Origin of the sequence: Streptomyces sp. P1-3 (assembly GCF_050613155.1) — a bacterium.
In the GTDB taxonomy this organism is placed as follows: domain Bacteria; phylum Actinomycetota; class Actinomycetes; order Streptomycetales; family Streptomycetaceae; genus Streptomyces.
Genome location: NZ_CP192512.1, coordinates 962,286 through 1,019,668, shown reverse-complemented (window position 1 = coordinate 1,019,668; position 57,383 = coordinate 962,286). Strand labels below are relative to the sequence as shown.

Genomic DNA, 57,383 nt, shown 5'->3' with positions numbered 1-57,383 from the left:
GAGCGAGGTCGCGCAACAGCTGCGCGCCGCCGGCGGGACGGTCGACATCGTGCTGGGTGACCTGGCCGACGCGGATGACGCCGGGAAGGTCGCCAAGCAAGCCCACGCGTGGGGTGTGGAGGTGTTGGTCAACAACGCAGGTCCGTTCGTCGAGCACGATTGGGAGACCGCGGAGCCGTCGACGTGGCTCGAGGCGATGAACGGCAACGTCGTTTCGGCGGTACGGATGATTCGTGCACTGGTGCCGCCGATGCGCGAGCGCGGCTGGGGCCGAGTCATCAACGTGGGCAGCCGGGCAGCGACAACTCCACTGCCGAACATGGTCGACTACTCGGCGGCGAAGGCGGCGGTGGTCAACATGACCACCAGCCTGGCCCAACACCTCGCCGGATCCGGGATCACCGCGAACACCGTAAGCCCCGGAGTGATCGTCACCGACGGAATGCGGCGCATGTTCCAGGACGGCGCGCCCGCGCGTGGCTGGCCCCAGCAGTGGTCGCAGCTGGAGCCCCGCGTGGTGGCCGAATACGCGCCGAATCCCACGGGACGGCTGGGTACCGGGGAAGACATCGCGGCTGCGGTGGCTTTCCTGGCCAGCCCGCTGGCCAGCTACATCAACGGGATCAACCTGCGCATCGACGGGGGCATCACCTCGGTCCCGTGACGAACAGAGCGGCTCTTCTTCGTGTTCACGGCCCGCGCCGGGAGCCGGCCGAGTGGTAGATCCACGGGACGCGCTGGGAGAATCGGCGGACATGCGATACATCATCATCGGTGCCGGCGCCATCGGCGGCGCCCTCGGCGCCCGCCTCCACCAGTCCGGGCACGAGGTCGTCCTGGTGGCCCGCGGCGAGCACCACGCGGCGCTGCGGGAACGCGGGCTCACACTCCAGGCGCCGGACGGGAGTCGCACCCTCCGCATCCCCGTGGTGCGGGGGCCCGAAGAGATCGCGCTGCGCGGCGACGACGTGCTCTTCCTGGCCGTCAAGACGCAGGACACGGCGTCCACGCTCGCCGCCTGGGCGGCCCGCCCGGTGTCGGGAGGCGGTTCCGCTGCCCGGCTGCCGCTGATATGCCTTCAAAACGGGGTGGAAAGTGAGCGGATGGCGCTGCGTCACTTCCGGCACGTGTACGCCGCCTGCGTCGTTCTGCCCGCCGCCTTCCTCACCCCGGGCGTCGTCCGGACGTGGTGCGGCCCCCGCACGGGTGCCCTGGTCCTGGGGTGCTTCCCCGAGGGCAGCGACGAGACCGTCCAGCGCATCGCCGACGACCTGCGCGGCTCCACCTTCCACGCCCTGGTCGCGGACGACGCGATGCGCTGGAAGTACGGCAAACTCCTCGGCAACCTGGCCAACGCCGTGGACGCGCTGTGCGGCCGGGCCGCGGACGCACAGCTCCAAGAACTGATCGCCAGGGCCAGGGCCGAGGCGGTCGAGGTCCTCAAGCGCTCGGGCATCGCCTACGCGGAGCCGGAGGAACTGGCCGAGCTGCGCCGCGGGGCCGTGGAGGAGGTGACGGGCACCGCAGCCGAACCGGGGCACAGCTCCACGTGGCAGAGCCTGCGGCGCGGCAGCGGCTCCGCTGAGGTCGACTACCTGAACGGTGAGATCGCCATGCTGGGCCGGGCGTGCGGGGTCCCGACCCCGGTGAACGAAGCGTTGCAACAGCTGGTGAACACCTGGGCGCGGGAGCGCCGCGCGCCCGGCCGCCTCGCCCCGTCCCGCCTCGCCGAACTCCTGGAACGCGCGGCGGTCCCCGTTCAACGGCGCGCCAGCCAGGACTGGTAGTGAAAGGCGCCTGACGGGCAAAAACCCTGGTCAACAGGTTCTTGGGCTGACGGGGCCGGTGAACAGAGTTCGGTTCGGCGGCTATTCGCCGATGGTGCCATCGGCGAGTTCACGCACGATGTCCAGGTGCCCGACGTGCCGGGCGTACTCCTGGAGGAGGTGAAAGAGGATCCAGATCAACGTCGGGCGATCTTCTTCGGCCGGCACGCGGCCACCGAGCGTGGCTGCTTTGTCCTCCAGCCGTGCCTCGGCGACGACGGCGCGGGAGCGTGCGCACTGCTCCTGGAAGAACGCCCTAATGTCGTCGAAGGTCTCGTTCGATGCGAGGTGCCATGGTTCGCCCTTGGCTTTCACGTCACCCCAGGGCTCTTCGATGTGCTCCCCGGAGAAACCCCATCTCATCCAGCGCAACTCGACGCACGCCAAGTGTTTGAGCAGGCCGAGCGGTGCCCAGCCGGAAGGCAGCCGGCTGTGTCGTAGCTCTGCGTCGGACATTCCCTCCAGCTTGCGCAGTACGGCGTCTCGGTAGAAGTCGAGGTAGCCGGTCAGCAGTTCGGTCGGGTCGGTGAGGGTCACCGGGGGCTCTGACGGAGGTTCGATTCTGTGGACCATGGCGGGGAAGCTAGGCGTTATCTGGGCGTTCTGTCCATATCTCTCGCAGGAGCATTATTCGACGTGGAGGCTTCGGGTGGCCTGGTGCGCCGCGTGCTGCGCATGGTCGACGAGGATGCGGGGGGCACGCTGAGACCCTTCCCTAAGGTCCCCTTGCCCCGGGGCTAAGGCACCTCCCGTGCGGCAAGATGCGCAAGCCTGTCGATGTGGCGCCCTCACCTTGGAGACGACGCTGGAAGCACAACAAGAGACCAGCTGGGTCCAAGGAGACCGTCATGTTGCACCACGAGTACCAGACCGCCCGCCAGGCCGAGCTCCTCTCCCGCGCCGCGCAGCGCCGCCTGGTCCGCGAGGCCAAGCAGGCCGCGAAGGCCGCCCGTGCCGTCGCCGACAGCACCTCCGGCGCCGACGGCCGCAAGCACCACGTCTGCGCCGTATGACGGAGCAGGGGTGTCGCGTGGCTGGGCACCCGGCTGCAGCGGCCCCAGCCGACGCCGTAACCGCTGTCCCTCACCTTGTACGACATGCGATGCTCGGCACCGTGCAGAGCAGTCACATAAGCCCCGTCTTCGTCGGCCGCAGCGCCGAGCTGACCGCCCTCGGCGAGACCCTGTCCCGGGCGCACGCCGGGGAGCCCCGCGCCCTCTTCGTGGGCGGCGAGGCCGGCGTCGGCAAGACCCGGCTGATTCAGGAGTTCCTCGGCCGAGCCGCCGCGGACGGCGCCGTCGTCGCTCTCGGCGGCTGCGTCGAAACCGGCGCCGATGCCCTGCCGTACCATCCAGTCTCCACCGCCCTGCGCTCCCTGCGCCGCCAGCTCGGCGCGGAGCTCGACGCTGCGGTCGCGGGCCAGGAGGGCGAGCTCGCCCGGCTGCTGCCCGAGCTCGGCGAGACGGACCGGGGCCGCCCCGAAACCGACGGCCGCGCCCGGCTCTTCGAGCTCACCGTCCGCCTCCTGGAGCGCCTCGCCGCGGACCGGACCCTCATCCTGGCCCTGGAAGACCTGCACTGGGCCGACCGCTCCACGCGCGAGCTGCTCAGCTATCTGCTGCGCGCACTCACCGACAGCCGCCTGCTCATCGTCGCTACCTATCGCACCGACGACCTGCACCGCCGCCACCCGCTGCGTCCCGCCCTCGCCGAGTACGAGCGGCTGCGCACCGGCACCCGCCTCGAACTGCCCCGCTTCGACCGCACCGAGGTCCGCCGCCAGCTCGCCGCCATCCGCGGCGAGGCCCCGCCTGAGCAGGTCCTTGACCGGGTCTTCGAACGTTCCGAGGGCAACGCCTTCTTCGTCGAGGAGCTGGCCTGCAGCATCCTCGAAGGCTCCCCGGGCGGCATCAGCGACTCCCTGCGCGACCTTTTGCTGGTCCGGGTCGAGGCACTGCCGGACGAGGTACAGAGGGTGGTGCGGATCGCCGCCGAGGGCGGCTCCGAGGTGGAGTTCCGGCTGCTGGCCACCGTCACGGGCCTCGCCGAGGACGAGCTGATCGAGACCCTGCGTACCGCTGTCGGCGCCGCCGTCCTGCAGCCCGCCGACGAGGGCGAGTCCTTCCGATTCCGGCACGCCCTGATGCGCGAGGCCGTGGTCGGCGACCTGCTGCCCGGCGAGCGCTCGCGGCTCAGCCGCCGCTATGCCGAGGCGCTGGAGGCCGACCCCACGCTCGTGCGGTCCGAGGAGCGGGCCGGACGCCTGGCCGGCTACTGGTTCGACGCCCGCGACCCCGCCAGGGCGCTGCCCGCCGTGATCGCCGCGGCGGCCGCCGCCCGCGGCCGGCACGCGTTCGCCGAGCAGCACCATCTGCTGGAGCGGGCGCTGGAGCTGTGGGACGACACCCCCGAGGAGCTGCGTCGGCAGTCGATGCGGCAAGGTGTCGAGGATGGCCTGGGTCCGGCCATCTCCCCGGACATGCCCGGGGACTTCGTGGACCTGCTCGCCGCGATCACCGTCGCCGCGCGCCTCGCGGGTGAGCGGGAGCGGGCGCTCGCCCTCTGCAAGCGGGCGCTGCGCAAGCTGGAGGGCGATCTGTCCCCGAGCTCTCGACTTGGCTCGAGCGGCGGAGACCCCCTTCGTGCGGCCTGGTTCTGGACCGAGCGCTACCGGCTGGTGCGCGACCTGTCCCGCTCCGACGGCTGGGACGAGATCGCCCAGGCCCAGAAGCTGTTGAAGGGCCTGCCGCCGTCCGTCGTGCACGCTGATGTACTGACGCATGCGGCGCACTGGTCCGTCGTGCACCAGCCTGCGCGGACCGCTCTCAAGACCGCGGAACAGGCAGTGGAGCTCTGCCGGATGACGGGCGCCGAGATCACCGGGCTCGCCGCACAGCACACCCTGGCCTGGCTCACCATCCACTCGGGCGACGTCGAGGCCGGGCTCGCGCGGGCCCGCGACGTGTGCGCCCGGGACCTGGAGCCGGGCAACGCCAGTGTCGTGCTGAATGGCTACGGCAACCTGTCCACGGCGCTGCACGGCCTTGGCCGCTACGCCGAGGCCGTCGAGACCGCCGAGGAAGGCAGTGGCCTCGCCGAGCGGTACGGGCTGCCGAACACCGCCTCGTTCATCGACGGCAACCTCGCCGAGTCCCTCATCCATCTCGGCCGCTGGGCCGAAGCCGACGAAGTGATCGAGCGGGCCCTCGGCCGCCGTACGGTGAGCGTCCGTATCCGGGCGCTGATCGCCGAGCGGAGGGCCGAACTGGCCCTGGCCCGGGGCGCGTACGACGAGGCCCGGCTCCGGATCGAGGAGTCCGAGAGCAGCAGCACCGGCTCTTACCCGGAGCCACAGCACACCCTGGCCATGGGGCGCATGGCCATCGCGCTGGCGATCGCCGACGGCCGGATTCTCGACGCCCGCTCGCTGCTGGAGTCAGCGGTCGGCGAGGCCATCCCCTTCGGCCACCACCGCTACGGCTGGCCCCTGCTGTACGAGGCCGCGGCGGCGGAGGCGCGGGCCCGGGGGCTCGCGGTGGCCGAGCCGGGGCGCAAGGCGGCGGTGGAGCGGATCCGCAAGGCGATGAAGGGCCAGCCCGAGTTCGTACCGCTGTGGGCCGCGCAGGCCCTGATGACCCGGGCCGAGCTGCTCACCGCCGAGGGCCGGGACGCCACCGCTCACTGGACGGAGGCCGTCGCCGCCACCGAGCAGCTGGAGGCCCCGGCGCTGCTGGCCACCGCCCGGTTGCGGCTCGCGGAGGCCCTGATCACCCAGGGCCGCGCCGGGTCCCGCTCAGCCGCCGGTGAGCTGCTGCGGCAGGCCGAGGCGGTGGCGCGCGAGCTGGGAGCGGCGCCGCTCGAGACGGAGATCACCACGCTGGCCGGCCGCGCTCGGATCCGGCTGCGGCAGGCCGACGGGGAGGCGGCCCCGCCCCTGGCGCCGGCGGCGTCGCTGGGGCTCACCGCCCGGGAGCGGGACGTGCTGCGGCTGGTCGCCGCCGGGCGGAGCAACCGGAGAATCGCGGAGGAGCTGTTCATCTCGCCGAAGACGGCGAGCGTGCATGTCTCCAACATCCTGGCCAAGCTGGGCGCTTCAGGCCGAGGAGAGGCCGCGGCCATCGCGCACCGGCTGGGGGTTTTCGACGAGTGACGCTCCGCCGAGGTGCACAGCTTCCTGGGGTCCGCGAGCTGCGCCCCCGGACCCCGTCAGTCGGCTGATCTCCAGCCGACTTCAGGCTTTAGAAGAACCCAAGCTTCTTTGGGCTGTAGGAACAAAGAACGTTCTTGGTCTGCTGGCGGTACAGCCGCTGCACCCACGTTGACCAGGCCAAATGGTAGTTGGTGCAGCCTGCGGGCGGGGGCTGGTCCGGGAATGGTCCGGATCTCGGTCTGGCGGCGCCGGTTCGGGTCATGCTGCGGCTGCAGTGCGAGCGATTGGGAGCGAGCGGGACGGGACGGGGCAGATGGCTGGCTGCCCGGACGCTGGCTATCTGGGATCGAGAGTGTGGTGGTGGACCTGCGGGATGGTCCAAGATCGTGCGGAGTCGGAAGTCGTGCCCCGGTGTCGGCCGAGCCGCAGCAGGCCCGATTGCCGGCACAGCGGGCCAGTGCAGCGACCGAGAAAAAGGCCCGCACAGCCGAACTCGTGGCGCGACAAACGCTTGTGAGCCACCTCAGCCGGGACTTCAACACGATGATCTCCCAGCTGCGCCTTGCGCCGTGGATTCAGTCCGCGACCATCGACCCGTCGTCGTACCTGCCCGTAGTGGACAACGTCTCGTTCGAAAGCCTCCAGGCCGACGGCGGGGGCATCGTGACCTGCATCAAAGTTGCGACCACCGGGTCTTGGCTGTTACTACGAGCTTGCGGGGCTCGGGGCTTGCTTGGGCAGCAGGCCACGGAGATGGCCGAAGACCCAGGTGTCGACGGCGTCGGGGTAGCCGTTGATCCAGTCCGTGGGCGGCGGGTCGTGTGGTTCAGCCAGGCTGTGGCACCACTGCGAGATGATGTTGTCGCCGAGAGCGAGATCCGTGACGGCGGTGCGCAGCTCAACGGCCTGCTGAAGGATGCGGTCGCGGTCCACTGACCAGATGTCGCCGATCGAGGCGCCTTCGTGGGCGATCCAGTTCCGGGCCTGCCTGGCCTTGTGCAGGGTGTCCATGTCCATGGTCCTGCCCATGGCGTGTGAGGCCAGACTGTGCAGCGTGCCGCCCAGCAGTTTGTCGGCAGGGACTGAGGCGACGGCCTCTTCGAAGGTCATGGCCGCGTCGCCTTGGTGGGCAGTGATCAGGTTGCCGATACGGAGCACGTATTGGCACTTGTCCTCATAGGCATTCGCGAGGTGCAACGCCCGGCCCACCGAGAGGAACAGCGCATCGAGCAGCTCCGGTTCCCGGGGCTTCAGGAGGGTAAGTGACCAGCTCAAGCCCGTCACGTTAGCGCGTGGCTCCCGGTCGCTGCGGTCCCTTGTCCGGCGGACGGCTACTTGCCGCGGGCGATGTCGATCTGGAGTTGCACTTCTCGGTCGACGGCCTTCACGGCCTTCTCGACGAGCTCCTCGAAGGGTTCGAATGCGTCCTCGATGGTGGCATACTTGCGTACCAGCTCGTGCTTGTCGGTGATGGACTCCAGCGCGGAGATCTGGCTTCTCCACTGCGCAATATCTGTCTTGGAGTACTGGTACTTTTTTCCGCGAACCTGTTCGAGGGTCGGGTTTGCGGCAAGGTTTGCTTGCACGAGACGCAGCGCATCACCGCGCACGAGCTGTGGGACCCCAAGGTTGTCCTCGATGAACGTAAGGCCGTCGGTGATTTCGTCGAGCCGGGCAGTGAGGTACTGGGCAAGAGCACTGCGGACTTGAGGCAGGTCAAGACCCACTTCGCGACGGAGCTGCGCGGCGATCCGCTGTGGGAGGCCCATCCCAAGGAATCCCGTGCTGCCTCCGGTGAACCGGGCTAGCTCCGGTCCCAGAGGATTACCTGTGAAGGCCATCATCGGCGGCTTGTACGCCTCCAGCGCGGTACAGGCGGAGTCGAAGTAGATCAGGGTGGCAGGCTGGAGGACCTCGCGTCGCAGCTTGTCGCGGTGGTACATCTCGTTGCGGTACTTGTGCAGCTTCTCTAGGACAGGGCCGAGCGCAGGATCGAGCACCTTTCGGTCGGCCAAGAATGCCACCTTGGCATCGAAGTTCCGGTCGATGTCCTTTAGTTTCGACTTAGAGATCACCCTGGCCTCGATCGAGGGGATCTCCGCCGCCGCTTCTTCGTGCCCGTTGGCCGCGAGGTCCCTGCACTTCGTCAGCAGGTCCGTCAGCAGCTCCTGGTCCCACAGCGCAGTCTGCACCGTCCGGTGAAGGATCAGCTCTGTCACACTGTCGAGGAGTATGTACGCCAGCCGCAGGTGGGGCACCCGCCCTTCCTCGATCAGCCCCTTCGCCTCTTCGAGTTGCACGACTATCAGTTCCAGGCGCTCCATACCGATCTCTCCCTCGCACTGCTCGACATCATCATCCTGCCTCGCAGCGCAGGCGCACGGGCTTGCCAGTTCCGTAGCACAGCAAGGACGGTCGGCCCTCGGGCAGGAGCGCCGTCAACCTTGCAGTCGTGCGGGAATCTCAGGTCCATGGGACGGGCTCGGTCTCGCCGACCCACCTGTTGGTCCTAGAGAGGTCCTGGTAGGAGCCTCGGTAGCCGATCGAACGGAGTACCAGCAGCGCGAGGTAATGGCGGGTTAGTAGCCAGGTCTCGGTGACCAGTCCTTTGACTCCGTATACGGGCTCTTGTGTCTCTTTGGGATGCACAAGACGGTTCCGGACTCGTGTGACGACGTCAGCGCCATCCGCCGACCGAGGTTCGTTCACTTGCTGCTCGGTCGCGAAGGCGGCGGTCACCGGCAGATGGGCTGCGCGAACCCTTAGATCTACCCCGGCGTCCGTCAAGAGTGTGCGCAGCTTCCTATGGGCCGGCCAGGCGCGGGATGTGAACTCGGCTTCGGTGAGCCGACCACTGAGCACCAGCTCCTGCCACATCACGTGTTCCAGTCCGGCAGCTCCACTCATGATTCGCTGTTCGACGAACCCCCGGTCGGCAATGGCAGTGATCGCGTACTGCATCTGCAGGCGGAGCGCCTGTCCCGTGCCTGAATCGCGGAAGGCGGGCAGGATGCAGGCCAGCAGATCTGCCAAGGATGCCTGGTCTTCGGGATACCACCAGCCAGAGCTGGTGCGGCGTGCCGGGTCGCAAAGCATCGGGCCCCACTGGCCCCACACCGTCTGTTCGTGGTCGTCCTGGCCAACAGGCAGGGCAGGGGCGACCCACCGGCCGAGCGCAAAGGACAGCCCGACGTGCATGGCACTGAGGACGGGGGTGACCTCGGACCCGGTGAACGTGGTTCCGTTCAGCCGACGGATCTCCATTGCGTGGGTCATGACGTAGATATCGGTCTGGCGCACGTCAGAAAGGACGGCCTCGTGGTCGGGTCGAACGTCAAGCGTGATCCTCCACCCGTCCGCCTCGTACACACTGCGGCCGGCGGGCACCAGTCGTGGAGTTTCATCAGCGACGTGAGCTGCGAGGTGGGCTGATCCGTGCCATCGGGGCAGGTTGAACCAGTGTGCGACGACACGGTCGAGGGGAGCGGTGGGGTCCCCGCAGGAAGTGCCGTTGGACCAGCCGCTCACAGTATCCCTGGCAGATACTGGCAGCTCGAAGCCGAGCTCAAGGAGACTCAGCCCGGTCCTGTCCGTAGAGGCGGGGTCGTGATCCTCGGTTTGTACACTCCACGAGATCCCGAGTTTCGGGGAGCAGCCGAGCTGGACAACTCCGGGCACCTCAGCCCCGGCTGAGCCGGTAACCGGCCCGTCGTAGAGGGCAATCGGCTCCCCTGGCGCGTTGAAGGGATACACCGGTGACAGGGGGGTCTCAGCGGTGAGCCCAGTTGAAGAGGTAGACATGCGCCGCACCCTAGACGCTGCCGGGGAGCGACTGGGGAGAATCAACTGCGCAAAAGGCGTCGTTGTAAAGCCCCCTGGGAGGTCGAACTCAAGGCCGAGCTCCGGGGATCCGCCGCTATATTGCCGCCGTCTTCCTTTGCGGGCCCTCGGCCTGCTGCTCTCGGTCCTCTGCGGGAGTTGGCTTCCGGTGTCGGCGCCGGCCTTCCCCAGGGCGGGCCTGAGCGCCAAGACCATGAAGGTGTCCGGATTCCCGCCGGACACCACGGCGCTGTGTGAGCCTGGCTGCCGTCATCGGCAGGGGACTTTCGACCACCTGCACCGCGTGGTTCGAGTCCGCCGGGAAGAGCGTGAGCAGCTCAATCGCCGCGGAGCCTCATGCTGACAGCGGAAGTGGAGACGACCTGGGAAAGTAGCCTCCAACCGAACTCGTCTTCCCGGTCGAGTGCCGCCGCGTCGAGACCATTGAGGCCCTCGTGGATTTCGCGAATCGCGTCGTGCTCCCGGTCGCACACGGCTTCCAGGAGGCGCAGCGTCTGCATCTTGAAGGGCATGCAGGTCACCCCTGCTTGGAGACTGAGATGCTCGACCGCCATGCGCGACGCGATGCTGACGAGAAGGGATAGAAGCTGCTGGCACTCGGGGGCGGGTGGTGCGTCGGCTTCGCCGATGAGGACCATGAGTGCGGTGCGGCATTCGGGCACGCCGCAGGCGGCGGCCAGCCCCACTCGCAGCCCCACGTTGTGCAGGGTCTTGGCGATCACCTGCGGGTACAGCGGCTGCTCAACCGCGTACGCGTGGATGGTTTGAAGGTGTTCCAGGGCATCGTTCCATCGATGCTGATAGGCCAGGGACTCGGTGAGGAGCCCTGTCAGTTCGAGGCGTTGTGGGCCGCAAAGACCGTCGTCATTAAGCAGCGTTCGGCAGCGCTGCTCGACTTCCTCGTCGGTCATGAGCCCGGTCGTGAGGGCGTCATTGATCTGGCCGATCTCGTGCTGAATGCGCAAGGACTGAGTGGCCGGCATTCGTTGGCGCAGGGAGGCGAAATCGGCTGTGAGGGCTTGTACCTCTGGCTCCAGGGCGCCCTGGCCGGTGTGACTGCTGAGCACCGTCAGGCAGTTGGCGACGGCCATGGACGCGTCCTCGGGCCGGGAGTCGGCCAGTTGGAAGGCGAGGTCTCGGGCGCGTTGCAGATGAGGCAGCCACACTGCCGATGCTTCACCGGTGTTTCTCAGTACGTCCGCGAGCTGGGAACGGGTCTTCAGCTCAAGCACGGGGGCCGGTTCTTTGCGGGTCAGCAGGTACTCCAGCTCGTTCTCGAATGCCTGCCGGGCGTCGTCCAGCTTCCCCCGCAGCACGTAGGTACCGGCCAGGTTGCCCCACATGATCGCCAGCGTGTCCGTGGCGATGCCCAGTCGGCCGGCATGGCTGGCGAGGCTCTGCACGTGCGGCAGGATCGCCAGGAGATGCTTGTCGTCATTCGCCTCGATAAACGCCGTCAGCCACCCCTGAGCATGGTACGCAGATCGGCTCAGGATCTCGGACACGTCGGTGCGGCCTTCCGCCAGCGTGCGGATGACATGCTGCACGATCTCGTTGACGTTGATCGTGTCGTCGACGCCTTCGCAGTGCGCGGTGGACCATTCCTGCTGAGGCAGCGTGCACAGGGGTTCATCGCGCCGGGCCAGTGACTCGGCACGCAGCGCACGATGCATCTCATGGGCGGTGAAAGGTACCTTGGCCTGCGGGCCAAAGACCGCTGGATGGCGAAGACCCGACCGGACGGCGTTGTCGCTGGACATCAGGGTGGAGAAGTAGAGAAGCCAGATCGGAATCTGCCGGGAGGCGAAATAGGCCGCGGGGAACAGCGCGTGGGCTGCGCCCTCGGACGCCGGCTGCAGCTCTTCCTTGTCCATCAGGCGTTCCAGAGTCAACCGGATGGCTCCGACCAGCGTCTCAGGGTACCCGTGCGGAATGGCGTCTCGGTCATTCAGTGCCAGATCACGGATCTGCCCCAGATAGCGGCCCGCTTCCCTGAGCCCGAACTCGCAACCGGCAAGGTGACCGCAGGCGAGCTCTATCGCCAGTGGCCAGTACTCAAGCTGTTCTGCGAGAGCCGCAGCGGTCCCCCCGCTGTCGGCATCCCAATCTCCCTCATGGTGCAGGCGCATCCTGATCAGCTCCGTGGCCTGATCGGGAGTCATGCTCAGGATCGCTACCTTGGCTCGCTGGGTTGCCCAACTGACCTGGTTGGTCGAGGTGATGAGGACGTGGCCGCGCCCGCTGGTCGGAACCCAAGGATCCACCAAACGGCGGTCGACGACATTGTCGATGATCATGAGCCAGGGGCGTGCCGAGGAGCTCAGTAGCGTGCGCACCCGGTCACGGAGCCGACTGCTGTCGGTATCTGGGCCGTTGTCCGTGCGACGGAGCAGCCAGTCGTGAATGCTCTGGAAGGAGGAGCGCAGGGACGTGCTGCTCTCGCCGTTCACCCAGAAGATGTGGTCGTAGGAGTCGGCCATGTCGTAGGCGTAGTCGGCGGCGGTACTCGTCTTGCCGATGCCGGAGGGGCCGAGCAGCGCGCAGGTGGGAACCGTGCGTTCCCGTCCGCCGCTTGTTAGTGCCGCGCGGATACGGTCGATGAGATCCGGGCGGGGGACATCTGGTGCGGCCGGCACTGCCCCCACCATGACCCCCCAGTCGAACTCGCCGAGTTCATAGGCCAGATGGCGCCCGGGGGTGAGGAGTTCCTCGCGGAACCCCGCCAGGGGGAACACGCCGTCGAACTCGCCCGAAGCGCGACGGTGGATCTCGAATGCCAGATAGTTCGTCAGTCGGCCGGCAGACTCATGGCCAAGACCGCGGCAATGCTCGTTTCGGAGTCGCCGCATGCGTTCCCGGAGCTGATCCCGCAGTTGATACCGTTGCCTGGAATCCACCGAGATTCGTGCGCGGCCCAGTCGGTGCAGCTCGTCATCGCTCATTCCCGCCGGCTCGTCTCGCCAGCGTCCGCGCTCCATCAACCGCTGAAGGTGCTCGCGGAGCTCGTGTGGATCGTCGACGCTCAAGGCCCGGTTCAGCTGCACCGCCTTGGGGTGGAGCCGCATGTTCGTGATCAGTCGATACGACCCTGCCCGCGGCCGTGCGCGGATCATCCGAAGCAGGACGCCGAACGCATCAGGAGCAGACATCTCCGTACCTGAACCGCCGGACTTCACCTGGGCTGCATGGATGCTGCCGCGGTGCTGGTCGACAAGTTCGAAGTCGATTGCGTCGGGGTCCGTCGAGTCTTCATCCGGGGTGGTTGCGGGTTCGATCAGCGCTGCAGCGACTCCGGGGTAGCGGTCTTCTGTGGCATCGAGAAGCGCTTCCAGCGTCACGAGGTACTGGTATTGGAACCCATCTGCTGCCGCCTGCCCCCCGCGCTCCGCCACCCGGTGCCCCTCCCGCCCGTATGAAGGTAACCAACCTATCGGGCACCTCGGACATCGGTCGCCTGAGACCGTACGGCGGTGGGCCGGCCGGGGGCATAGTGTGCTGCGGTCTGACCACTGAGGGCTCTTCATCCTGACGCGGCAGCGAGGTGAAGGGCGAGAACGGCCTCGACGATCGCGGTGATGCGGTTGGTACTGCAGCACAGCTTGCTCAAGAGGCGCCAGCCCTTAAACGTGGTCATGGCCTGCTCGCCAACGCAGCGGATCTTGGCGTTGGTGGTGTTGTGACGTCATTGCCACCGCTTGAGGCGGCGCCCCTTGAAGGGAACTCGGATGTTCCGGGCCGCGCCTTGGTATGCCTTGTCGGCGTCAGCCTTGAGGCCGACCTCGCCGAGGGCGTCGATGATGCCGTGCTCGCGGGCCGCCGCCTTCAGGTCGTGCCGTCGCACCGGGCAGCGCGGGCGAGGCCCACAGCAATCTCTCGAATGGACCGGCCAGCACCTGAACGTTCATGTCACCGTGCCGCTTCTTGCCGGAGTAGGGCCGGTCCGCGGCGATCCGGTCGAACCACACAAGGCCGGGGTGCCCCGGCAAACCTTCGCAGCCACCTGGTTGTCGAGGAGTAAACTCCTGCTTCCCGTGGGGACGTCCACGACGTTCGGCTTGGGATGTATGGGGCGTGCCACCTTCAAGTTAGGGCAATGGTGTTGAGGCGGGCGCGCGTGAGTGCCACGTACAGGGCACGATGGTCTGACCGTGCAGGGTCGAGGCCGTGTGCCAGGGCCGCAGCGTCTGCCGGGCTCAACCTGACGGCTACCGTGTTCCACTCGCGTCCCTTTGACTGGTGGGCGGTAAGGCCAGGTATCACCCGGTCGTTTGCGAGCCGGAGTTGTAGACGATTCAGGGCGCGAAGTGGCTTGCGTGTGAGCTGGGTTGTAGCGATTGCCGGAATGTGCACAGCGAGACTGCGTGTCAGTCTCTGCCACACTACGGCCGGTTGGTCGCCGTACTTGAGGTCAGTTATCGCGGACTGCAGGCAGGGGCGGAGCGTTGTCGCTAACACTTCCCTTTCCAGCCCGAGCGTGACCAGAGCGTCGTGCAGAAAAACTGCCTGCATGCCCAGCGCATTCTGTGCGATCTCATTGAGGAGCAGGGTGCAGATCGCCTCTTGAACCTGACCGACACCTGGCTTGATAGCGAGGGGCAGGACGTGTGGATCGCACTCCCATAGTGCCTTCCACTTGAGGGCGAGGACCATATCGGCATCGCGGGCAGAACCGGCCTGCAGCGTGACGGGCAGGCGTCGTCGTAGGCGCTGTGTAAGCCATGCCTGTCTGTCGGTTCCCCACCGAAAGGAGTCGTCCAAGTAGTGTGTGAAGAAGCCGTTCTCCCTTATGTACGCCGCCATGGCAGCGGGACGAGCGCCTCTGAACTGGTAGAGGGCCTGCCATGGATCGCCGACCAAGGTGAGAAAACTGGACGCTGACGCAGCGAGTGAGAAGATCTCCCGGTCCAGATCGTTGGCGTCGAACACCTCATCTACGATCAACGAGCGCACCGAGTTCTCGAAGTGCGAGATTAGTGCTCGGCGCGCGGGATCAGCTGTCAGAGCCCCCTGAAGAACCTCCCGTACGTTGTCATGGGTGCACGTGCCGGCCGAGACGGCTCCCTTGAAGTGCAGGGCTGAAGGGTGGCTGGCGTTCTGGGGCTCGTTGACGGTTCTTATGACGACGTGGCCGCAGTCGACCTGCAGAACGGGCCTTATGCGGCCGGGTTTTGTCGGGAGGGTCGACCGCCATGAGTCCAACACGTCAAGTTCCGTGTGTTCTCCTGGCCAGTGCAGAACGCCTTCATCGAGTAGGTGGAAGAGCAGGTCGCACAGAAGGGTGTCCAGGGTCACGACGCGATGCGGCCAGCGCAGTGAGGCCGAACCCCATTGCCGGGCGACCCGCGTACGCAATTCCTCGGTGGCTGACCTGGTGAAACTGAGCGCTACGACAGCGCGTGCGTCGGTGGGGGCGGCAAAGCGGTGCAGGCCGAAGCGCAGGGCCGACACAGTGGTCTTTCCGGAGCCGGGTGCCGCTTCGATGTAGACGCGGTCATGGGGGCTGCCACTCGCGGTGAGCTGTTGGGGTGTCAGTGTATGAAGCCCTGTGCTGGTTCTAGGCATTGTCCTGTTCCTGCGGCCAGGCTCCGGGTATCGCTTGCGTGGGCCAGCTTCCTGGCTGGCGGCCTGCCGTGTGGTTCTGCCGGATCGGATGTGAGCGCAGGGGATTGTCCCAGTTCGGGGTTTCCTCCACCTCGCCTGCCGCGGCATCGAACTCGTGCTCTGGGTCGATGGGCTCGTTCTCTGGCCAGTACGCCGGGTCGTCGAGGTCGTCATCCCAGTCGATGACGTCAGGCAATCGGTCCCAGATGTTGTCGGGAGCAAGCCATTCGGGCGGTTCCATGGCGGCGTCTTCGGACGTCAGATCGCTGGGGGAGTCTGGCGCGGCTGGATAGAGGAAGTCGAAGAGCTTTTCAAGGTGATCGGGTACGGATACGAGGGAGAAGCCGTCGTCTGCCTCGCGGTCGGCGTCGTTGGCTTCCCGGAGCGCCGCGGCGAGAGCGAGGGCGAATTCGGCCTTACGCCGCGCACCCCGGCCTTCTTTGACTGCTTCCTCGCCGTCCTTTCCGGCCCTCCGGCTGGCGAAGTAGGACCGAACGTTGTCGGCGGTGACTTCGGCCAATGGATGGTTTGGGTCGACCACCTGTTGGGCTTCCGCGACTAGGTCCTCGTTGCCCGGAGTGATCGCCGGCTCGAGGGTGGGATGACTGATGAAGACCCGGACCACGGACGTGTCGTGCTCTGCAGCCCACCTGGGCATGTCGCGTGTGCTGTCGAAGGGAAGGTCGCTGTCGCTGTCACGGAGGATCGCCAGCTTCGTGCACAGTTCCTTGCCCGGTGTCGCCAGGAGATGGGCAGCCCACTGGCCGACTTTGGTGCCCATCGGGACGATGCTCAGGGCATCAATGAAGGCTTGCTTGGCTTCATCGTCACCTGCCCAGGCACGGCCGAATTCACGCACCACCGCGCCCTCGGTAACGCCTTCGACCAGGAGCAGGCGTTCGGCGAAGAGAGCCGACGAACGACTCGCGTCCAGGTGCAATCTGGCCATGCGGAGCGTGGCATCGCGATGCTGGTCCGGGACAACGTCCTTGACGCAGTGGCTCACACTTCCATGGTCGGTGCGACGCACGACGACGAGCTCGGTGGGGTCGCAGGCTGTGATGATGTCAGTCGCGTGACTGGTGAGGATCACCTGTAGCTCGGGGCGCGCCTTGACGGTTCTGCGCAGGTAGCGGACCAACGAGTGCTGCAGCTGAGGGTGGAGATGGGCTTCTGGCTCCTCGATGATGACCGTTGCGTGAAAAGGGGCTGTGGAGAAGAAAGAGTCCTCCTCGGAGGCCGCCTCAGCTTGTGCTTGCGCCAGGTTCTCGAACGCTTGCCGCGCTTGCTCCTCCTCGGATGGGGATTGGTGCTCGCCGCTCTCCGGTGGGTTCGTTGAGGCGAGGGGAACCTCGGTGGAATCAGGTATCGCAGCCAACGTCACGGCAATATGGAGCAGGTTGACGTACCCAAGGCCAGAGACCTCCAGAGGCCGGGCTGCGGAGCGGCCTTCGATCACGGCGAGCATGATCTCCAGGACGCGGGCGAGATAGGTGTCGTCGATGACCTGGCCTCGCACGTAGGGCCATTGTGGGCTCACGCCGGCGGACAGTCTGCCCAGCTGCTCGCCGACGCGTGCCTCAACGGCGTCTATCAAGCTGTCCTTGGCGAGATCCTCCAATAGCCGTGAGGCGCGGGCGCGTAGAGCTACCAGGTTGCGGCTGCCATGGAGTTCCTGCTGCCGTGCGCGTAGCAGCTCCACCAGGATGCGCACCTCGCGGCGCGCCAGTTCGTCCAGTGGATGACGCCAGGCGGGAAGATAGATCAGCTTAAATTGGTCGATCTTCCGGGCGAGGCCGTGGCTGCTTGTCAGGCGCGAGGTGACTGTTCCCAGTTGTCGGTGAAGGGAGACACTCCAGGATTCAGCTTCTCCGCCGAGCCGCCGGTGCCCTGTGGTGTGAAGCTCGCGGCCGAGGCGCCCCTCGGCGTGGAGGTCGTCGGCCAGGGCGTACGCGATGTCGATGCTGCGCTCGACGCCGGCATCAGGCGATGCCAGCGCGGCTGAAGTCGGCCTCGGGAGCACCGGAAACCGGTTTCCTGGGTGCGCGAGGTAGATCGCGTCGGTGAGTGTGGTCTTACCCGCGCCGTTGGGCCCGATCATCACACTGAACCTGCCAGGAAGGTCGCAGCTCATTGGCGTCTCTGCGCTCGCGCGTAGACCGCTCACCTTGACGCGACTCAGATGCATGGCAGGCTCCCCGATCGACTCCGTCACTCTGGCAACATCATCGCTCAGCGGTCCGCTGCACTGCTCAGTTGCCCCTTTGGAACCCTGGCCACCCAGAGTGACGCTCCGAACGTGCTGCCCGCTGCGCGCACGGATCCTGATTCATGGGCTGCCAGTTCAGGATCAGCCACTGATGATGCGCCAGCTTTCACATCATCCGACGCCGAGAGCTGCCGAGCTGATTCGGGGTGCTGTCATTGGGGCGGTTACGTCTGAGTGTTCCTCGTTGGCTAAGTGGCGACAGCGTTTCGGTGTCCGGGGACAACCCTTGGAACGGCGGATCCACCTGGTGGCCCGGCCATGTAGCGGCGCTTATCTGGACGCATGGCGAAACTGTTCGGCGGGAGGTGCAGACCGAACGGGAGGTATCTGGGCGACGCTCGTGTTCACGAGCCGTGGCTGGTGGACGTGGTTGGCCGTTCACGGACTTTCCGCCGGCATGCTGGGCAGGCATGGTGGCCGCGGTGCCCGTAGCGGTTGATGGGTGCGCCGCAGCCGGCGCACGGGCCGATGTGCCAGGGCAGGCAGTTGAGGAGTTGGGCGGCCCGTTGCCGTTCGCTGGGTGCAAGGACGAGGCGCTGTTCCTGGCGGGGGATGCGGTACAGGTGTGCGGGGACATCTGTCCAGGTGTGCGGTGCGGCGGCTGCGGCGGTGGCGCGGTGTCTTCGGGTGTCGTCGAAGGTGTGGGTGCGCTCGCCGTATCGGCAGCGGGTGTCGAGCTCTTCGCCGGTGAAGGTGAGTTCTCCGTCGTCGGGTTGGTCCGTGCCGTCAGGTTCGGGTTCGGGCGTGCCGACGATCTCGCGCCAGCGGGCTCGGTCCTGCTCTGGGACCCACATCCGGGCGGTGAGCCGGGTGTCGCGTGGGTCGGGGATCCGCATCGGAACCCAGCTCCCTGTCGCACTCGTGACGACAAGTTCGTCCAGCTGGGGTGTCGGTTTCGGCGGCAGACACAGGGCGGGCAGGTCCCAGTGGGCGTGGAATCCTCCGCAGGTCCGCATCCCACCAGAACCGGGGCAGGGGCGCTGACTGTTCGCGTCGCAGCGCCACTCCTGCAGGTTCCGGGCGCCGGCCCGGACCAGCATGGATTTCCGGCTGGCGATGACATGCCAGGGCTGGTCGTCGGCCAGTAACCAGGGCGCTCGGTCGACGAGCGCTGACGTGCCGTCACTCGTGACCCACAACGGAGTGATGCCATGTTCGACGGCTCGCGTGGAGCGGCGCCGGACCGTGGCTGCGGTGATCGGGGAGTACTGCGCTTCCCATCCCACCTTCCCTGCTGGCCCGGCGATCAGGACGTCGGTGCGGATCCGACCGTCATCCGATCTGGCGTCCATGTCGGCGGTCAGCCCGTGCTCCTGGGCGGTTCGGGCAATGCGTTCCTTCATCGCCTTGTGCTTGTCGGACTCCTCGGCCGTCGCTTTCGTTCGCAGGGGCAGGTGCGCCGCGACCAGAGTGGTGACTCCGTCGATGGTGCGCCGGCGGATTGCCATCCACGGGGTGCGGCCCTCACCTTCGGCCTGGCATATCCCCTCTTCGTGGTGTTCCAAGCATTCGAGTAGTTGCCGGTCCCGGTCCCCGATGGGGTGGGTGATTTCCTCCAGCAGGCCGGGTCGTTTTGGGTGTCCGAGGTCTGCGTGGGTGAGGTGGACGACGATTTCGTAGCCGGTGTGCCAGACGCCGTTGGCCATGAGTTCGAGGTTACGAACGGCACGCACGTGCCGCTAGGACGCATTGGTCCGCCGGAGAAGAGTGGTTGCAGTGCAGCACGCCCACTTTGCTGCTCGGGCGCAGTACGTTGGCCAGGAGGACAGGACCTTCCATATCCTGCTGGGCGAACAAGCGCTGAACACCCATTTCGGGGGGCCCGAGGTCATGCGAGGCCAGCTTCGCCGGCTGCTGGACGCGATGGATCTGCCGGGCCTGTCTCTGGGGATTATCCCGGCCCGTGCCCCACCTCGGAGTTTATCCTGAAGGCGGATTCTCGATCTTCGACGACCACAGGGTCGAGGTCGAGGGATACCGTGGGGCCGAGACGATCATCGACCAGGACCGGGTCGATCTGTTCCGCAAGGCGTTCGGGCTCCTCCACCCCTCTGCCGTCTACGGTCAGGCTGCCCGGGACCTGATCACGGCCGTGTTGGCGACGAGCTGACAGCGCGAGGTCACGAATGGGTGAGGCTTTCGTGGTCCCACTGCTCCAGCAGCGTCTCCGCGGGCAGCGCGCTGCCGTCGGGGGCAAGGCGCTGGACCGGCATGTCGTGGGAGGCGCACGCGAGCAGTTGCTCAGCGACGAGGTGAGGAACGAGCAAGGCTGTGGTGCCTGACTTCCGGTTGAAAGCTACCTGGTAGGTGGCGATGACTGATGCCTCCCAGAGGGTGAGAGGGTCGCGTTCCGGCTCGCTGTGGCGGGTGTGGGGGAGAGCGGGTGTCTTGACTGCCACCAGCTGCCACGGCGCGGTGGCGGGGCGGGCGGCTTCTTCGCGCGCCTGGCGGATCCAGCCGGCGGTGAGCCGACGGAAGGCGGTGTGAGCTTCGGGCTTCCCCTTGCGGCGGCGCCCGAAGGCGTCGCTGACGACGGTGTACACCGAGAAGTCATGATCTTCCAGGCGCTGCCAGGACCAGGTGGCTCGGCGACTCCACTCGTACCACGCTCGCCGGAAGGTTTTCTCCGCTTCCGCTCCCAACCCGGCGAAGCCGGGATCGCCGGAGAACTGCGGCGTGGGCAGGACGCGTACGGCAGCCGCCTCCAGCAGACGGGCCGGCTGGACGAGGTCCGCGAAAGCCCGACGCTCGGCGTCGAGGACGGCGGTGAGCCGACTCTGCAGCCCCTCGGCCCACGGGGCGAGGAACGGGTAATCGGCTACTGCCTGGTTGCTCCGTATCAGGTAGGAGTGCAGTCGGCGCCAGTGTGAGAGGCGTCCATAGCGGAGATCGCGGGCGCGGTCATAGCGTTCCCACTCCTCGTCGTGCCCAGCCTTGTTGTCTTCCTCATCCGCGTCGCCGACGTCATTGGTGTGGGGCGGGTAGTCGCCGGTGGAGAGGGCGATGGCCGCGTCACGCTCGGCGTTGATGTCATCCTCGACCTCGGGGTCCCTGTCGAGCCAGATGGTGAGAGAGTCCACGTCGTTCACCGCCGCGCCGAGCGGCAGGATCGGGCTGTCCGTGAACAGAGCCCACCGGCAGTTCGTACAGAGCCGCTCGACGGCTTCGCCGAACGGGATGTCGAACTGGTTCACAGAAGCGGCCGACCGCAGTGCGCGGCACTCGGGGCTTCCGTGGAGCTTGCCCTTGCCCGTTGCCGAGGCGTGGCAGGTGATGGGGGTGCCCCGGGCCGACCCCAGGGGAACCTCGGGCTTGAAGATCGAGCCGAGCATGACGTGGCGGAGCTCACCGGTATTCGAGGGCATGTCGGCAGGCTATGCGCAGGCACTGACAGTCCGCCGGGTAATCGGTCCCCACCACTCTGGGGTGAGTTGACACACCACGCCAGGAACACGGCCGCCAGCACGATGGTCATGGGGACCATGTGATGAAGGTCGGGCTCGAAGCGTGTTCCCACGCCCGCGGAGCGTGCTGCAGAGCCTGAGCGGTCCCGCTAGGTCGTGCCACCACACGTGTCAGGGGGTTGTCGCCTGCCTCACCCCGGGCGGGAGTCTGGTCCGTGACTGGTCCGGGGACAGTCCTCGTGCAGGTCGACCATCGACCTGAGGCAGCCTGTTGCTTACCCAGAGTGACTCCGGTGTCGGACTGCCTGGAGCGTAACGGCGCCTCCAGGCAGCCGACTTGAGGCTCTAGAAGAACCCAAGCTTCTTCGGACTGTATGAAACAAGAACGTTCTTCGTCTGCTGGTAGTGGTCCAGCATCATCTTGTGGGTCTCGCGGCCGAAACCGGACTGTTTGTAGCCGCCGAACGCCGCGTGCGCCGGGTAGGCGTGGTAGCAGTTGGTCCACACCCGGCCCGCCTGGATGGCGCGGCCCGCGCGGTACGCCGTGGTGCCGTCACGGGTCCACACCCCCGCCCCCAGCCCGTACGGCGAGTCGTTGGCGATGCCGACCGCGTCGTCGAAGTCCGCGAACGACGTCACCGCCACCACCGGACCGAAGATCTCCTCCTGGAAGACCCGCATGTGGTTGCCGCCCTCCAGGATGGTGGGCCGGACGTAGTAGCCGCCCTCCAGATCGCCGCCGAGCTCGGCGCGGGCGCCGCCGGTGAGTACTCGGGCGCCCTCCTGCCGTCCGATGTCCAGATAGGAGAGGATCTTCCGCATCTGGTCGGTGGACACCTGGGCGCCGATCATGGTGTCGGTGTCCAGCGGATGGCCCTGCACGATCTTCTCCGTGCGGGCCACGGCCGCGTCCATGAAGTCCCGGTAGTGGCCGCCCTGGACCAGCGCGCGGGACGGACAGGTGCACACCTCGCCCTGGTTGAGGGCGAACATGGTGAAGCCCTCCAGCGCCTTGTCGTAGAAGTCGTCGTCGGCCGACGAGACGTCGTCGAAGAAGATGTTCGGGCTCTTGCCGCCCAGCTCCAGCGTGACCGGCTTCAGGTTCTCGCTCGCGTACCCCAGGATCAGGCGGCCGGTCGCGGTCTCGCCGGTGAAGGAGATCTTCGCCACGCGCGGACTGGACGCCAGCGGCTTGCCGGCCTCCTCCCCGAAGCCGTTGACGATGTTGACCACGCCCGGCGGCAGCAGATCGGCGACGATGCTCATCCATACATGGACCGAGGCCGGGGTCTGCTCGGCGGGCTTGAGGACCACCGCGTTGCCTGCGGCCAGCGCCGGGGCCAGCTTCCAGGCGGCCATCAGGATCGGGAAGTTCCACGGGATGATCTGGGCGACGACCCCCAGCGGTTCGTGGAAGTGGTACGCGACGGTGTCCTCGTCGAGTTCGGAGAGGCTGCCCTCCTGCGCCCGGATCGCCCCCGCGAAGTAGCGGAACTGGTCGATGGCCAGCGGGATGTCGGCCGCCAGCGCCTCCCGCACCGGCTTGCCGTTCTCCCACGTCTCGGCGATCGCGAGCTCCTCCAGGTGCGTTTCCATCCGGTCGGCGATCTTGTTGAGGAGGGCGGCGCGCTCGGCGGGCGGGGTGCGGCCCCATGCGGGCGCGGCCGCGTGCGCCGCGTCCAGGGCCCGCTCGACGTCCTCGGCGGTGCCGCGGGCGACCTCGGTGAAGGGCCGGCCGTCGACGGGCGTCGGGTTCTCGAAGTACCGCCCCTGCTTGGGCGGCACGTAACTCCCCCCGATCCAGTGGTCGTAGCGCGACTGGTAGCGGACGACGGAACCTTCACTGCCCGGGCTTGCGTAGCGCGTCATGAGCGGCCCTTCCGTGCGGATGCGCCGCCCGCGCCGTCACGGGCGGCGTCGCGGCGACGCTAGTGGCGGCTACGTTGCACGGACGTTGCCGCCCGGGAGGCGTGCGCGTGGCCGGGGTCCGCGGCCGGGTGCCGGCCGGGGCGGGCGTCGCCCAGACCGTAGGCCGCGCGCAGCCGCTCGGTGTGCCGGACCAGCGCGGTCCGGTCGGGCGCGTACGCGGGGAGCGCCGCCAGCAGCGCCTCCCGCACCTCCAGATCGTCCTCGCCCCACGGGGCCTCCACCCAGCGGCGCAGCAGCTCCGGATCCCGGCGGGACAGCACGGCCCGCCGCAGCCGGTCCTCCAGGTTCCGCCGCATCCGGCAGACGCCGGGCGCGTCCGACAGGGGCAGCAGCGGCCCGCGGTACGCGCGCAGCGCCGTGTGCAGGTTCCCGGCCGCCAACTCCTCCGCCACCGCCGTCACGTCGACGGTCAGCGGGGCGCACAGCCGGTACGGGCGCGAGGCGAGCAGCGGGCCCGCCAGCCGGCGCAGCCGCGACAGCTCGGCGCGCAGCGTCACCGGGGACCGCTGGTCGGCCCACTCGCCGTACAGCTCCAGCGCCAGGCGCTCGCCGGTCAGGCCGTCCGGGTGGCCGGCCAGCAGCACCATGATCTCGCTGTGCCGCCGGCTCAGGCGTATCCGCTCGCCGTCGGCGACCAGCAGCGCCTCGTCCCGGCCCAGCGCGGTCAGCGCGACCCGCGAGCCGGTCGGGTACGGGGCCGCACCGGCGAGCTGGGCCTCGGCGGCGCGGGCGGTCGCCTGCACCAGGGCCAGGCTGTGCGGGGTGGCCAGATGGTCGCCGCCGGTGATGTCGACCGCGCCCAGCAGCCGCCCGGTGTGCGGGTCGTGGAGCGGCGCGGCCGCACACGTCCACGGCTGCACCCGGCGGTTGTAGTGCTCGGTGGCGAAGATCTGGACGGCGTGGTCGATGGTGAGGCAGGTGCCGGGCGCGTTGGTGCCCGCGTGGCGTTCGCCCCATCGGGCCCCGGCCACGAAGTTCATGCGCTCGGCGCGCCGCCGGACGCCGCTGTGGCCCTCGATCCACAGCATCCGCCCCTGCTCGTCGCAGACCGCCAGCAGATGCGCGCCGTCGTCGGCGATGTCGCCGAGCAGCTCCCGGAAGAGCGGCATGACGCGGGCCAGCGGGTGCTCGGCGCGGTACGCCGCGAGCTCCGCGTCCACGAGGTCGATCGGCGCCATGGCCTCCGGGCTCACCAGCGCGTCGGCCGAGCGCCGCCAGGAGGCCGCGACGACGGGGCGCACCCCGGGGCCCACGGTCCCTTGGGTCAGGAACGCCTCGTGGGCGCGGCGCACCGCGCGGCTGCGTTCCGCCGGGTCCGGACCCGACGCCATCGCCAGCCATGGATTGACCACACGGCCTCGCTTCACAATACGGACGCCGTCTTCGGAGGCCGCGGGGCGTCAGAGCCCGGGCTGAGATCGGCGTCGAATGGTCGGTCTGGGGTGGTGCGGTACCGCGGTCCCACGTTCCCGCGCGGGACGCGGGCCCCGCAACGGCGGGAACAAGCCTGATGGGGCGCGTGGGATCTCGTGCGGTCTCGTGCGGTCCGGACTGTTGTCGCGGCTGCCGTCCTGGCTGGCGTCCTGACCGTTGTCGTGACTGTTGTCCTGGCTGGTGTCCTGACCGTTGTCGTGACTGTTGTCCCGGCTGGTGTCCTGACCGCTGTTCCGCCGTTGTCCCGACCCGCCCCGGCTCCTACCACACCGCACGCCGCGGTGGCGGTGCCTTGTCCGTCCTCGCGCGTCATCCGGCCCCCGTCGTCGGAGCGTGGAGCGCGGGTGAAACGATGTGGACGTCATGGAAGCGCGGCATGTGGGGCACGTACTGCGGGCGCTGCGAGCCGCGGTGTTCGCAGCGGTCTGTGTGCTGCTCGCGGCACTGGGCCACGCGGTGATGTCCGGCACGGCCGTCCCATGGTGGGCGATCGCCTCGGCGCTGGCGGTCACCGGGGGCGCCGCGTGGTGCCTGGCGGGCCGGGAACGCGGACCGCTGCTGGTGACCGGCGCCACGGTGGGCGCGCAGATCGCGCTGCACACGGTGTTCAGCCTCGCCCAGGAGGCGGCGGCCGGACGGCCGGTGCCGTCAGCCGGTGCCGGTGCCGGGGTCGGGGGTCTTGGCGGTGGCGGCTTCGCGGGCACGCGCTGCGGCGCGTTCCTTCCACCGGACCTCGGCGGGGACGCGGGCGGACACGCGGGCCATCTCCACCAGGCCGGACATCTCGGCTCGGGCGGGATGCCGGACCACGGAACGTCCCTGCACGACGCGGCCATGCAGGGGACGTCAACCCACGGGATATCCCACGGAATGTCCCACGGGATGTCCATGCCCGGAATGGACATGCCGGGGATGGACATGGCCGGGATGCATCACGGGCACGGTGCCCTGGGCATGTGGTCCGCGCACGTCCTGGTCGCCCTGATCTGCGGCATCTGGCTGTCCGGCGGCGAGCAGGCCGCCTTCCGGCTCGGCCGCACCCTGGCCGTACGGCTCTTCGCCCCCCTCCTGCGCCTGCTCCGCGACCCCGCGCCGGTCGCCGGTCCGCCCCGCGTCCGTGCCGCACGCCACCGCGCGGAGCAGCGGCTGCGCCGGCTGCTCCTCGTCCATGTCATCGCCACACGTGGTCCACCGCCGTACGGCGCCGTCGCTTGACGGCCGCCCACCACAGCCACTGACCACGTCACCGGACTCCGCCGCCGCGCGGCGGCGCCGTCCGGATTCCAGGAAGGACCGCAGGCGATGACTCCTGCGCACATTCGGGCGATGACCCCTGCCCGCTTCAGGGCCGTGCCACCACGGTGCTCGGCCCCCGCTTCACCCCGAACCGCTCCAGCGGCCGGTGAGTTCCCGCAGCTCCCGCGCCCGTTCGCGCCAGTCGCGACAGGCCGGGCACTCCCGCAGATGCGCGTCGAGAACGGCGTCCGGGACGTCCGGCGGCATGTCCTCGCCATCGAGCCGCGCCGAGATGGCGGTGCGAAAATCAGAGCAGTCCACGCCCGTATCGTCTCTCGCCGCCACGGAGGTGGCGATGCGTGACCGCGACGACGAGGCGCTGACCGCCTGGGCGCTGGCCGCGGGCGGTGGGGACGCCGAGGCGGTGGACCGGTTCATCCGGGCGACCCGCACCGATGTATGGAGGTACGTCTCCCGGCTGAGCGACGACCCGCAGTCGGCGGACGACCTGGTCCAGGAGACCTACCTGCGGGCGCTGCGCGGCCTGCCGAACTTCGAGGCCCGGTCCTCCGCCCGTACCTGGCTGCTGTCGATCGCCCGCCGCGCCGTGGTGGACCGGCTGCGCTGGAACGCGGCCCGGCCCCGGCTCTCGGACACCGACGACTGGCAGGCGGTGGCCGAACGCACCCAGGCCCGCGGCCTGCCCCAGCTCGGCTTCGACGAGGGCGTGGCGCTGTCGCAGCTGCTGGCCCTGCTGCCGTACGAGCGGCGTGAGGCGTTCGTCCTGACGCAGCTGCTGGGCCTGCCGTACGCGGAGGCCGCGGTCGTCGCGGGCTGCCCGGTGGGCACGGTCCGCTCCCGCGTCGCACGCGCCCGCGAGGCGCTGATCGCGCAACTGACGACGGCGGAACGCGACGCGGCGGGCGGAGCGGCCACGCAGGCCACGGAGGCCACGCAAGCCATGCCAGTCACGGCGGGCACGGCCGCGGCCGGAGCCGGCCCCGCAGCGGCGCCGGGACGGCGCGACCGGGTACCGGCGCTCGCGGGATCCCGCTGACGAAGGGGAGAGGCGAGTGGGGCCACGGGACGCGGAGGCGCGCCTGTGGCCCCACTCGCCGCACGGGGTCGCTGCCCTGCCATACGCGCGGCTCGGCCGTACGCGCGGCTCGGCCGTACAAGGGGCCCGCCTGTTACACCGAGCCCTGCCGTACACGCTGTCCGGCCGGTACACGGAGCTCGGCTGCTACACGGGACACCGTCAGCCACGTACGGCACACCGCTGCGGCCGTCATTGTCACTGGCGCGCAGTACGGTCCCGTCATGGCAGCCAGCATCGATCTGACCCTCGACTGCGTGGACGCGCGGCTCCTCGCCGACTTCTGGAAGACGGCGCTGGGCTACGTCGACGAGCCCCCGCCCCCGCCCTTCACGACACGCGAGGAGTGGCTCGCGCAGTTCGACCTGCCGGAGGACGACTCCGCGGACGACGGGGCCTGGCTCTGCGACCCCGACGGCGCCGGCCCCCGACTGTCCATCCTCAAGGTCCCCGAGCCGAAGACGGCGAAGAACCGGCTTCATATAGACATCCGGGTGCCCGGACACGGCGGTCCCGAGGAGCGGTGGGCGCGGATCAGGGCGGAGGTCCGCCGGCTTGTGGCGGCGGGCGGGAGCGTCCTGGAGGAGGTCGACGGGCACCATGTCGTGATGGCCGATCCCGAGGGCAACGAGTTCTGCGTCGCCGCGGCCCCGGCCTGAGAGACAGCGGTGTGCGCCGGACGCGTCAGAGCTGTCCCGGGCGGATGACGACCGCCTCCACGCGCACCTGCCCGCTGTCGCGGAAGTGCAGGACGAACGGCACACGCTCGCCCACGCGCAGCCGCGGCGGGTCCTCCACCATGACGTCCACCCCGGACGCGGACATCCGTACGGTGCCGCCCGCAGGGAGGGCCACCGACGGGACCATCCGCATGGTGCCCGCGCCCTTGCGCACGACTGTGCGGCTCAGCATGGCGCGGCCCGTCTCCGGCGAGGTGACGCGCACGAGCTCGTCGTCCGCGCCGCCGTCGTTGCGCAGGTCGAAGAAGGCGGCGGTCACGTCGGGGTTCGTCGGCACCAGCATGCGCGCCGCGAGGACCGACGGCTCGGCGGGGCTGCCCGCGGCTCCGGTCGCGGTCCACGCCGTGAGCCCGGCCAGGGCGAGGACGCTCGCGGCGACGGGGGCGAGGGCGGCTCGTGCGGCGGTCAGATCGGTCATCATCGCCCCCAGGCGGTGTCGGTGGATGCCCCCGGACGCGTACGCGTACTCGTGCCTGCCGGGCGGCGGGTGCGGTGGCCCGCGGCGCCGCCGGACGCGGACGGCCGCCAGCCGCGCAGCCGCAGGCTGTTCCCGACCACGATCACCGAGCTCGCGGACATCGCGGCGGCGGCGACCATCGGGTTGAGCCAGCCGACGGCGGCCAGCGGGATGGTCACCAGGTTGTAGCCGAACGCCCAGGCCAGATTGGTGCGTACGGTGCCCAGGGTGCGGCGGGCCAGCCGTACCGCGTCGGCCACCGCCGCCATGTCCTCGCGCACCAGCGTCACGTCGGCGGCGCCGATGGCCGCGTCCGTACCGCTGCCCATGGCGATGCCCAGGTCGGCCCCGGCGAGTGCCGCGGCGTCGTTGACGCCGTCGCCGATGACGGCGACCCGGTGGCCGCGCTCGCGGAGGGCGCGGACCAGCTCCGCCTTGCCTTCCGGGGTGGTACGGGCGTGCACCTCGTCGATGCCGAGCCGCTCGGCGACGGCGCGGGCGGCGGCCTCGCTGTCGCCGGTCGCGAGCACCGGCCGCAACCCGAGCCGCTTGAGGTGGTGCACGGCGCGGTAGCCGCCGGAGCGGAGCGTGTCGCCGAGCGCGATCACGGCCTCGGGGCGACCGTCCACCCGCACGACGACGGCCGTGTGCCCGGCGGCTTCGGCGGCCGCCACGGCCGCGGCCAGCTCATGCGGCAGCGCACCGCCCTCCGGAGTGTCGCCCCGGCGCGGCCCCGAACCACCCACGCGCGCGGGGGCGCCCGCCGCGACGGAGCCGTCCGCCGCCTCCGGCCCGGCAGCGCGGGCACCAGCCTTCGGCTCCGACGGCGAGCCGACCGGGTCCGGCCCGACCGCGTCCGGCTCGACCGCGCCAGGCTCGACCGTGTTCGCCCCGGCCGCCGCAGGCTCGTCGGGCCTACGCCCCTCCGCGCCGACGGGCAGACGTCCCTCGACGGGCGGGGGCGTGGCGGGGCGCTCCCCGCAGGGCGCGCCCGGTTCCGACGGCACGCCGGGCCCGGCAGTCGTCTCCGCGTCCGGGCGTACGACCGCCACCCGCCGGCCCGAGACGTCGCCGCTGACGCCGAGGCCCGGCGTCGCCGTGAAGTCCGCGACCGCCGGGAGTTCGTCCTCCGGCGCCGTGCGGCGGGCGTGGGCGGTCACCGCGCGCCCCACCGGATGCTCGGAGCCCTGCTCGACCGCGCCCGCCAGCCGGAGCGCCGTCTCCCCGCCGATCCCGTCCGGGCGGGCCGTCACCTCCAGCACGTCCATCGCGCCGTGCGTCAGCGTGCCCGTCTTGTCCAGTACGACGGTGTCCACCCGGCGCAGGCCCTCCAGCGCCTGCGGCCCGCTGACCAGGATGCCCAGTTGCGCACCGCGGCCGGTGGCCGCGAGCAGGGCCGTGGGCGTGGCCAGGCCGAGGGCGCACGGGCAGGCCACGACCAGGACCGCCACCGCCGCGGTGACCGCCGCCTGCGGGTCGGCGCCCGCGCCGAGCCAGAAGCCGAGGACGGTGACGGCGACCGCCAGCACGGACGGTACGAACACCGCGGCGACCGCGTCGGCCAGCCGCTGCACCCGGGCCTTGCCCGCCTGCGCGTCCGCCACCAGCCGGGAGATCCGGGCCAGTTGGGTGTCGGCGCCGACCGCCTCGGCCCGCACCTCCAGCAGGCCCCCGGAGTTGACCGCCCCGCCGACGACCGCCGAGCCGGGCCCCACCTCCACCGGTGCGCTCTCGCCGGTGACGAGCGACAGGTCCAGCGCCGAACCGCCGTGCGTGACGACGCCGTCGGTGGCCACGCGCTCCCCGGGGCGTACCACGAACCGGTCGCCGACCCGCAGCCGTTCGACGGGCACCCGGCGTTCGGTGCCGTCCGCGTCCAGTACGGCCACGTCCTTCACGGCGAGGGAGGCCAGGGCGCGCAGCGCGGACCCCGTACCGCGCCGGGCGCGCCCCTCCAGCAGCCGCCCCGCCAGCACGAACAACGTCACGCCGACCGCCGCTTCGAGGTACACGTGCGCGGTGCCGCCCGAGGCGGACGGCAGCAGGGAGAACGGCATCCGCATGCCCGGCTCCCCGGCCCCGCCGAGGAACAGCGCGTACGCCGACCAGCCGAAGGACGCGACGACTCCCAGCGACACCAGCGTGTCCATCGTCGCCCCGCCGTGCCGCAGACCCCGCAGCGCCCGGGCGTGGAACGGCCAGGCCCCCCACACCGCGACCGGGGCGGCGAGGACGAAGCACAGCCACTGCCAATTGCGGAACTGCAGGGCCGGGACCATGGACAGCACGAGCACGGGGACCGACAGCAGGGCCGTGACCAGCAGCCGCGACCGCCCGACCGGATCGGCCCCCGGCGCGGCGTCGTCGTCGGCGGTGGCAGCGGGGGACTTCTCGCGCGGCGGGAGCGCGGCGGTGAACCCGGCCGCCTCCACCACGGCCACCAGTTCCTCGACACCCACCCCGGCGGGATGGCTGACCCGCGCCCGGCCGGTGGCCAGATTGACGGTGGCGCTGACCCCTTCGAGCCTGCCCAGCTTCCGCTCCACCCGCCCCACGCACGCGGCGCAGGTCATCCCGCCCACCACCAGCTCGGTGGTGACGGCCGGGGCGGGGGCGACGGGCGCGCTCACCGGCCCGCGCCCATGTCGCGCATGCCATGCGTGCCGTGCATGCCGCCCATGCCTCCGGAGCCCCCCGAGCCGCCGCTGCCGCCCTTCTCGTGCAGGCCAGGGGCCACCGGGCCCACGGCCGAGCCCACGGCGTACGCGATGCCGAACATCGCGGCGAGCAGCAGGAGGAATCCCGTCAGAACGACGGTCGGACTGTGCTGGCGTGAGGTCATCGCCGCTCCAGAAAAGCAGTCAGCTGGGGAAGTCAGCCGGTAATGGGGGAGCGGCCATCGTGACACGCCCGAGACCCCGTACCCGCGCCTTCACTCACCAGATGACACGTGAGGATTCTCCTCCTCGCGCCCGGGAACCAGCGCCCCCGCGCGGCCGACTTCCTGAGGATGCCGGACCGCCGTACGGCCCGCCTCACCCCTTCTCACCGGCACCGCCCACCCCTTCTCACCGGCACCGCGGACCTCCGCAAGGCCGTCCCACCGGCACCGCGGACCGTCGGGAACTCACCCGCCCTTCTGTACGACTTCTTCGGGGACCCACGACCTCCGAGGAGCCGCAGCCGTGTCCCTGCCCGACCCGATCCCCTTGCTCGGCCGCGCGTACAAGCGCGATCCCTACCCGCTGTACGAGCGGCTGCGCGCCGCCGGGCCCATCCACCGGGTGCGCTTCCCCAGCGGTGTCGCCGCGTGGCTGGTCACCGGTCACCGGGCCGCGGTGCAGACACTCGCCGACCCCCGGCTGGGCAAGAACCACGACCTCGGCAACGACCGCTGGCGCGAACGCGCCTCGATCATGCCCGAACCGCAGCACTCCCAGCTCCAGGTGCACCTGCTGCACCAGGACCCGCCCCGGCACACCGCGATGCGCCGCCTGATCCTCGACACCTTCGCGCCGCGCCGCGTCGAGGCGATGCGCCCCCGCTTCCAGGAGATCGCCGACGAACTGGTCGACGCCATGCCGCCGGTCTCGGGAGCCGGGGACGGCGCCGATCTCGTACGGTGCTTCGCCGCCCGCTTCCCCTTCCTCGTCCTGGCCGAGGTCATCGGCCTGCCGCCGCACCTGGCCGCGGCGTTCCGCCGCGAGTGGGGCAAGGTCGTCCAGCCGGTCGGCCCGAAGGACCCGGGCCGCCCCGCCTACGAGGCGCTGCTGCGGGGCCTGCAGGGGTACATCGCCGAGGTCGTCCAGGAGAAGCGGCGGCGGCCCGCGGACGATCTGCTGACCCGGCTGGTCACCGCCTGCGAAGGCGGCGAACTGACCGCGGAGGAACGGGACTCCATGGTCTTCCAGCTCCTCGTCGCCGGTCAGGAACCGGTCACCAACCAGATCACCACCGCCCTGATGGCCTTGTTCCGCCACCCCCGGGCCCTCGACCGGCTCCGCGCCGAACCGGAGATCCTGCCCCGCGCGGTGGAGGAACTGCTCCGCTACGACGCCGCGTTCGAGCTCACCACCTGGCGCTTCCTCGCCGAGGACGCGGACCTGCACGGCACCCGTGTCCCGGCGGGCGACTCCGTGATCGTCTCGCTGTGCGCCGCCAACCGGGATCCGGAGCGGTTCGCCGACCCCGACGCCCTCGACCTCGACCGGGCCACCGGCTCCCACCTCGCGTTCGGCCACGGCATCCACTTCTGCCCCGGTGCCGCGCTCGCCCGTGTCGAACTCCAGGTCGCCATCGGGACCCTGCTCGCCCGGCTGCCCGGCCTGCGGCTCGCCGTGCCGGACGAGGACATCGAGTGGATCCCCGCCGTCCTCGGCCGCGGCACCCCGTACCTGCCCGTCGCCTACGAACCGCGTGCGTGCCCCCGTGACCGTGACTGACACCATCGTGACCGAGACCGCCGTGACTGACACCGCCGTAGCCCACGCCGCCGTGACCGACACCGCCGTGACCGACACCCTCCGTACCAGCGCCCGCATCCTCGCGCTCCTGCTGCCGCACCGAAGAGCGGCGGACCCGGCCACGGACACCGCCCCCTTCACGGGGCACCCGGGCGGCCCCGAAGACCCCGGTCACCCCGGCTACGCCGAACAGCTCCGCCAGATCGGGCAGTTCGTCCGCGCCGGGGAACCGGTCGTCCTCACCCTCCCCGGCTTCCCCTGCAAGTCGCCCAACCCCGCCAAGGTGCTCGGCCACCTCCCCGACGAGGGCGAGCGACTGTCGCTCGTCTTCCTGGACCGGCTGTGCGCGCGGATCGGCGAGGTGTACGCGCCCGGCGCGCGCATGCTCATCTGCTCCGACGGCCACGTCTTCGGCGATCTGATCCGGGTCCCCGACGCGCACATCGACGCGTACGCCGACGAACTGCGCGCCATGATCGGTGACGCCGGCCTGACCCGCCTGTCCACCTTCGACCTGCGCGAGGTGTACGGCGACCTGCCGTACGACACCAAACGCGCACGGGTGGACGAGGCGTACGGCCCCGCCGCCGACACCCTGCGCGCCGAGGTCCGCACCGACGAGGACACGCTCCGCCTCTACCGCGGCATCACCCGCTTCCTGGTGGAGGACACGGCCGGATTCAACGGCACCCGGTCCGCCCTCCAGCGCGAGTGCCGGACCCGCGCCTACGCGGTGATCGGGCGCAGCCGCGCGTGGGGCGAGCTGATCGCCGACCACCATCCGCGCTCGGTGCGGCTGTCGATCCACCCGCAGCGGTACGGCTCGGCCAAGTTCGGCATACGGCTGCTGGACTCCGCCGACATCTGGGCCACGCCCTGGCACACGGCGGTGCTGCGCCGCGCCGACGGCCGACGGCAGCTGATGCGGCGCGCCGACGCGGAGCGGCTGGGACGGCTGGTGCTGCGCGGGGGCCGTCCCAGCCACTTCGAAGCCGTCTAGGCGGTGTCCTGTGGACCAGGCGATCCACAGGACACCGCCTCGTCCCGCTTCGCCGGCTCGCGGTGGCCGAAGGCGATCGCCGGCTCGCGGTGGTCGAAGGCGATCAGCGGGTCACCGGTCAGCGGATGGTCCACCACCGCCGCCCGCACCCCGAACACCTCGGCCAGCAGCTCCGGCGTGAGCACCTCGCGCGGCGCGCCGGAGGCCACCAGCGCGCCGCCGTGCAGGACGTGCAGCCGGTCGCACACCGAGGCCGCCGCGTTCAGGTCGTGCAGCGCCAGCAGGGTCGTACGGCGCTGCCGGCGCAGCAGGGCGAGCAGCTCCACCTGGTGCAGGACGTCGAGGTGGTTGGTCGGTTCGTCCAGCACCAGGACGTCCGGGGCCTGGGCCAGCGCGCGGGCCAGCAGCACGCGCTGCCGCTCGCCGCCGGACAGCGCCGAGAACCGCCGCCGCTGCTGCCCGCCGTCCATGCCGACCTGGGTCAGCGCCCGCCCGATCGCGTCCCGGTCGCCGTCGTCGTCGGCGGCGAACGCCCGCTTGTAGGGCGTACGGCCCATCGCGACGATCTCCCGCACCGTCAGCTCGAAGTCGCTGCCGCGCTCCTGCGGCAGGGCGGCGACCCGGCGGGCGGACTCCACCGCGGACAGCTCCCGCAGATCCGCCCCGCCGACCAGCACCCGCCCGGCGCACGGGGCGAGATGGCGGTAGACGGTCCGCAGGACGGTGGACTTGCCGCTGCCGTTGGGCCCGACGAGCCCCGCGATCTCGCCCTCCTTCGCGATCAGGCCGACGCCGCTGACCACGGTCCGGCCGGACAGCGCCACGGACAGGTCCTCGATGTCGATCCTCATGACCCCTCCAGGTCCTTCACGGCCGCTCCAGTCAGGTCCTTCACGGCCGCTCCAGCCGCCGGTCGAGCAGATACAGCAGGGCGGGCGCGCCGATCAGCGAGGTGACCACGCCGACCGGCAGCTCCTGGTCGGGCAGCGCCGTACGGGCCACCAGGTCCACCACGACGAGCAGCACCGACCCCGCGAGCGCGGAGATCGGCAGCAGCCGCCGCATGTCGCCGCCGACCACCAGCCGGCAGGCGTGCGGCACCATCAGCCCCACGAACCCGATGGCCCCGGAGACGGAGACCAGGACGCCGGTGAGCACACTGGTCACCACGAACAGCTCACGGCGCAGTCCGGTGACCCGCACGCCCAGGCTCGCCGCCGTCTCGTCCCCCATCAGCAGGGCGTTGAGCGCGCGGGCCCGCGCCTGGAGCGCCAGCAGGCCCGCCGCCACGGTGACGGTGGGCACGGCCAGGGTCTCCCACTGCGCCCCGCTCAGGTTGCCCATCAGCCAGAACAGCGCTCCGTGGGTCTGCTGCTGGTCGTTCGCCTGGAGCACCAGGTAGTGGGTGAAGCCGGCCAGGAACTGGCCGACGCCCACCCCCGCGAGCACCAGCCGCAGCGGCGAGAAACCGCCGCCGCGGCGGGCCATCGCCCACACCAGTGAGAAGGCGGCCAGCGCCCCCGCGAACGCGGCCGCGGACAGCCCGAGCCCCAGCACCCCGCCCGCCCCGGCGCCGAGCACGATCGCGGCGACGGCGCCCAGCGAGGCGCCCGAGGAGATCCCGAGCAGGTACGGGTCGGCGAGCGGGTTGCGCACCAGCGCCTGGACGGCCGTACCGACCAGGCCCAGGCCCGCGCCGACCACGGCCGCCAGCAGGGCCCGCGGCAGCCGCAGCTGCCACACGATCAGATCCAGGGTGCCCGGGACCGGTTCCCGCCCGGTGATGCCGCGCCCCACGGCCGACCACACATCCCGCAGCGGCACGTCGGTGGAGCCGAGCGAGACGGCCGCGGTGAGCGCGGCGAGCAGCGCCGCGCCCAGTGCCGCGCCGACCCACCCGGCCCGTATCCCGCGCCGCGCCTCGGTCGCGACGCCGGCCACTACTTCACCCGGTCCGGGTAGAGGGTGTGGGCGATCTCGCGGACCGTGTCGGCGCTGCGCACCCCGCCGATCGTGGTGGCCTCCGAGCCGACCCGCAGGAAGCGGCCCTCCTTGACGGCCTTCAGCCCCTTGGTGGGACCGTAGGAGCGCAGGAAGTCGGCGGCTTCGTCGAACGCCTTGTCGTTGGCCGCCTCGCTGCCGCGGTTGCGGACCCCCAACTGGATCCAGTCCGGGTTCTTGGCGACCACGTCCTCCCAGCCCGCCGGCTTGAAGTCGCCGTCGCAGTCGGCGAAGACGTTCCGCGCCCCGGCCTGGGTGATGACCGCGTTGGCGACCTGCCTGTTGCAGACCGCGACCGGCTGCTTGGTGCCCGCGTCGTAGTCGAAGAAGAAGTACGAGGGCCGCTTCGCCTCCGGGACGTCCGCGAGCGCCTTGCGGACCGCCGCGGTCTTCTTCCGCATGCCCGTGACGAGTTCGGCCGCGCGGCGGGAGGTGCCGGTGACCCGGCCCAGCTCGGTGATGTCCTCCTCCACTCCGGACAGGTCGGTCAACGGCTTGTCGCGCTGTGCCGCGCACGCGGTGGAGTGCAGGAACATGTGCTTGATCCCGGCGGCCTCGAACTCCTCCGGCCGGGGGCCCTCGCCCGCGCCGCCCATCATGTCCATGGACGCGAACGAGTCGATGTACAGGTCCGCGCCCGAGCCGAGCAGCCTCTCCTTGCCGATCACCGTGCGGCCCAGCACCGGCACCTTCGCGGCCTTGCCGGCGAACTGCTCGGGCATCGTGCCCTTGCCGGGCGGGAAGCCCGTACCGACCACCTTGTCACCCGCGCCGAGCCACATGAGCATCTCCAGGCTGGAGGCGTTGCTGGTGACGATCTTCCCGGGCGGCCCGTCGAACGTGGTCTCCGCGCCCCCGCAGTCGGTCACCGTCACCGGGAAGCCGGAGCCGCCGCCCTTGGCCGACTTGCCGGTCGAGCCGTCGCCTCCACCGCCGCAGGCCGTGACGGACAGGGCGACGGCGGCGAGGACACCGCACAACACGCGTGGGCGCATGGAACATCTCCTGGAGATCGCAACTGGCTGCCGGGCCCGCCGCTGCGGACCCGGACCAGGTAGTCGGCCGCCACCCCCGCCCGGTTCCCGCCGCGGCAACCGGGATCCGGACATTTCCCGGGACAGCGGATGCGGCGCACCGTACGCTGCCCTCGTCCCAACGATCATGAAGGAGCCCGATGAACAGCGAGCAGCTCGTGCCCATGCCCACGGACTGGCGGCGCGCCCTGGCGATCGTCGCCCACCCCGACGACCTGGAGTACGGCGCGTCCGCGGCCATCGCCTGCTGGACCGACGCCGGACACGAGGTGGCCTACCTGCTCGCGACGGTCGGGGAGGCCGGGATCGACGGGATCGCCCCCGCCGAGTGCGGCCCGCTGCGCACCCGGGAGCAGATCGCGAGCGCGGCCGTGGTCGGGGTGTCGTCGGTGGAGTTCCTGGGGCACCGCGACGGTGTGATCGAGTACGGCACGGCGCTGCGCCGCGACTTCGCCGCCGCCATCCGCCGCCACCGCCCCGAACTGGTGCTGACGCTCAACCACCACGACACGTGGCAGGGCGGCGCCGCGTGGAACACCCCCGACCACCGGGCGGTGGGCCGCGCGGTGCTCGACGCGGTCGGTGACGCGGGCAACCGCTGGATCTTCCCCGAGCTGACCGAGGAGGGACTGGAGCCCTGGAACGGGGTGCGGTACGTCGCGGTGGCGGGCTCGCCGCGGCCCACCCACGCGGTCGACGCCACGGCGGGCGTGGACCGGGCCGTACAGTCGCTGCTGGCGCACCGCACGTACATCGAGGCGCTCACCGACGAGGACCCGGAGACCTACAGCCGCGCCTTCCTCGACGGCACCATGACGGCGGCCGCGCAGCGGTTCGGCGGGCGGCCCGCGGTCGCCTTCGAGGTGTTCAGCCGCTGACCCGCCCGGTGGCCGAGCCGTCCTCACGGCGGGCCCCGTCCGGCCCGTCCGGCGGCGGGCCGTCCGCGGAGGGCCCGGACCCGGCGGTGGCGCGTTCCATGACCAGAGCCGCCGCGTCGTCCTGGAGCTCTCCACCGGTGTGCGCGTCGAGGTCGGCCCGCAGCCGCGCCAGCAGCTCCGGGGTGGGCAGCGAGGCCCAGCCGCCCAGCCGGTCCGCCAGCGGGTAGAACGTGCCGTCGGGGGCGCGTGCCTCGGTCACCCCGTCGGTGCACGCGAAGATCCGGGAGCCGGCCGGGACCAGCACCCGCTGCACCGAGCGCGGCCGCTCCAGCAGGTCGCCGAGCCCCAGCGGCAGCCCCGGGTTCTCCGGCTCCAGCTCGCGGACCGTGCCGTCGGCCCGGATCACGAACGGGGCCAGATGGCCGCAGTCGACGAAGAGCAGCGGCACGGCCTGGGCGGCCCGCGCGACCTGGTCGTCCTGCTGTTCCACACCGAGCACCAAGGCGGTGACGAACCGCTCCCAGGCGCCGTCGTCGTCCGCGTCCTCGCCCGTGGAGCGGGTGTAGCGGCGCAGCCCCTGCTCCATGGCGTCCACCCCGCTGGTCAGACTCCGCCGGTAGAACGCGGCCTCGCGGAACGCGGTGAGCACCGCGGCGCCCGCGCCCAGCGTCCGCAACCCCTTTCCCTGGACGTCGCCGATGAGCACCCGGGTGCCGTACGGCGTCTCCACGACCTCGTAGATGTCGCCGCCCACCAGCGCGTCGCGCTGCGAGGAGACGTAGAAGCCGTCCACGACCACGTCGTTGCTGCGCAGCGGGAGCCGGCGCAGCAGGGCGCGCTGGGCCGCCTCGCCGGTGACCCGCAGCCGCTCCAGCAGCTCGTCGCGCTCCCGCAGCAGCCGGGCGACCGCGATGCTGGCGCCCGCCAGCAGGGCGTTGCCGAGGACCGCCGAGACCCGGTTGACCGTGTTCGGGTCGTCCGGGGAGAGGCCGCTGAGACCGGCCATGATGACGAAGTCGATGACGGCGACGACGACGGCCTGCCGATAGGTGCACAGCGCGGCCGCCACCAGCGGCGCGAGGGCCGCGTACACATCGAGCCGGATGTCCTGCGGAGTCAGCCGGTCGATCAGCACGGCCACGCCGATGTACACGAGCAGCGCCACGAAGATGCTGTTCGCCAGGCCGCGGGTGCGGAACCTCAACGGCACGGTTGCGGAACCTCCGCCTCCGGATGTGGGACGGTCCCAGGTTCGCACGGCCGCGGCCCGGCGGCTACCGCACGGCCGCCGGGCACGAGTCGACACGGCGGACGGGCCGGAGGGGCCGGCACGCCGCCGCGCCGACGCGCCGGACGGGCCCGGAACCGAGCCCGTCCGGCGCGGCGGGGACTACCCGATCGCCTTGATCAGTTCGCCGTCGGGGGTGTCACCGCTGAGCTCCCAGAAGAAGGTGCCGCCCAGCCCCTGTTGCTGCTTGTAGTCCATCTTCCCGGCGATGGTCGCGGGGGTGTCGTAGCTCCACCACTGGTCTCCGCAGTGCGCGTACGCGGTTCCGGCGACCGTTCCGGTGGCCGGGCACTTCCCCTTGAGGACCTTGTAGTCCTCGATGCCCGCCTCGTACGTACCGGGGGCCGCGCCGGTGGCCGTGCCGCCCGGCTCCTGCTGGGTCACGCCGGTCCAGCCGCGTCCGTAGAAGCCGATGCCCAGCAGTAGTTTCTCGGACGGAATGCCCAGCCCCTTGAGCTTCTTGATCGCCGCGTCGGTGGTGAAGCCCTCCTTCGGCAGGCCGTTGTAGGAGGTCAGCGGGGAGTGCGGGGCGGTCGGCCCCTTGGCGTCCCAGGCGCCGAAGAAGTCGTATGTCATCGGGTTGTACCAGTCCACGTACCGGGCCGCGCCCGCGTAGTCGGCGGCGTCGATCTTGCCCCCGGGCGAGGCGTCGGCGGTGATCGCGGCGGTCACCAGGTTGCCGGAGCCGAACTTCGTGCGCAGCGCGGACAGCAGGTTCGTCAGGGCGTCCTTGCCGCTGGTGTCGCAGGTCGCGCCGCAGGCGTTGGGGTACTCCCAGTCGATGTCGATGCCGTCGAAGACGTCGGCCCAGCGCGGGTCCTCGACCAGGTCGTGGCAGGACTGCGCGAAGGCGGCCGGGTTCTTCGCGGCCTCGCCGAACCCGCCGGACCAGGTCCAGCCGCCGAACGACCAGATCACCTTGAGGTCCGGGTGCAGCTTCTTGAGCTTGCGGAGCTGGTTGAAGTTGCCGCGCAGCGGCTGGTCCCAGGTGTCGGCCTTGCCGTCGACGCTCTGCTCCGCGCTGTAGGCCTTGTCGTAGTCGGCGTAGGCGTCGCCGATGGTGCACTTGCCGCCCTGCACGTTGCCGAAGGCGTAGTTGATGTGCGTGAGTTTGGCGGCCGAGCCCGATGTCTCGATGTTCTTGACGTGGTAATTGCGCTGGTAGACGCCCCAGTTGGTGAAGTAGCCGACGACCTTGCCGGCGGCGGCGGTGCCGGTACGGGCCGGGGTACGGGCGCTCTCGCCGGCCGACGCGGACGCCGAGCCGGCGAGCAGGGCGGCGGCCAGCGCCGCCGTACACAGTGCCGCGAGGGCGGCGAGCAATCGGCGTGGTCCGATCATGGGTTCTCCTCGTGGGGGTGGGAGAGTGGGGGTAAGCGGACGCGGGCGCGACAGAACGCGCCCAAAATTGACATGAACGCGTGGAACCGTGCGGGAAACCGTAGGAGGACTAGACCAGTGCGGTCAATGGTTCGAACCAATCTGGCTGAGACCGGCGGCGTGGTTGAAGATTGATTGACCGGTGACGTCGGGCCGCTGATCGGGCATACTCCAACTCGCCACAGCCGCAGGTCACCGCCCTCCGCGACCCGGTGGGAGAAGATCGGCTGGGCAAGTCAGACCGGCGGCGCCGCCACACCCTCGGCCCGCGCCGTCCCGCGCCCGACAGGAGGAGAGCGCCGCGATGACCGAGCACGGCCGGCAGCCAGTGGAACGCCAGCTGCCCACGGAGGAAGCCCGGGACCTGATCGCGCTCGTGCGCGAGCTGGCCGACCGGGAGATCAGGCCGCACACCGCCGAGGAGGAGGCAGCCGGCCACTTCCCGCGGCCGTTGTTCAAACTGCTCTCCGAGTCCGGGCTGCTGGGACTGCCCTACCCGGAGGAGTTCGGCGGCGGCGAGCAGCCGTACGAGGTCTACCTCCAGGTCCTCGAAGAGCTCGCCGCGGCCCGTCTGACCGTCGGCCTCGGCGTCAGCGTCCACACCCTCGCCTGCCACGCGCTGGCCACCTTCGGCACCAAGGAGCAGCGCGCCGAGCACCTGCCCGCGATGCTCGGCGGCGGCCTCCTCGGCGCGTACTGCCTCTCCGAGCCCGCCTCCGGCTCCGACGCGGCCAGCCTGCGCACCCGGGCCGAACGGGACGGTGGCACCTGGACCGTCAACGGCACCAAGGCGTGGATCACCCATGGCGGTGTCGCCGATTTCTACACCCTCCTCGCCCGCACCGGAGCCGAGGGCGCCCACGGCATCACCGCCTTCCTCGTCCCCGGGGACGCCGCCGGGCTCTCCGCCGCGGCCCCCGAGCGCAAGATGGGCATGAACGGCTCGCCCACCGCCCAGCTCCACTTCGACGGCGTACGGATCTCCGACGACCGCCGGCTCGGCGGCGAGGGACAGGGCTTCACCGTCGCCCTGTCCGCCCTCGACTCGGGCCGTCTCGGCATCGCCGCCTGCGCGATCGGCGTGGCGCAGGCCGCCCTCGACGAGGCCCTGGTCTACACCGCGGAGCGCCGCCAGTTCGGCCGGCCGATCGCCGACTTCCAGGGCCTGCGCTTCATGCTCGCCGACATGGCCACCCAGATCGAGGCCGGGCGCGCCCTCTACCTGGAGGCCGCCCGCCGCCGCGACACCGGCCTGGCCTACTCCAAGCAGGCGGCCATGGCCAAGCTGTTCTGCACCGACGCCGCGATGCGCGTCACCACCGACGCGGTCCAGCTCCTCGGCGGCTACGGGTACACCGCCGACTTCCCGGTCGAGCGGCTGATGCGCGAGGCCAAGGTGCTGCAGATCGTCGAGGGCACCAACCAGATCCAGCGCGTGGTCATCAGCCGGCACCTGGTGGGCCCCGAGAGCCGCTGACTCCTCCGGGGCCCTGCCCCGGACCTCACCCGGACCCCGCCGGACCTCCGCCTCGGACGCGGCGCCCGCGACGCTCCGCCTCGGGCGCCGGCCAGGCGTCGGAACGGCTCGCCGCCGCGCCGTTCGCCGGCCGCGCCGGGGGCCTGGCGGGGGGCCGGGCGCGGCCCCTGGCGGCGGGCTTCACCGCGCGTTCAACTCCGCGCCCCCGCCGCCCACTTACGCGGTACCGCCCCGTTCCCCGGCGAGCACCTGCGGGTGCGGGCGGTCCCGGAGCTCCAGTCGGCGGCTACGACCGGCCCGGACGCATGTCCGGTACCCGCATCGGGCGCGAACCCGGGCCGCCGATGTGCGAGAACGGCTGGGTCCGCCAGTCCAGGCTCTCCGGCAGGGTCAGCAGCAGCGCCGCGTCCTGCTCCTGGGCGTCCAGAGAGTCGTCCGCGGGCGCGGCGTCCGCCGCCGCCCGGCTCGTGCCGGGGCACACGGTGAGTCCGAACGGGTTCCACGGGGAGGGGCACAGCGCGTGCTCCGGCAGGACGTCCTCGTCCGCCAGCAGCGCGATCGGCCGCGCACAGTCCGGGCAGGTCACCCGGAACATCTCGTAGGTCTCGTACGTATCGTTGTCGCCCTCGTCGAGGCGCTCAAGGTTGGGCATGTCGTTCTCCCCCTCGGATGGGCCGGAAACCGCTGCGGTCGCGACCACAGCAAGCATTTCCCGTGGCGCCCGGCGCGTAATCGCGGCACTCCGGGGGACGCAGGCCAGCCCCTGTGGTGTTCGTCACATGCCCGGTGCAGATGCTCCGAGCATCGCGGTATGTCCGCTCTGTACTCCGGATCGCGTTCCGGCTGTGCCGGAACCTCCCGGACACCATAAGGTGATCCGCTGTGGAGGAGTTGGACCGACAGATCGTGGAACTGCTCGTCAAGGACGGGCGGATGAGCTACACCGACCTGGGCAAGGCCACCGGCCTGTCCACCTCGGCGGTGCACCAGCGCGTCCGCCGCCTGGAACAGCGAGGGGTCATCCGCGGCTACGCCGCCGTCGTCGACCCCGAGGCCGTGGGCCTGCCGCTGACCGCGTTCATCTCGGTCAAACCCTTCGACCCCAGCGCACCCGACGACATCGCCGACCGGCTCGGCGACGTCCCGGAGATCGAGGCCTGCCACAGCGTCGCGGGCGACGAGAACTACATCCTCAAGGTGCGCGTCGCCACGCCCCTGGAGCTCGAACACCTGCTGACCCGGATCCGTTCGCTGGCCGGGGTCTCCACCCGTACGACCGTCGTGCTGTCGACCCCGTACGAGGCCCGCCCGCCGCAGGTGTGAGCCGAGAGGCCACACTGGACCCCATGACCGAACGCACCACCCCCCGTGCCCAGGGCAGTGCCGCCCCGGGCGCCCGCGTCCAGGACGCTTCCGCCCCCGGCGGCCCCGGCCGTCAGGACGACGACAGCGGCCGCACCGTCCTGCTGCGCGGCGGCGAGGTGCACAGCCCCGCCGACCCCTTCGCCACCGCCATGGTCGTCGAGCGCGGCACCGTCGCCTGGGTGGGCTCCGAAGGCGCCGCGGACGCCTTCGCCGACGGCGTCGACGAGGTCGTCCACCTGGAGGGGGCGCTGGTCACCCCCGCGTTCACCGACGCGCACGTCCACACCACCGCCACCGGCCTCACTCTCACCGGGCTGGACCTGACTTCCGCCCGTACCCTCGCCGAGGCCCTGGACCTGGTCCGCGCCCACGCCGCCGCCCACCCCGCCGACCCGGTGCTGCTGGGCCACGGCTGGGACGCCGCCCGCTGGCCCGAGCAGCGCCCGCCGTCCCGCGCGGAACTCGACGAGGCCGCCGCCGGCCGCCCGCTGTACTTGTCCCGGATCGACGTCCACTCCGCCGTGGTCACCACCGCCCTGCTTGACCGCGTACCCGGCGTCAGCGGCCGTCCGGGCTTCCGCGACGACGCGCCGCTGACCGCGGACGCCCACCACGCCGTGCGCGCCGCCGCGCTCGCGAGCGTGAGCCCCGCCCAGCGCGCCGCCGCCCAGCGCGCCGCGCTCGCCCGCGCCGCCTCCCTGGGCATCGGCTCCCTGCACGAGTGCGCCGGTCCGGCGATCTCGAGCGAGGACGACTTCACCGGGCTGCTGGCGCTGGCCGCCGAGACGCCGGGACCGCGCGTGGTCGGCTACTGGGCCGAGGCCGCGACCCGCGCCGCCGACCTGGACAAGGTGCGCGAGCTGGGCGCCGCCGGCGCGGCGGGCGACCTGTTCGTCGACGGCGCGCTCGGCTCGCACACCGCCTGCCTGCACCAGCCCTACACCGACGCCGCGCACACCGGCACCGCCTATCTCGACGCCGCCGCGGTCGCCGCCCACGTCACCGCCTGCACCGAAGCCGGGCTCCAGGCCGGTTTCCACGCCATCGGCGACGCCGCCGTCGGCACCGTCGTCGCGGGCGTACGGGCCGCCGCCGACACACTCGGCCTGGCCCGCGTGCGCGCCGCCCGGCACCGGGTCGAGCACGCCGAGATGCTCACCCCCGAGACGGTCGCCGCCTTCGCCGAACTCGGCCTCACCGCCTCCGTCCAGCCCGCCTTCGACGCGGCCTGGGGCGGCGAAGACGGGATGTACGCGCAGCGGCTGGGCCGGGAGCGGGCCCGCACCCTCAACCCGTACGCCGCCCTGCTGCGCGCGGGCGTCCCCCTCGCACTCGGCTCCGACAGCCCCGTCACCCCCCTCGACCCGTGGGGCACCGTCCGCGCCGCCGCCTTCCACCGCACCCCCGAGCACCGGATCTCGGTCCGCGCCGCCTTCACCGCGCACACGCGCGGCGGATGGCGGGCGATCGGCCGGGACGACGCGGGTGTGCTGGTGCCCGGCGCGCCCGCCGACTACGCGGTGTGGCGGACGGGCGAACTGGTCGTCCAGGTCCCGGACGACCGCGTCGCCAACTGGTCGACCGATCCCCGCTCCGGCACCCCCGGCCTGCCCGACCTCACTCCCGGCGGCCCGCTGCCGGTCTGCCTGCGCACGGTGGTGGGCGGACGTACGGTCTACCGGGGGCCGAACGAGTGACGTACGGCCCGCCCGTACCGCCGAACGACGTGCCCTTCACGAGTCCGCCTCGCTGAACACCGTCCGTACTGACCTGGTCCTTTGGGGAAACGGCGCAGGTCGTGCGGCTGTTGACAGGGTGCGGGCGGCGGCCGGTAGGTTCGGCCGGGTCCACCACAGGACGTCCGGCCGGGCAGTCTCCACGCAGTCGTCGCACGCCGCTGGGCCACGGGGTGGCGTACCGCGCCGGTACGCCATCGCTGGGAGCCAGGTCCAGTGCACGGGGGCGAGGGAGAGATCACCGGGTCGGCAGGTGCGACCCGGGAGGGGCCCGGACGCTCAGTAGACAACGGCTCTCGGTCGACCCGCAGCCAGCGGGTCCCAGGTCGGCCCGAAGGGCGCCGGGCGCCTCCGCGCGCTGCGCGCGCCCACCCCGAATCCGCACCCGGTGCCGTCGCGTGCGCCGCGATGGCTCCTCTCTCCCACCGCCCCCGAGACTGCCGTGTGTTGTGGAGGCATCGGGCGTGCCGTGCGGCCCCGTCCCTGCGGCTCGGAGTCAGCCTGCGGCCGGTACGGGCCTCCGGCCCGGTTTCCGGATCGGCCCCGGTCCCGACGCCGTCGGCCTCCCAACCGGCTCGGGCCCGGGGGCGGCGCCGGGGAGCCTCCCCGGGCCCGCCCCCGGAGCCTCGGCGCATGCCTGACGCGACCGTAGGCACGCGTCGGGCGCAGGCGGACGCCGCCGGGCGCAGCCCGACGCTGCCGAACGCGAACGGACGCTGCCAGGCACGGCCCGCAGCCGCAGGCGTCCGCGTGGCCGCCGCCCGCGCAGACGCCGCGGTGGAAGCGGGGAACCCCCTTCGCCGCTCACGCGTTGCCCACCTCGGGGCCACATCCCGCGCCGCGCGTTGTACGGTCGCCTCACCAGCTCACGACCTGCAGGAAGGCCGCGCCCGTGCACTCGGGACCCGAGACCACCGCCGATGCCGCCAGCGGCGGCACGGCCGCCGACCGGCCGGAGGAGCCGCGCGCGGCGGCCGCCGACGCGGCCCACGGCGACGCCGTAGCGCCCGAGCGCCCGCGGACCGGGCCCGCCTCGTCCGGCGCGGCGCAACCGGTGGCAGCGCGCCCCAAGGGCGGCGCGTACGACGCGACGGCCGCCTCCGCCGAGGACATCGCGCGCGACGGCACAGCCGCGTCCCCCGAGGGTGCCGCGTCCGTCAACGGCCCCGCCCGCGTCGCGGCGGGCGCTTCCGCGTCTGTCAAGGCGTCTGCCAAGGCCGCCGCGTCCGCCGACGTCACCGCGCTCGCTGATGCCGGTACCGGTACCGGTACCGGTACCGGTACCGATGCCGATGCCGTGCCGCCCGTCGGAGACTCCGCGGGCGCGGCGTCCGTCGTCGCAGTGCCGCCCGCCGCGGCCACGGCGCCGCGGCCCGGGCGGCGGCAGCGGCTCGCCGGGTTCGCGCGGCGCGAGTGGCGGCGCAGCGCGCTCGCCGCGGCCGCCGGGCTCGCGCTCGGCCTCGCCTTCCCGCCGTACGACCTGTGGCCGCTGTCGCTCGCCGCCGTCGCCGCGCTGAGCCTGCTCACCCGCGGACGTACGGCGCGGCAGGGCGCCTGGACCGGCTTCGCCTTCGGCCTGCCGTTCCTCGTCCTGCTCCTCAAGTGGCTGAACGTCGTCGGCTGGGACGCGGTGGTGGGCCTGTCCCTCATCGAGGCGCTGTTCTTCCTGCCGCTGGGCGCCGGGCTCGCACTCACCTCCCGGCTGCCGCTGTGGCCCCTGTGGGCCGCCTGCCTGTGGGTGGCGGAGGAGTGTGTCCGCGACCGGGCTCCGTTCGGCGGCTTCCCCTGGGGGCGGCTGGCGTTCGCCAACACCGGATCGCCGTACACGCCGCTCGCCGCGCTCGGCGGCGCTCCGCTGGTGACCTTCGCCGTCGCCCTCACGGGGGCTCTGCTGGCGGCCGTGGGGCTCGCGGCGTGGCGGGCACGGGCGGGCGGGGACGGGAAGCGGCGCGGCCGGGTGGCGCTGGGCGCGGCCGGGGCGATGGGTCTGGCCGCGGCCGTGACCGCCGCCGGGTACGCGGTACCGGTGCCCACGGACGCCGACGACACCGTCGACATCGCCATCATCCAGGGCAACGTGCAAAAGCCCGGCATGGACTTCCTCGGCCGCCCCCTGAAGATCCTCAACAACCACGTCGAGGCGACGCTGCGGCTGGCCGAGGACGTCGACGAGGGGCGGATCAAGCGGCCCGACCTCGTCATCTGGCCGGAGAACGCCTCGGACCTGGACCCGTTCAAGTACCGGCAGGCGTACAACCGGATCGACAAGGCGGTCCGGGCGATCGGCGTCCCGGTCCTGGTCGGTGCCCTCGTCGACCACCCCACCAAGCGGGGGTACGTCGAGAACCAGGGCATCGTGTGGGACCCGAAGACCGGCCCCGGCGCCTCGTACACCAAGCAGCACCCGGTGCCGTTCGGCGAGTACGTGCCCTTCCGCGAGCAGCTCAGCAAGGTGATCAGCAGGCTGGACCGGGTGCCCCGCGACTTCTACCCCGGCGACCACACCGGCGTCCTCCAGGTCGGCCCGGCCCGGCTCGGCGACGTGATCTGCTTCGAGGTCGCCTACGACGGGATCGTTCGCGACACCGTGAACGCCGGGGCCCGTGCGCTGGTCATCCAGACCAACAACGCCACCTACGGCCGCAGCGGCCAGCCCGAGCAGCAGCTGGTGATGTCCCGGCTGCGGGCCATCGAACACGGGCGTGCCGTCGTGACCGCGGCCCCCAGCGGCATTAGCGCGGTCGTCGCGCCGGACGGCACCATCGAGCAGCGAACGAAGGAATTCACCCAGGATGTCCTGACCGCCCAGATCCCGTTGCGTGATGACATCACGGTGGCGGACAGAGTCGGCGCCGCGCCCGAGTGGGTCCTCGCTATGGTGGGCGTTCTGTCCTGCGCGGCCGCGATCATGTTGGGCCGTCGAGGACGTACGGACGAGAAGGGGCAGTAATCCGTGAGCGACGCACGCGAGGCCGACGAGCCGCGCCGCAGCACGAAGCAGGAACGGTCAGAAGCGGCGAGCGAAAGCGGTCAGCGGACGTTCGGACCGCTCGGCTCGACCTTGGTGATCATCCCGACCTATAACGAGGCGGAGAACATCAGGCCGATCGTCGAGCGGGTCCGTGCCGCCGTGCCCGAGGCGCACGTCCTGGTGGCCGACGACAACAGCCCGGACGGCACCGGCAAGATCGCCGATGAGCTCGCGGGCGAGGACGACCACGTCCAGGTCCTGCACCGCAAGGGCAAGGAAGGCCTTGGTGCCGCCTACCTCGCCGGGTTCCGCTGGGGCATCGACAACGGCTACGGCGTCCTGGTGGAGATGGACGCCGACGGCTCGCACCAGCCCGAGGAGCTGCCCCGGCTGCTGACCGCGCTCAAGGGCGCGGACCTGGTGCTCGGCTCCCGGTGGGTGCCCGGCGGCCGGGTGGTGAACTGGCCCAAGTACCGGGAGTTCCTCTCCCGCGGCGGCAGCACCTACTCCCGGCTGCTCCTCGACGTCCCGATCCGGGACGTCACAGGCGGCTTCCGGGCCTTCCGCAAGGAGACCCTGGAAGGCCTCGGCATGGACGCCGTCGCGTCGCAGGGCTACTGCTTCCAGGTCGACCTGGCCTGGCGCGCGTTGAAGGCGGGCTTCCATGTGGTCGAGGTGCCCATCACCTTCGTCGAGCGTGAGCGCGGCGACAGCAAGATGAGCAAGGACATCGTCGCCGAGGCGCTGTGGCGGGTCACGTCCTGGGGCGTGGGCTCGCGCGTGAACCGGGTGCTGGGGCGGAAGCCGGACCAGCCCTCCTAGCGGCGGTCGGCGCGGGGCCGGGGTCGTCCGGGCGGGGCGCTGCCACAGCGCCCGCCCTGGGGCGCGGTCCGGGCGGGGGCCCAGGCACACTGGGGACATGACGACCGGCGTACCGCATCATTTCGATCCTCCTCCGGGCTCCTCTCACAGCGCGCCCCAGGGGGACTCCCGGCGCCCCAGACGCTCCCGTGCCCGGACCTTCGTACCGCTGGGCATCGCGGCGTGGCTGGTGCTGGAGATCTGGCTGCTGACGGTGGTGGCCGACGCGGCGGGTGGACTGACGGTCTTCCTGCTGCTGGTCGCCGGCCTGGTGCTGGGCTCGATCGTGATCAAGCGGGCCGGCCGGCGAGCCTGGCAGTCGCTGACCGGGTCGCTGCAGCAACCCGGCGCGGTCCGCCCGGAGGAGGCCGGACGCGCGGCGCCCGGTACCGGCAATTCCCTGATCATGCTCGGCGGGCTGCTGCTGATGCTGCCGGGCCTGGTCTCCGACGCCGTCGGGCTGCTGTGCCTGTTCCCGCCGACGCGGACGCTGCTGCGGCGCTGGGCGGAGCGGGCGCTGGAGCGCCGGATGCGGGCGATGGTGCCCGGCTCGGTCCAGGACGCCTTCGAGCAGGCCCGTATGCGGCAGCCCGAAGGGAAGGTCGTCCCGGGCGAGGTCATCAGGGACGACGACGCGGCGCGCGGCGAGGACGGATCGCGCGGTGAAGGCCGCCAGGATCCTCCGCTGACCCGCTGACCCGCTGACCCGCTGACCCGCTGACCCGCTGACCCGCTGACCCGGGTGTCCCAAGGCTTCACGATGGCGCGGGGCTCACGAAGACGCGGGGCTCACGAAGGCACGCAAGGGCCGGGGCCGCTGCTCAGCAGCGGCCCCGGCCCTTGATCGTTCCCTCCGCCGTCAGGCGGACTTGCGGGTGTCCCGCGGATGCACGGCGATGTTCATGGCACCGGAGCGCAGGACCGCCAGCCGTTCGGCCAGCACCTCCTCCAACTCCTCGCGGGTGCGCCGCTCCATGAGCATGTCCCAGTGCGTACGCGCGGGCTTGCCCTTCTTCTCCTCGGGGCCATCGCCATCCACAAGGAGTGCCGTGGCGCCGCAGGCCTTGCACTCCCACTCCGGCGGGATCTCCGCCTCTACTGAGAACGGCATCTCGAATCGATGGCCGTTCGGGCATGCGTACTCCACCGCCTGGCGCGGGGCCAGATCGATGCCGCGGTCGGTCTCGTAGCTGGTCACCACGAGTCGCGTGCCGCGAAGAGCTCGCTCACTCATGCTTCGTGCCTCCCGGGCTTGTCGCCCACAGGACAGGTGTCGCTGTCGTCGTCATCCGGTCAACGTCCGGTCGGCGGTGAAGATTCCCGTACTGGGACATGCGTCGCCCGTCGTGCCGCCCCGTTGTTCTACCCACAGGCGCCCGGTTTGTCACATCTGGCAGCAGATGTCACCCAGCGTTTTCGGTACTTTAGCGCGCAGTAACGGTCCGCCTGGTAGGCCAAGGGCGTACACTACCGCTCCTCACCCGTAACCTCTAAATCCGGTCCGGAGCAGGGTCCTCCGCGGAGTCCGTCGGGGCGGTCCCGCGGGTCACCACGGGCGAGGCCGCGGCCTCCCGGTCGAAGCGGCTGAAGATCCGCAGGAAGAACTGGGACAGCGGGCCGATGGCCAGGGCGTACAGCACGGTTCCCACGCCAACCGAGCCGCCGAGCAGGAAGCCGGTCGCCAGCACCGTCACCTCGATGCCGGTCCGCACCAGCCGGATGGACCGCCCGGTGCGCTTGTGCAGCCCCGTCATCAGTCCGTCCCGCGGCCCGGGGCCGAAACGTGCCGAGATGTACAGGCCCGTCGCCACGCCGTTGAGCACGATCGCCGCGATGAGCAGCGGGATGCGTATGGCCAGGGAGTCCGGCTCGGGCAGGAGCCACAAGGTCGCGTCCACCACGAGGCCGATCACGAGGACGTTCGAGACCGTCCCCAGGCCCGGCCGCTGCCGCAGGGGAATCCACAGCAGCAGGACCGCGGCGCCGACCGCGATCGTCACCGTGCCGAAGGACAGCGGCGTGCGCTCGGTGATGCCCTGGTGGAAGACGTCCCAGGGGTCGAGCCCGAGGGTGGCGCGCAGCTGCATCGCCATGCTCGCCCCGTAAATGACGAGACCTGTGTACAGCTGGACGAGACGACGGGTGAGGTGCGACCCCCCTGGTGTGGACAACTGCGGCTCCTCGGTTCTGGTTCGACGGCTCGAACCTTTCGGCGCGAAGGACTCGAAAAACTCCAAAAAAGGGGGCGACTGGTGACAGTGGCCCACGGCATGTCACTCTTGACCAAGAGATCAGTCCAGTTCCATGGCCAATTCCGGGAAGGTGGACCGCACGAGATGAGTCCGTGGACCTCAGCGGTCGGCGCACCGCAGCTCGCCCGCCTGCTCCAGTCGCAGCACACGAGGGAGGCCACCGCCCTCTCCGGCGGTCGGCGCCTCCCCGCCTACCGCGCGCTCGCCGACGGCGTGCGGCTGCTCGTCCTCGAAGGCCGTGTCCCGGTCGCGGCCAGGCTGCCCGCCGAACGGGAGCTGGCCGCCGCGCTCAAGGTCAGCCGCACCACCGTCGCCACCGCCTACGAGGCCCTGCGCGGCGAGGGCTTCCTCGAATCGCGGCGCGGCGCGGGCAGCTGGACCGCCGTCCCCGCCGGGCGGCCGCTGCCCGGCCGGGGCCTGGACCCGCTCCCGCCCGAGGCCACCGGTTCGGTGATCGACCTGGGCTGCGCGGCGCTGCCCGCCCCCGAGCCCTGGCTGACCCGCGCGGTCTCCGGCGCCCTGGAGGAACTGCCGCCGTACGCCCACACTCACGGCGACTACCCGGCCGGACTCCCCGCCCTGCGCCAGGCCATCGCCGACCGCTACACCGCACGCGGCGTGCCGACCATGCCCGAACAGATCATGGTCACCACCGGCGGGATGGGCGCCGTCGCCGCCACGTGCCGGCTGTTCGTGCGCCCCGGCGAGCGCGTCGCCGTCGAGTCCCCCTCCTACGCCAACGTGCTCCAGCTGATGCGCGAGGCCGGGGTCCGGTTGGTGCCCGTCGCCATGGCGGACCGGCTCGCCGGCTGGGACCTGCCCGCCTGGCGGCAGACCCTGCGGGACGCCGCGCCCCGCATGGCCTATGTGATCGCCGACTTCCACAACCCGACCGGCGCGCTCGCCGACGACGAGCAGCGACGGGAACTGGTGGACGCCGCGCGCTCGGCCGGTACTGTCCTCATCGCCGACGAGACCATGTCCGAGCTTCGCCTGGACGGGACCGGCGACGACGCCGCGCCCCGCCCGGTCAGCGCCTTCGACCCGTCAGGCAGCACGGTCGTCACCGTCGGCTCCGCGAGCAAGTCCTTCTGGGCCGGGTTGCGGATCGGCTGGGTGCGCGCCGCGCCGGACGTCGTCCGCAGTCTGGTCGCCGCCCGCGCGTACGTGGACCTGGGCACCCCCGTCCTCGAACAGCTCGCCGTCACCTGGCTGCTGAACACCGGCGGCTGGGACGAGGCCGTCACGTTGCGGCGCGGTCAGGCCCGGGAGAACCGCGACGCGGTCGTGGCCGCGGTCCGCCGCCACCTGCCCGACTGGGAGTTCACCGTTCCGCGCGGCGGGCTGACCCTGTGGACCCGCACCGGCGGGCTCTCCGGCTCGCGGATCGCCGAGGCGGGGGAACGGCTCGGGGTACGGGTGCCCTCCGGGCCCCGGTTCGGCGTGGACGGTGCGTTCGAGGGCTTCGTACGGCTGCCGTTCACCGTCAGCGGGGCGGTCGCCGAACAGGCCGCCACCCGGCTGGCGGCCGCGGCCCGGCTCGTCGCCACGGGTGCCGCGGCGGAGGCCGACCTGCCCCGGACGTACGTGGCCTGACCGGGCGCGCGCCTGCCGTCGGCGCCCGCGCTGGTCCTGCCGGATTACGCACCGGCCATGCCGGATTCCGCGCGGGTCCTATCGGATTCCGCGCGGGTCCGCCGGCCCCCGTGCCGAGCCGTCGGTCCCGCGAAGTCCGCGTCGGTCCCACGGGGTCCGCGCCGGTCCTATGGAGCCCCCCTCTGCCGGGCCGTCGGCCCTACGGAGTCCGCACCGGCAGCGCCCCGTCGCCCTCCGCGCGACGCGGCTCGGCGGCCGGCGACGGCGGCGCCTCCACCGGCGCGGGGCCTTCCGCCTCCACCGGCCCCGGCCCCGTCGCGACCGGCAGCAGCCCCAGCACCGCCCGCCGCTGCTCCTCGCCGGTGGCACTGTCGTACGGATCCGGGGTGGCCGGGACCTGGAGCCGGTGCACCGGACCCGCGCCCAGCCGGGCGTACCCGCGGCCCGGCGGCATGTCGCGGACCGGCGTGGTGTGCGGCGGCTCGCCCAGTACGGCGGTGACGTACTCGTGCGGCGCGGGACCGAGCACGACGCGCGCCCGGGCGAGGGACCACACGGGCTCGCCGAGCGCCTCCGCGCTGTCGCAGTGGTCGGCCACCACCACGGTGACGTTCGCCGCCCGGCCGTACCGCAGCGGCACCTGGAGCAGCTCCACCGGGTCTCGCCGCCCGTCGGCCGCCGCGAGCTGGCCGAGCACCGAGGGCCGGTCCAGGACGATCCACAGCGGCCGGTCGACGTCGTCGGGCAGCGCGCGGCCGTGCTGCCGCGACCGATTGGCGGCGATCAGCCGCCGCTCGGTCTCATGGGCGGCCCACTCCAGCATCGCCAGCGTCCCGGCCAGATCGCACTCCACGGCCAGCACCCCGGGCCGCCCGGTCAGGAACGCGTAGTCGCCCGTGCCGCCGCCGTCCACCACCGTGACGTCGCCGTGTTGCAGCACCTGGAGCACGATGGACCGCAGCAGCGTCGTCACGCCGCTGCCGGGCTGGCCGAGCGCCAGCAGATGCGGCTCAGAGGAGCGCGGGCCGGTGCGCCAGACCACCGGTGACGCGTCGCACCGCGCGCCGTCGTCGACGACCGGCAGCGTACGGGCCACATCGCCGGGGTCGGTGAACCCCAGGACCGTCTCGCCCTGCGCGGTGACGAAGCGCTGCGCGGAAATCCCCGTGGACAGCGGGGGCAGCACGGTCACTTGGAGCCGGTTGCCCTCCTCGTCCCAGTCGAAGAGGTACTCGCGGCCGCGCCCCGACTTCGCGTACAGCAACTGCTCGACACGGCGGCGGGATTCCGGGTCGCCGTCGGTGAAGTACGCGGGGTAGCGCAGCCGCAGCCGGACCAGCCGGCCGCCCTCGCCGAACGCGTGGTCCTCGAAGGCGGACGTCCACATCCCGCCGTACCGGTACAGCGGATCGCTGTCCTGCGGCACCGAGAAGTAGGGCACCAGCGCGTCGTAGAGCGTCTGGAGCCGCTCCGTTCCGGCGGTGTCCGGTGCGGCGGCGGCGACCGCCGCGCCCCGGCCGGCCCAGGCCGCCGCGCCCATCAGCCCGAGCAGCGCCAGCAGCGGTCCGTACGGGATCAGCGGGACGACGGCGAGGCAGGCGGCCGCGAGGAACAGCACGGGGCCGCGCCGGTCCTTCGGCGTACGGAGCCAGCCGCGTCGGGCCCGGGCCGCCAGCTCGCGCAGCCCGCGGGAGATGATCAGCAGCGGCAGCAGGACGTCGGCGGAGCCGTCGGCGAGGGCGCGGGGGAGCCGGGCACGTCGGGGGAGTCCGGGGAGCCGGGGGAGCGGTGGCCGGGGCACGTCAGATCTTGATTCCACCCAGCAGGTCGGCGAGGCTTGCCCCGCCCGCCTTGATGCTCGGGGCGATGGCGGTGCTGGCGAGGTAGAAGCCGAAGAGGGCGCACACGAGCATATGGGTCGGCTTCAGTCCGTCCTTGCGGAAGAACAGGAAGACGACCACGCCCAGCAGGACGACTCCGGAGATGGACAGAACCATGACGTTCTCCTGGCGAGTGGGGTGGTCACTGTTGGTGGTGTTTGGATCACAGCATGTATCCAATGGGTGAAAGGTGCAAATGGAGGAGGATGTTGATTTATCCGGTGAGTCAGCCAAGTGCGCCCAGGGTGCGTCGCGGGTCTGGCGCGGGTCTGCCGCGGGTGCGTCCGGGTGCCGGAACTCGCCGACCCGCGTCGGCTGACTGTCCGTAAGGTGGGGGCATGAGCGAACCGACCCCCGATCCCACCGAGCCCGCGCACGACCCCGAGGTACTCCAGCTCGCTTCCAAGGTCTTCGACCTCGCCCGGCATGGAGACACCGACACCCTCGCCGCCTACGTGGACGCGGGGGTGCCCGTCAACCTCACCAACGACAAGGGCGATTCACTGATCATGCTCGCGGCCTACCACGGGCACGCGGATGCCGTGGCGGCGCTGCTGGAGCGCGGCGCCGACCCGAACCGGACCAACGACCGCGGGCAGACGCCGCTGGCCGGGGCCGCGTTCAAGGGGGAAGCGGAGGTGCTGCGCCTGCTGCTCGCGCACGGCGCGGACCCGGCGGCCGGGAGCCCGTCGGCGATCGACACGGCCCGGATGTTCGACCGCAAGGATCTGCTGGAGCTGTTCGAGGCGCAGTGAGGGCGGCGGCGCAGCCGCGGGAGCGGGCCCGACGCCTCCTCGCGCCCGGCCGTCCGGCTGCCTCGTCCCGCCCGCTCGGCCGCCTTGTCGCGCCCGGCGCGGCGCCGGGCGGGGGTGCGGGGCCCGGCCGCCCGCCCGCAGCCCCCGGCCGCAGCCCCCGCCCACCCACCCGGGCCCGTAGCCTTGGGGCCATGGAGACCCCGGCTGCCCGCCGTGTGCGGGAGTGCGCGGCCATAGCGGACCGGACCTGCGATCGAGTCGAGGCCCTCGACCCCGCCCTGCACGCCTTCGTCGCGGAGCCCGCCCGGCGGGAGCGGCTGCGCGCGGAGGCGCGCACCGCGGCCGGGCGGTGGCAAGACCCCGACGCCGAGCCCCCGCTGTACGGCGTACCGGTCGGCGTCAAGGACATCGTGCACGTCGACGGGCTGCCCACCCGCGCGGGTTCCGAGCTGCCCGCCCAGGTGCTGACGGGCCCTCAAGCGACGCTGGTCAGCCGCCTCCGGGCGGCGGGCGCGCTGGTCGCGGGCAAGACCGTGACCGCCGAGTTCGCGGTGAGCGCCCCCGGTCCGACCCGCAACCCGCACCACCTCGGGCACACTCCCGGAGGGTCGAGTAGTGGGTCGGCGGCGGCGGTCGCGGCGGGCATGGTGCCCCTGGCGGTCGGAACCCAGACGGCGGGCTCGGTGATCCGTCCCGCGGCCTACTGCGGCGTCCTCGGCTTCAAGCCGACCCATGGCCGGATACCGGCGGACGGCGTCATCCCCAACGCGCCCACCCTGGACACGGTGGGGCTCCTCGCCGCGGACGCCGCCCTGCTGGCCCGCGCCGCCGGTGTGCTCTGTGACGCGTGGCGGCCCACCACTCGGACCCTCCCCCAGCTAACGCTGGGAGGTGCCCCCAGGCCCCGGCTCGCCGTCCCCGACGGGCCGTATCTGGACCGCGCCGGGGCCGAGGCGAGGGACGCCTTCGAGGAGCAGACCGCGCGGCTGTCCGCCGCCGGATTCGCCGTGCGCCGGGTGCCGTTCATGGCGGACTTCGAGGAGCTCGTCCGGCAGCAGTTCGCCGTCAACCGCTTCGAGATCGCCCGCAGCCACGCCGCCTGGTTCCCGCGATACGAGGCGCTCTACCGCCCGCAGACCGCGGCCGCCATCCGGCAGGGCCAGGGCGTCTCCGCCGAGGCGTACGCCGACGGGCTGCGCGAACGCGCGCGGTTCCGCGAGCGGTTGGGTGCCGTCATGACCGACGCGGGCGTCGACCTGTGGCTGGCCCCTTCGGCGACCGGGCCCGCGCCGGCAGGCCTGGAGAGCACCGGCGACGCCATCATGTGCATGCCGTGGAGCTTCGCCGGCGCGCCCGTCCTCGGGCTCCCCGCCGGGCGCGCGCGGGCCAACGGGCTGCCGCTCGGGTTGCAGTGCGTGGCCCGCCCCGGAGCCGACGAGCGACTGCTGGCATGGGCACCCGCCCTGGCGGCCGTCTTCGGCTGACCGTCTGTCTCCGGCACGACCGGAGACGGCGGAGGGGGCATCCGCGTACTCCGCGCACTCCGCGTACGGGGCGTCGTTCCCGCCCTCCCCGCCCTCCCCTCGGGGCGGCGCTGCGGCGCGTTCGCCGATGACCGTACGAGGATGGGGACATGACCGAGAACTTCCGTACCCATGTCCTTGACATCACCACCGGCCACAAGGAGACCGTGGTCGATCTCACCGCCGACTGCGAGGCGTTCCTGCGCGAGTGGGCGGGAGGCCGGGACGGGCTGCTCAACGTCTTCGTCCCGCACGCCACCGCCGGCCTGGCGGTCCTGGAGACGGGGGCGGGCAGCGACACCGACCTGCTGGCCGCGCTCCGCGACCTGCTGCCCGCCGACGACCGCTGGCGCCACCGGCACGGCAGCCCCGGCCACGGCCGCGACCACGTCCTGCCGGCCATCGTCCCGCCGCACGCCACACTGCCCGTCATCGGCGGCAGGCTGGCGCTCGGCACGTGGCAGTCGGTCTGCCTGGTCGACACCAATGTGGACAATGCCAACCGCCAGGTCCGGCTGAGCTTCCTGGGCTGAGCAAGCCCCGCGGTGGTGACGGGGGGCTCGCTCAGGCCGGGTCGGGCGGGAGGCGGCATGATGGGCATGCGCATCGCCGCAGGTCACGCACTGAACAGGAGCCCCGAACCATGGTCAACCGCCTCCGCCCTGCCCTGCGCCGCGTGCTGACGGCGTTGACTCTGTGCGGTGTGCTCACGGTGGCAGCGAGCGGATGCTCCGCGTCCGACGGCGAGCACGTCGGCACGTCGGAGAGGTCCCCCGCCGCCCCGCCGACCGCGAGACCGGGGAGCGCGGGCAAGGTGGTTCCGCCCGAGCCGGGCGTTGCCTTCGACTACCAGATCGGCGGTGCCTACGCGCCGCCGCCCGGCGTGCGCGCGGTCTCCCGCGACCGTGCCGCGAAGCCGGCGCCCAGGCTGTACAACATCT

At 71.5% G+C, this 57,383-nt stretch carries 48 protein-coding genes and 1 pseudogene (2 of these 49 cut by a window edge); 23 read left to right on the top strand and 26 right to left on the bottom strand.

The window, feature by feature from the left end; translation table 11 throughout:
• Positions 1-664, top strand: the 3' portion of a protein-coding gene (locus tag ACQUSR_RS04290; RefSeq protein WP_431041183.1) for an SDR family NAD(P)-dependent oxidoreductase. Its footprint begins 131 nt before the window's first position; 664 of the gene's 795 nt are visible here — the last part of the coding sequence; its start codon lies beyond the left edge, outside the window; its stop codon occupies positions 662-664.
• A gap of 91 nt (positions 665-755) precedes the next feature.
• Positions 756-1,787: a ketopantoate reductase family protein gene (locus ACQUSR_RS04285; protein ID WP_431041182.1), complete on the top strand. Its 1,032-nt coding sequence runs from the start codon at positions 756-758 to the stop codon at positions 1,785-1,787.
• An 81-nt stretch (positions 1,788-1,868) separates the two neighbouring features.
• Here the strand turns inward: ACQUSR_RS04285 and ACQUSR_RS04280 are convergent, their stop codons facing one another.
• Entirely contained in the window at positions 1,869-2,399 is a 531-nt protein-coding gene (locus tag ACQUSR_RS04280; RefSeq protein WP_431041181.1) for a DinB family protein, read from the bottom strand.
• A gap of 275 nt (positions 2,400-2,674) precedes the next feature.
• Between ACQUSR_RS04280 and ACQUSR_RS04275 the strand changes: the two genes are divergently transcribed.
• On the top strand, positions 2,675-2,839 hold the full coding sequence (locus ACQUSR_RS04275; protein WP_431041180.1) for a hypothetical protein: 165 nt from the start codon (positions 2,675-2,677) through the stop codon (positions 2,837-2,839).
• A gap of 89 nt (positions 2,840-2,928) precedes the next feature.
• A complete protein-coding gene (locus ACQUSR_RS04270; protein ID WP_431041179.1) occupies positions 2,929-5,976 on the top strand; it encodes a helix-turn-helix transcriptional regulator in 3,048 nt (1,015 codons plus the stop codon).
• 705 nt (positions 5,977-6,681) lie between these two features.
• Here ACQUSR_RS04270 and ACQUSR_RS04265 read toward each other — a convergent pair.
• The 8 genes and pseudogenes from ACQUSR_RS04265 to ACQUSR_RS04230 form a co-directional block, all read right to left on the bottom strand.
• Entirely contained in the window at positions 6,682-7,251 is a 570-nt protein-coding gene (locus ACQUSR_RS04265; RefSeq protein ID WP_327223343.1) for a hypothetical protein, read from the bottom strand.
• 56 nt (positions 7,252-7,307) lie between these two features.
• Positions 7,308-8,300, bottom strand: a complete 993-nt coding sequence (locus ACQUSR_RS04260) for a hypothetical protein (protein ID WP_431041178.1) — start codon at positions 8,298-8,300, stop codon at positions 7,308-7,310.
• Positions 8,301-8,439: 139 nt separating this feature from the next.
• On the bottom strand, positions 8,440-9,777 hold the full coding sequence (locus ACQUSR_RS04255) for a hypothetical protein (protein WP_431041177.1): 1,338 nt from the start codon (positions 9,775-9,777) through the stop codon (positions 8,440-8,442).
• Positions 9,778-10,133: 356 nt separating this feature from the next.
• Positions 10,134-13,154 (bottom strand): NB-ARC domain-containing protein, encoded by a 3,021-nt coding sequence (locus tag ACQUSR_RS04250; RefSeq protein WP_431041176.1) that lies wholly within the window; start codon positions 13,152-13,154, stop codon positions 10,134-10,136.
• Between the two features lie 182 nt (positions 13,155-13,336).
• Positions 13,337-13,784, bottom strand: a pseudogene (locus ACQUSR_RS04245) (transposase family protein); the annotation flags it as partial.
• A gap of 112 nt (positions 13,785-13,896) precedes the next feature.
• The gene (locus ACQUSR_RS04240) at positions 13,897-15,378 is read right to left on the bottom strand and encodes a UvrD-helicase domain-containing protein (protein WP_431041175.1); all 1,482 of its coding nucleotides are present in this window, start codon (positions 15,376-15,378) and stop codon (positions 13,897-13,899) included.
• Complete coding sequence (locus ACQUSR_RS04235; protein ID WP_431041174.1) at positions 15,371-17,518, bottom strand: AAA family ATPase; 2,148 nt, start codon at positions 17,516-17,518, stop codon at positions 15,371-15,373. The genes ACQUSR_RS04240 and ACQUSR_RS04235 overlap by 8 nt, the downstream gene beginning before the upstream one ends.
• Positions 17,519-18,030: 512 nt before the next feature.
• Positions 18,031-19,332, bottom strand: a complete 1,302-nt coding sequence (locus ACQUSR_RS04230; RefSeq protein ID WP_431041173.1) for a hypothetical protein — start codon at positions 19,330-19,332, stop codon at positions 18,031-18,033.
• 61 nt (positions 19,333-19,393) lie between these two features.
• Between ACQUSR_RS04230 and ACQUSR_RS04225 the strand changes: the two genes are divergently transcribed.
• Together ACQUSR_RS04225 and ACQUSR_RS04220 are read left to right on the top strand one after the other, a co-directional pair.
• Positions 19,394-19,615 (top strand): Scr1 family TA system antitoxin-like transcriptional regulator, encoded by a 222-nt coding sequence (locus tag ACQUSR_RS04225; protein ID WP_431041172.1) that lies wholly within the window; start codon positions 19,394-19,396, stop codon positions 19,613-19,615.
• Positions 19,590-19,796, top strand: coding sequence for a hypothetical protein (locus ACQUSR_RS04220; RefSeq protein ID WP_431041171.1), 207 nt, complete (start codon positions 19,590-19,592; stop codon positions 19,794-19,796). The genes ACQUSR_RS04225 and ACQUSR_RS04220 overlap by 26 nt, the downstream gene beginning before the upstream one ends.
• A 10-nt stretch (positions 19,797-19,806) precedes the next feature.
• Here the strand turns inward: ACQUSR_RS04220 and ACQUSR_RS04215 are convergent, their stop codons facing one another.
• From ACQUSR_RS04215 to ACQUSR_RS04205, 3 genes are all read right to left on the bottom strand, one after another.
• A complete protein-coding gene (locus tag ACQUSR_RS04215) occupies positions 19,807-21,018 on the bottom strand; it encodes a hypothetical protein (RefSeq protein ID WP_431041170.1) in 1,212 nt (403 codons plus the stop codon).
• A gap of 417 nt (positions 21,019-21,435) precedes the next feature.
• Positions 21,436-22,959 carry an acetaldehyde dehydrogenase ExaC gene (gene exaC / locus ACQUSR_RS04210; protein ID WP_431041169.1) on the bottom strand — a complete coding sequence of 508 codons (1,524 nt, stop codon included), beginning with the start codon at positions 22,957-22,959 and terminating at the stop codon, positions 21,436-21,438.
• A gap of 59 nt (positions 22,960-23,018) precedes the next feature.
• Positions 23,019-24,371: a GAF domain-containing protein gene (locus ACQUSR_RS04205; protein ID WP_431047373.1), complete on the bottom strand. Its 1,353-nt coding sequence runs from the start codon at positions 24,369-24,371 to the stop codon at positions 23,019-23,021.
• 445 nt (positions 24,372-24,816) lie between these two features.
• On the opposite strand from ACQUSR_RS04205, the gene ACQUSR_RS04200 reads away from it, so the two are divergent.
• On the top strand, positions 24,817-25,668 hold the full coding sequence (locus tag ACQUSR_RS04200; protein ID WP_431041168.1) for a PE-PGRS family protein: 852 nt from the start codon (positions 24,817-24,819) through the stop codon (positions 25,666-25,668).
• Positions 25,669-25,830: 162 nt separating this feature from the next.
• Here ACQUSR_RS04200 and ACQUSR_RS04195 read toward each other — a convergent pair whose 3' ends face one another.
• Entirely contained in the window at positions 25,831-26,010 is a 180-nt protein-coding gene (locus ACQUSR_RS04195) for a zf-HC2 domain-containing protein (protein WP_431041167.1), read from the bottom strand.
• Between the two features lie 34 nt (positions 26,011-26,044).
• On the opposite strand from ACQUSR_RS04195, the gene ACQUSR_RS04190 reads away from it, so the two are divergent.
• On the top strand, positions 26,045-26,746 hold the full coding sequence (locus ACQUSR_RS04190; RefSeq protein WP_431041166.1) for a sigma-70 family RNA polymerase sigma factor: 702 nt from the start codon (positions 26,045-26,047) through the stop codon (positions 26,744-26,746).
• Between the two features lie 263 nt (positions 26,747-27,009).
• Entirely contained in the window at positions 27,010-27,444 is a 435-nt protein-coding gene (locus ACQUSR_RS04185; protein ID WP_431041165.1) for a VOC family protein, read from the top strand.
• 25 nt (positions 27,445-27,469) lie between these two features.
• Here the strand turns inward: ACQUSR_RS04185 and ACQUSR_RS04180 are convergent, their stop codons facing one another.
• Genes ACQUSR_RS04180 through ACQUSR_RS04170 form a run of 3 tightly spaced genes read right to left on the bottom strand, consistent with a single transcriptional unit; the run spans position 27,470 to position 30,824 of the window.
• Entirely contained in the window at positions 27,470-27,946 is a 477-nt protein-coding gene (locus ACQUSR_RS04180; protein WP_431041164.1) for a copper chaperone PCu(A)C, read from the bottom strand.
• Positions 27,943-30,555 (bottom strand): HAD-IC family P-type ATPase, encoded by a 2,613-nt coding sequence (locus tag ACQUSR_RS04175; protein WP_431047371.1) that lies wholly within the window; start codon positions 30,553-30,555, stop codon positions 27,943-27,945. The genes ACQUSR_RS04180 and ACQUSR_RS04175 overlap by 4 nt, the downstream gene beginning before the upstream one ends.
• 53 nt (positions 30,556-30,608) lie before the next feature.
• Complete coding sequence (locus tag ACQUSR_RS04170) at positions 30,609-30,824, bottom strand: hypothetical protein (protein WP_431041163.1); 216 nt, start codon at positions 30,822-30,824, stop codon at positions 30,609-30,611.
• A 343-nt stretch (positions 30,825-31,167) separates the two neighbouring features.
• Here ACQUSR_RS04170 and ACQUSR_RS04165 point away from each other — a divergent pair, with 343 nt between their 5' ends.
• Both ACQUSR_RS04165 and ACQUSR_RS04160 read left to right on the top strand, forming a co-directional pair.
• Complete coding sequence (locus ACQUSR_RS04165) at positions 31,168-32,424, top strand: cytochrome P450 family protein (RefSeq protein ID WP_431041162.1); 1,257 nt, start codon at positions 31,168-31,170, stop codon at positions 32,422-32,424.
• A complete protein-coding gene (locus ACQUSR_RS04160) occupies positions 32,417-33,445 on the top strand; it encodes an L-tyrosine/L-tryptophan isonitrile synthase family protein (protein WP_431041161.1) in 1,029 nt (342 codons plus the stop codon). Before ACQUSR_RS04165 ends, ACQUSR_RS04160 begins: the two co-directional genes overlap by 8 nt.
• On the opposite strand, the gene ACQUSR_RS04155 is transcribed toward ACQUSR_RS04160, so the two are convergent.
• From ACQUSR_RS04155 to ACQUSR_RS04145, 3 genes are read right to left on the bottom strand one after another with little or no spacing between them, the layout of a single operon-like run.
• Positions 33,442-34,296 carry an ABC transporter ATP-binding protein gene (locus ACQUSR_RS04155; RefSeq protein ID WP_431041160.1) on the bottom strand — a complete coding sequence of 285 codons (855 nt, stop codon included), beginning with the start codon at positions 34,294-34,296 and terminating at the stop codon, positions 33,442-33,444. The genes ACQUSR_RS04160 and ACQUSR_RS04155 overlap by 4 nt on opposite strands.
• A gap of 40 nt (positions 34,297-34,336) precedes the next feature.
• The gene (locus ACQUSR_RS04150; protein ID WP_431041159.1) at positions 34,337-35,386 is read right to left on the bottom strand and encodes a FecCD family ABC transporter permease; all 1,050 of its coding nucleotides are present in this window, start codon (positions 35,384-35,386) and stop codon (positions 34,337-34,339) included.
• Entirely contained in the window at positions 35,386-36,441 is a 1,056-nt protein-coding gene (locus ACQUSR_RS04145) for an ABC transporter substrate-binding protein (protein ID WP_431041158.1), read from the bottom strand. Before ACQUSR_RS04145 ends, ACQUSR_RS04150 begins: the two co-directional genes overlap by 1 nt.
• 179 nt (positions 36,442-36,620) lie before the next feature.
• On the opposite strand from ACQUSR_RS04145, the gene ACQUSR_RS04140 reads away from it, so the two are divergent.
• Positions 36,621-37,358: a PIG-L deacetylase family protein gene (locus ACQUSR_RS04140; protein WP_431041157.1), complete on the top strand. Its 738-nt coding sequence runs from the start codon at positions 36,621-36,623 to the stop codon at positions 37,356-37,358.
• Here the strand turns inward: ACQUSR_RS04140 and ACQUSR_RS04135 are convergent.
• Entirely contained in the window at positions 37,348-38,568 is a 1,221-nt protein-coding gene (locus tag ACQUSR_RS04135) for a PP2C family protein-serine/threonine phosphatase (RefSeq protein WP_431041156.1), read from the bottom strand. The two genes, ACQUSR_RS04140 and ACQUSR_RS04135, sit on opposite strands and share 11 nt — an antisense overlap.
• A 180-nt stretch (positions 38,569-38,748) precedes the next feature.
• A complete protein-coding gene (locus tag ACQUSR_RS04130; RefSeq protein WP_431041155.1) occupies positions 38,749-39,987 on the bottom strand; it encodes a glycoside hydrolase family 18 protein in 1,239 nt (412 codons plus the stop codon).
• A 343-nt stretch (positions 39,988-40,330) separates the two neighbouring features.
• Between ACQUSR_RS04130 and ACQUSR_RS04125 the strand changes: the two genes are divergently transcribed.
• On the top strand, positions 40,331-41,503 hold the full coding sequence (locus tag ACQUSR_RS04125; protein ID WP_431041154.1) for an acyl-CoA dehydrogenase family protein: 1,173 nt from the start codon (positions 40,331-40,333) through the stop codon (positions 41,501-41,503).
• A gap of 286 nt (positions 41,504-41,789) precedes the next feature.
• Here ACQUSR_RS04125 and ACQUSR_RS04120 read toward each other — a convergent pair whose 3' ends face one another.
• Positions 41,790-42,155, bottom strand: a complete 366-nt coding sequence (locus ACQUSR_RS04120) for a hypothetical protein (RefSeq protein WP_431041153.1) — start codon at positions 42,153-42,155, stop codon at positions 41,790-41,792.
• 230 nt (positions 42,156-42,385) lie between these two features.
• Between ACQUSR_RS04120 and ACQUSR_RS04115 the strand changes: the two genes are divergently transcribed.
• From ACQUSR_RS04115 to fxsA, 5 genes are all read left to right on the top strand, one after another.
• Positions 42,386-42,826: an Lrp/AsnC family transcriptional regulator gene (locus ACQUSR_RS04115; RefSeq protein WP_431041152.1), complete on the top strand. Its 441-nt coding sequence runs from the start codon at positions 42,386-42,388 to the stop codon at positions 42,824-42,826.
• A gap of 23 nt (positions 42,827-42,849) precedes the next feature.
• A complete protein-coding gene (locus ACQUSR_RS04110) occupies positions 42,850-44,565 on the top strand; it encodes an amidohydrolase (protein WP_431041151.1) in 1,716 nt (571 codons plus the stop codon).
• A gap of 1,336 nt (positions 44,566-45,901) precedes the next feature.
• Complete coding sequence (lnt, locus tag ACQUSR_RS04105; protein WP_431047369.1) at positions 45,902-47,554, top strand: apolipoprotein N-acyltransferase; 1,653 nt, start codon at positions 45,902-45,904, stop codon at positions 47,552-47,554.
• A gap of 111 nt (positions 47,555-47,665) precedes the next feature.
• Positions 47,666-48,397: a polyprenol monophosphomannose synthase gene (locus ACQUSR_RS04100; RefSeq protein WP_431047367.1), complete on the top strand. Its 732-nt coding sequence runs from the start codon at positions 47,666-47,668 to the stop codon at positions 48,395-48,397.
• Between the two features lie 97 nt (positions 48,398-48,494).
• On the top strand, positions 48,495-49,133 hold the full coding sequence (gene fxsA / locus ACQUSR_RS04095) for an FxsA family membrane protein (protein WP_431041150.1): 639 nt from the start codon (positions 48,495-48,497) through the stop codon (positions 49,131-49,133).
• Between the two features lie 162 nt (positions 49,134-49,295).
• Here the strand turns inward: fxsA and ACQUSR_RS04090 are convergent, their stop codons facing one another.
• Together ACQUSR_RS04090 and ACQUSR_RS04085 are read right to left on the bottom strand one after the other, a co-directional pair.
• On the bottom strand, positions 49,296-49,670 hold the full coding sequence (locus ACQUSR_RS04090; RefSeq protein ID WP_135337109.1) for an RNA polymerase-binding protein RbpA: 375 nt from the start codon (positions 49,668-49,670) through the stop codon (positions 49,296-49,298).
• A gap of 256 nt (positions 49,671-49,926) precedes the next feature.
• Positions 49,927-50,529 (bottom strand): YczE/YyaS/YitT family protein, encoded by a 603-nt coding sequence (locus ACQUSR_RS04085; protein ID WP_431047365.1) that lies wholly within the window; start codon positions 50,527-50,529, stop codon positions 49,927-49,929.
• A gap of 243 nt (positions 50,530-50,772) precedes the next feature.
• On the opposite strand from ACQUSR_RS04085, the gene ACQUSR_RS04080 reads away from it, so the two are divergent.
• Complete coding sequence (locus ACQUSR_RS04080; RefSeq protein WP_431041149.1) at positions 50,773-52,284, top strand: PLP-dependent aminotransferase family protein; 1,512 nt, start codon at positions 50,773-50,775, stop codon at positions 52,282-52,284.
• A gap of 199 nt (positions 52,285-52,483) precedes the next feature.
• Here ACQUSR_RS04080 and ACQUSR_RS04075 read toward each other — a convergent pair whose 3' ends face one another.
• Positions 52,484-54,085, bottom strand: coding sequence for a hypothetical protein (locus tag ACQUSR_RS04075; protein WP_431041148.1), 1,602 nt, complete (start codon positions 54,083-54,085; stop codon positions 52,484-52,486).
• A 1-nt stretch (position 54,086) separates the two neighbouring features.
• A complete protein-coding gene (locus tag ACQUSR_RS04070) occupies positions 54,087-54,281 on the bottom strand; it encodes a hypothetical protein (RefSeq protein WP_431041147.1) in 195 nt (64 codons plus the stop codon).
• A 221-nt stretch (positions 54,282-54,502) separates the two neighbouring features.
• On the opposite strand from ACQUSR_RS04070, the gene ACQUSR_RS04065 reads away from it, so the two are divergent.
• From ACQUSR_RS04065 to ACQUSR_RS04050, 4 genes are all read left to right on the top strand, one after another.
• Entirely contained in the window at positions 54,503-54,919 is a 417-nt protein-coding gene (locus tag ACQUSR_RS04065; protein ID WP_431041146.1) for an ankyrin repeat domain-containing protein, read from the top strand.
• Positions 54,920-55,110: 191 nt separating this feature from the next.
• Entirely contained in the window at positions 55,111-56,403 is a 1,293-nt protein-coding gene (locus ACQUSR_RS04060; protein WP_431041145.1) for an amidase, read from the top strand.
• Positions 56,404-56,552: 149 nt separating this feature from the next.
• A complete protein-coding gene (locus tag ACQUSR_RS04055; protein WP_431041144.1) occupies positions 56,553-56,975 on the top strand; it encodes a secondary thiamine-phosphate synthase enzyme YjbQ in 423 nt (140 codons plus the stop codon).
• 110 nt (positions 56,976-57,085) lie between these two features.
• Positions 57,086-57,383, top strand: the start of a protein-coding gene (locus ACQUSR_RS04050; RefSeq protein ID WP_431041143.1) for an endo alpha-1,4 polygalactosaminidase. It continues 590 nt past the right edge of the window; only the first 298 of its 888 coding nucleotides appear in the window; its start codon is at positions 57,086-57,088; its stop codon lies off the right edge, out of view.

Coding starts and splice junctions, on each gene's coding strand:
- ACQUSR_RS04145 (WP_431041158.1), bottom strand. CDS start 36,441: ATGCGCCCACGCGTGTTGTGCGGTGTCCTCGCCGCCGTCGCCCTGTCC.
- ACQUSR_RS04215 (WP_431041170.1), bottom strand. CDS start 21,018: ATGCTCGGCTCGATCTTCAAGCCCGAGGTTCCCCTGGGGTCGGCCCGG.
- ACQUSR_RS04255 (WP_431041177.1), bottom strand. CDS start 9,777: ATGTCTACCTCTTCAACTGGGCTCACCGCTGAGACCCCCCTGTCACCG.
- ACQUSR_RS04230 (WP_431041173.1), bottom strand. CDS start 19,332: ATGGCCAACGGCGTCTGGCACACCGGCTACGAAATCGTCGTCCACCTC.
- ACQUSR_RS04140 (WP_431041157.1), top strand. CDS start 36,621: ATGAACAGCGAGCAGCTCGTGCCCATGCCCACGGACTGGCGGCGCGCC.
- ACQUSR_RS04125 (WP_431041154.1), top strand. CDS start 40,331: ATGACCGAGCACGGCCGGCAGCCAGTGGAACGCCAGCTGCCCACGGAG.
- ACQUSR_RS04065 (WP_431041146.1), top strand. CDS start 54,503: ATGAGCGAACCGACCCCCGATCCCACCGAGCCCGCGCACGACCCCGAG.
- exaC (WP_431041169.1), bottom strand. CDS start 22,959: ATGACGCGCTACGCAAGCCCGGGCAGTGAAGGTTCCGTCGTCCGCTAC.
- ACQUSR_RS04260 (WP_431041178.1), bottom strand. CDS start 8,300: ATGGAGCGCCTGGAACTGATAGTCGTGCAACTCGAAGAGGCGAAGGGG.
- ACQUSR_RS04080 (WP_431041149.1), top strand. CDS start 50,773: ATGAGTCCGTGGACCTCAGCGGTCGGCGCACCGCAGCTCGCCCGCCTG.
- ACQUSR_RS04200 (WP_431041168.1), top strand. CDS start 24,817: ATGGAAGCGCGGCATGTGGGGCACGTACTGCGGGCGCTGCGAGCCGCG.
- ACQUSR_RS04110 (WP_431041151.1), top strand. CDS start 42,850: ATGACCGAACGCACCACCCCCCGTGCCCAGGGCAGTGCCGCCCCGGGC.
- ACQUSR_RS04280 (WP_431041181.1), bottom strand. CDS start 2,399: ATGGTCCACAGAATCGAACCTCCGTCAGAGCCCCCGGTGACCCTCACC.
- fxsA (WP_431041150.1), top strand. CDS start 48,495: ATGACGACCGGCGTACCGCATCATTTCGATCCTCCTCCGGGCTCCTCT.
- ACQUSR_RS04090 (WP_135337109.1), bottom strand. CDS start 49,670: ATGAGTGAGCGAGCTCTTCGCGGCACGCGACTCGTGGTGACCAGCTAC.
- ACQUSR_RS04175 (WP_431047371.1), bottom strand. CDS start 30,555: ATGACCTGCGCCGCGTGCGTGGGGCGGGTGGAGCGGAAGCTGGGCAGG.
- ACQUSR_RS04155 (WP_431041160.1), bottom strand. CDS start 34,296: ATGAGGATCGACATCGAGGACCTGTCCGTGGCGCTGTCCGGCCGGACC.
- ACQUSR_RS04055 (WP_431041144.1), top strand. CDS start 56,553: ATGACCGAGAACTTCCGTACCCATGTCCTTGACATCACCACCGGCCAC.
- ACQUSR_RS04130 (WP_431041155.1), bottom strand. CDS start 39,987: ATGATCGGACCACGCCGATTGCTCGCCGCCCTCGCGGCACTGTGTACG.
- ACQUSR_RS04275 (WP_431041180.1), top strand. CDS start 2,675: ATGTTGCACCACGAGTACCAGACCGCCCGCCAGGCCGAGCTCCTCTCC.
- ACQUSR_RS04170 (WP_431041163.1), bottom strand. CDS start 30,824: ATGACCTCACGCCAGCACAGTCCGACCGTCGTTCTGACGGGATTCCTC.
- ACQUSR_RS04085 (WP_431047365.1), bottom strand. CDS start 50,529: ATGGCGATGCAGCTGCGCGCCACCCTCGGGCTCGACCCCTGGGACGTC.
- ACQUSR_RS04060 (WP_431041145.1), top strand. CDS start 55,111: ATGGAGACCCCGGCTGCCCGCCGTGTGCGGGAGTGCGCGGCCATAGCG.
- ACQUSR_RS04285 (WP_431041182.1), top strand. CDS start 756: ATGCGATACATCATCATCGGTGCCGGCGCCATCGGCGGCGCCCTCGGC.
- ACQUSR_RS04190 (WP_431041166.1), top strand. CDS start 26,045: ATGCGTGACCGCGACGACGAGGCGCTGACCGCCTGGGCGCTGGCCGCG.
- ACQUSR_RS04235 (WP_431041174.1), bottom strand. CDS start 17,518: ATGATCGGGCCCAACGGCGCGGGTAAGACCACACTCACCGACGCGATC.
- ACQUSR_RS04185 (WP_431041165.1), top strand. CDS start 27,010: ATGGCAGCCAGCATCGATCTGACCCTCGACTGCGTGGACGCGCGGCTC.
- ACQUSR_RS04070 (WP_431041147.1), bottom strand. CDS start 54,281: ATGGTTCTGTCCATCTCCGGAGTCGTCCTGCTGGGCGTGGTCGTCTTC.
- ACQUSR_RS04120 (WP_431041153.1), bottom strand. CDS start 42,155: ATGCCCAACCTTGAGCGCCTCGACGAGGGCGACAACGATACGTACGAG.
- ACQUSR_RS04270 (WP_431041179.1), top strand. CDS start 2,929: ATGCTCGGCACCGTGCAGAGCAGTCACATAAGCCCCGTCTTCGTCGGC.
- ACQUSR_RS04180 (WP_431041164.1), bottom strand. CDS start 27,946: ATGATGACCGATCTGACCGCCGCACGAGCCGCCCTCGCCCCCGTCGCC.
- ACQUSR_RS04240 (WP_431041175.1), bottom strand. CDS start 15,378: ATGCCTAGAACCAGCACAGGGCTTCATACACTGACACCCCAACAGCTC.